The sequence below is a fragment of the Maribellus sp. CM-23 genome (genome assembly GCF_021354595.1).
Classification (GTDB): Bacteria; Bacteroidota; Bacteroidia; order Bacteroidales; family Prolixibacteraceae; genus Draconibacterium.
In genome coordinates, this window is sequence record NZ_JADWYJ010000004.1 from 288,358 (window position 1) to 343,772 (window position 55,415).

Below are 55,415 nucleotides of genomic sequence, written 5' to 3' on the forward strand. Positions count from 1 at the left end.
GATCTACTTTCGGGATGCCCGAAACCTACCCGCGTGCCGGAACGGTCATTGGCTTTTGTTTGGCTGATCAGGTAATAGATGTGGCCGAAAAAGTATTGCTGGTGCAACGCGACAACGGCGACCGTAAAAACCGCAAACAGGCCCGTCTGAAATATACCTTCGACCGGATGGGGGAGGAGTTGTTCAAAGCGGAAGTGGAAAAGCGCCTGGGCTACGCACTGGAGGAAGCCAAGCCTTTTGTGTTGACGCATAACGGCGACGATTACGGTTGGAAAAAGGGAACCGACGACAAATGGCACCTGACGTATTTTGTGGAAGGCGGCCGTGTGCGCGACGACGAAAAGTTTCAGCTAAAAACCGCGATAAAGGAAATTGCCAAAATCAGTGACGGGGATTTTATCATTACCGGTAATCAAAACCTGATCATTTCCGGCGTTTCGGCACCTGTGAAGAAAAAGGTCGATGCCCTGCTAAAAAAGTACGGGGTGGCACCTACCGAACTTTCCGGATTGCGGAAAAACTCCATCGCTTGTGTGGCTTTGCCCACCTGTCCGCTGGCCTTTGCCGAAGCCGAACGGTACTTGCCGACACTTGTATCAAAAATTGAAACCATCCTTAACGAATTCAAACTGGGAGAGGAAGAAATTGTGATCCGGATGACAGGCTGTCCCAATGGTTGCGGAAGGCCTTACCTGGCAGAAATCGGGCTGATCGGGAAATCGCCGGGTTACTACAACCTGTACCTGGGCGGCAGTTTTAACGGCGATCGTTTAAATGCCCTGTACAAGGAAACCATCAACGAAGAAGAGATTCTGCAGGAACTAAGGATCATTATCGAAGACTTTGCGGCGAATCGCACGGAGAAAGAACATTTCGGCGATTTTGTGATCCGCAAGGGATATGTTCAGGAGATCCTTGAAGGAAAAGATTTCAGGCATTGATCCTGTCACGTGGGGGTAAAAGAGAATTACAGGATTAAACACTTTACAAGATGGCGGTAATTTGACATTAAACCCCCTAAATCCCCCGATGGGGGACGATTCTTTCCGTCAGCTGACGGAGAGGTGAGGAGGGGGCATTGCCCGACAACGTGAAAATGAAAATTTATTTCAGATTGGGACAACTTCATCTCTTACATTTTTTAGGACACTAACTACAAAGGTTATGAGCAAAACAATATCAATATTAGGCAGCGGCTGGCTGGGAACGGCTTTGGGTAAATCGCTTTTGCGCAAAGGTTGGGACGTAAAAGGTTCCACCACATCGACACAAACCTACAACGACCTCGAGATGACCGGCATCAGTACCTTTTATGTAAAGGTGCAGCCGCAGGGCATCCGGATCGATTACAACAGTTTCTTTAACACCGATGTTTTGCTGGTCAGTTTTCCGCCTACGCGTACTTCCTGCGTCGAAGAATCGTTTCCGCAGAAAATTGAGCAGGTGGTGCAAAAGATCAAGGAGATCGGCATCAAAAAGGTGCTGTTTATTTCTTCTACGTCGGTGTATGAATCCCGAAACGGAGAAGTGAAGGAAGGAAACGAAGGAACGCCGGAAAAAGCCAGTGGCCGGGCTTTGCTTTTGGCCGAAAAGCTTTTTTTGCAGGAGGACGCTTTTCAAACCACGGTACTTCGTTTTGGCGGTCTGATTGGTTACGATCGCAATCCGGCGCGTTTTGTTCAGCACCGTACCGAGGTGGCAGGCGCCGTGCCGGTGAACCTGATCCACCGCGACGATTGTGTCAACATCATCACCGAAATACTCGAAAAGGAGGTTTGGGGAGAGGTGTTTAACGCCGCTTCGCCCGAACATCCGACCAAAGCCGAATTTTACGCCAAGGCAGCAAAAATAAGCGAGTTGCCGGTTCCGGCGTTTACCGGTACACCGGAACCCTTTAAAATTGTGAACAGCGATAAACTCCGGGAAAAGCTCGGCTATCAATTTATTTACAACAGCCCGATGGACTATCTGCGTGAAGTGGAAGAGTGGGCCTACCGTATCTGACAATACGGTAAAATTTGGAGGAAATCATGCAGAAAGGAAAGGTATATATTGTGGGGGCGGGTCCCGGGCCGGCCGACCTGCTGACCATTCGTGCGCATCGTGCGATTGGAGAGGCCGATGTGGTGTTGTACGATGCCCTGGTGTCGCGCGAGGTGCGGCAGCTTTTCCCCGAAAAAGCCGAACTGGTGTTTGTGGGGAAAAGGGCCGGGGATGGCCGCGATGTAACAGTGCGCCAAAATGCTATACACGCCAAAATGCTCCAGCACTCGCAGGAAGGGAAAACCGTGGTGCGCGTAAAATCGGGCGACCCGATGGTGTTTAGCCGCGGCGCCGAAGAGACTTCTTTTTTAAAGGAAAATGAAATTCCGTATGAAGTGATTCCGGGAATCTCGGCCTTTAATGCGGCAGCTGCCGAGTTTGGCGTGGCGCTAACCGACCGCCGCGGAAGCAACTCGCTGCACCTGCTTTCGGGCACCGATGTGTCGGGGAAGCCGTTGAATGCACAACACCTGGCCGATATACTGGAAAAACGCGGAACGGCGGTGCTCTACATGGGAACCAAAGTGCTGGACCAGATTGTGACAGCTTTTGATCCCGCAGAGCGTGGACAAATCTCAGCCACCATCGTTTCCCGCACAGGCCTGCCCGATTCGGCGATCATGGAAGGAAAACTTACCGAAGTGGCGGAACAGCATTCTATTGCTCCCTTAAAAACTCCCGCATTGATTTTTTTGAAAAAGTATTAATGGCTTATCAGCCGGTCTCTGCCCCTCGTTTGCAACGAGGGGTAAGTTGTTTCGCATTTGTAATGCCATTTTCTTCGGCATCATTTTTATCATTGAACGGCTATTTTAAGAACTGAAAAATGAGTTGCAAACTCAAACCCGCTTGCCCCTCGTTGCAAACGAGGGGCAGGTGCGAGCTATTACGCTTTCACCCTTTCAGGGTTTGGACCGACGCTGAAGGTGTCGGATTTTAATAGCCCGGTGCGGAGTGCCGGGTTAGGAATGAAAATACAACCTCGTCCGGCGGGGTGGGTGGATAAAAGCGCATTTCGCAGTTCCGGACGCCTCTAGCCTTCGTTTGCAACGAGGGGTAAGTTGCTCTGCATTTGTAATGCCATTTTAATCAGCATTTTTGCGATTTAATCTCCTGCCGGAGGCCTTCATCTTTGCCTTGACGCAAAGACGAAGCAGAAAAGTCAAGGCTGCGCCCGCTTCGCTCGAAAAACTCACGTATTGACGGCTAAGAGTTCGGAACTCCCCCGAGTTCTCGGGGTCAAACAGCCGAACTCTTTTAACGCCGTCTTCACTTGTTTTTCGGCTCACCGGACGAGGCCGGGAGACGCGATCTGTAAATAATTTTCTGGTTTTACGGTGCTGAAGGTGTCGGAGCTTAATAGCCCGGTACGGAGTGCCGGGTTAGGAATGAGAATACAACCTCGTCCGGCGGGATGGGTGGATAAAAGCGCGTTTCGCGGTTCCGGACGCCTATAGCCTTCATTTGCAACGAGAGGTAAGTTGTTCCGCATTTGCAATGCCATTTTCATCATCAGCATTTTCATCATCGAACGGCTATTTTAAGGACTGAAAAATGAGTTGCAAACTCAAAACTGCTTGCCCCTCGTTGCAAACGAGGGGCAGGTGCGAGAACGGGTCCAGAAGATGGCGCCCTGTAGGGTGTGGAGCCGCCCTGTAGGTCCGGGAGGCGTCCTGTAGGTTCTTGACCCTCCCTGTTACATTTTTACCCCTCCCTGTTAAACAGGACGTGAAAAAAAGCTACAGGATTGAGAAAAACTTCAACAGGGCGATAAAAAACCTTACAGGACGGCCAAAAATGGTACAGGGAATCAAAAAAATGCTACAGGGAGGCAAAAAAGTTAACAGGGCGGCTCGCCGGGTTACAGGGTTTCCGAAATTTTAGCCGGAAATACGTGAGTTTTTCGAGCGAAGTGGACGCAGCCCAGAGCTCGGGAATAACTTCCTCGTATTTACTATTTGTGTCATGACAAATAGTAAAATCCGGCGGATAGGCCAAAGATTGTAAGTGCAGGAACTCCTTACATTTTAAGAATAGATTATTTCCATAAGTGGATTAAATCTTTGAAGCATTCGAAAGCAGGGGCGAGGAAAAATCCCCTGTTTTTTTGCTTTGCGCCCCCGGGGATGGTTTTGAGCTTCAGGTTATCGGCATTTAGAAGGTGAATAGAATCGTCTTAAATAAGTTTACAGGTTATACGTAAATCGAGATCAGCGAAAAGGCGATCAGGAAAATGGAAAGCAGGTAGTAGATGAGCACTTTGCGGTAGCGGCCTTTGCTGTCCTGGGTTTTGAGCGAGGAGATCAGTCCGAGGTTGGCAATAAATAGTGCAAAAAGCATCAGTACAATGTGCTCCACCGGCCACAGCCGTTTCGATACTTTTTCCGCTCCTTCTTCAATGCCCATGTAATTGAGGCCGGCGTCGGTGCCCAGGCCGGTAAACAGGATGATCCCAAAAATAAGTTGCAGGTAGAGGTTGATGATAAACGCGTACGACAGGAATTTGTCGAAGGTCGAAAATTTGCGTTTTTGCCGGATCCCGCTTACCGAGCGGTAGACCAGCAAAACGGCAAACACCAGGAAACTCACGCTCACCACGTAGTGAACGATTTTCACCGTGGGGATGATCAGGAGCGTGGAAAGCTGAACTGTTTCGTTTATCATTGTTGTTACTTCTCTGTTCTGTTTTTTAAAAATTAGATTTCACGCAAAGTGCGCCAAGCTTTACTCCAAAGCACGCAAAAAAGGGAAGCTGATAATTCCTGCTCTGTGATCTTTGCGCTTCTTTTACCTCTTTGCGTGAACCTTTTATTTTCTATTGTGACACCTGTTTTTGACCCCTAAATCCCCTGAAGGGGACTTAAGCCACCTGCCAACCGGCAGAGTTAAACTGTGTCACTTTCATTTTTATATTCATCAACTGTCGTTTTACTTCGACCTGTTTTTTCAGTCTGAACACTGCAAACTGCGACTGCGAACTATCCCTACCGTCCCCAGTTGGCCTGTTTGATCCAGTCGACCACAAACTTGGCATTTTCAACCGGAATACCCGGGATAAAACCGTGGCCTACGTTAAAGATCCATTTGTCGTTGGAAGCACCAAACTCGAGGTAGGTTTCGAGTTTTTGCCCGATTGTTATTTGGTCGGCCAGCAAAATACGCGGGTCGAGGTTTCCCTGGATGCCCAGTCCGGGGTGCAGCATACTGCGGGCTTCATCGAGCGGAACCTGCCAGTCGATGCTGATAAAATCGGCATCTTCGGGGCCGAGGTATTTCAGGCCCACACCCAATCCCTTGGGTAAAAAGATAACGGGCGTACCGGTTTCCATCACCGCCGCCGAAATACGGCGTACATGCGGCATGATGAGTTCCATATATAAATCGACCGGAATTAACCCGGCATGTGTTTCAAATATCTGAAATGCGGCTATTCCGTGTTTTACCTGGTTTAGCGCGTATTCAATCGACAGGTTGGTGATGACTTCGAGCAGCTCGTTGGCGAGGCTTTTGTTTTGGTACAGCAACGCCACTGCGTCGGGGAAGGTGTGGTTGGTACCCAGTCCCTGCACCATGTAACAGAGCGTGGTAAACGGAGCTCCGCAGAAACCGATCAATGGAACATCGACCGGCCTGCGTTCTCCAATCCTATCAATTACGTTATATATATACTCCAGTTTTTGAGCGTCGGCCTTTAAAAACGACAGCGGATCGGCGACATCTTTCAGCGCCTTTTCAAAACGCGGTCCCGAATCGGTAAAGGCGAGGTTCATTCCCAGCGCTTCCGGAATCACAAGGATGTCGGAAAACAAAATGGCGGCATCCACACCCAGGTCATGGACCGGGAGCAAAGTAACTTCAGCTGCCAGATCGGGCGAACGCATCAGTTCGTGAAAACTGTGTTCTTTCCGCATTTCGAGGTACGAGGGAAGCACTCTTCCCGCCTGCCGCATAAACCACACCGGTGGCCGCTCTGTTTTTTCTCCCCGTAACGTTTTTTCGAAAATATTGCTCATGTCTATTTCTTCAGGTTTTGCAACGCTTTTTTGTTGGCTTCAATTATACAATCAATGTCTTGGTCGGTGTGTGCGTACGAAACAAACAAACACTCGAACTGCGAAGGTGCCAGGTAAATACCGCTTTCAAGCGAAAGACGGAAGTATTCGGCATATTTTTCGGTATCGCAGGTCATGGCTTCGTCAAACGAAGTCACCTGCTTTTCTTGGGTGAAGAATAGGGTCATCATCGATCCCACGCGGTTGAGCACTGCTGGGGTGCCTGTTTCTTCGAGGTTCTGCCGGATGCCTTTTTCGAGTTTGGCTGCCTTGCGTTCCAGTTCGCTGTAAAAGTCGGCTGTTTCGTTGATCATTGTCAGCATGGTGATCCCTGCCGCCATTGCCAGCGGGTTTCCGGATAAAGTTCCGGCCTGGTACACCGGGCCAACCGGGGCCAGCATGTCCATGATTTCTTTTTTACCGCCGTAAGCGCCCACCGGAAGTCCGCCTCCGATGATTTTTCCCAGCGTGGTGAGGTCGGGTGAAATACCGTAATACTCCTGTGCACCGCCTTTGGCCAAACGGAAACCGGTGATCACTTCGTCAAAGATCAGCAGTGCGCCGTTGGCGGTACAAATATCGCGAAGGCCTTCAAGGAAGCCGGGATTGGGAGGCACAACACCCATATTTCCCGAAACCGGTTCAACGATCACCGCAGCAATCTGTCCTTTTTCCTCGTCAAACAGCTTTTGTACTGAATCAAGGTTGTTGTATTCGGCCAGCAAGGTATCCTGCGCGTTTCCTTTGGTCACACCCGGACTGTCGGGGATACCCAACGTGATGGCACCCGATCCGGCTTTGATCAGAAAGCTGTCGCCATGGCCGTGGTAGTTGCCAATAAATTTGACGATCTTCTCGCGTTTGGTATAACCGCGTGCCAGCCGAATGGCGCTCATGGTGGCCTCGGTACCCGAGTTCACCATCCGCACTTTTTCCACTGTCGGGAACATTTCCACGATCAGTTCGGCCATTTGTGTTTCGTACTGCGTGGGAGCGCCGTAGCTGGTTCCCTTTTGTGCAGCTTCGTTAATGGCAGCCAGAATGCGGTCGTGCGCGTGGCCAAAAATCAGCGGTCCCCAAGATGCTACAAAATCGATGTAGCGGTTTCCGTCGATGTCAAAAATTTCAGCGCCTTTGGCTTTTTCAATAAACACAGGATTCAGCTTCACACTTTTAAAAGCGCGAACCGGTGAGTTTACTCCGCCCGGAATGACCTGCTGTGCTTTTTCAAAGGCTTCTATACTTTTTGTAAAGGACATGTTCTTTGTTTTTCAATGTTTGTTTTTGCTCCCCCTCCAGTTTTCCTTTTGACCCCCTAAATCCGACAGGAGGGGGACTTTGTCTCCATCAGGGAGTAGATCTGGTTATGTATATTTTGTGGAGCAACTCACCCTGCCCCCGAGTACTCGGGATCGTCCCTCTCTTTGCAAAGAGAGGGAATGAGGGAGAGTTCGTATCCCTGAAATGACAATATCTTTATAAATTCTCAATTAACTTTCTTTGTTCGATTTACTTCATCGCGTTAATAATGTTGGCCGCATCCACCGCGTGGTAGGTGATGATGATGTCGGCTCCGGCGCGTTTGATCGAAGTCAGAACTTCCATCATCACACGGGCTTCATCGATCCAGCCGTTTGCACCGGCGGCTTTTACCATCGAAAACTCCCCGCTCACATTGTAAGCCGCTACCGGCATGTTGAATTCAGTTTTCACACGGTAGATAACATCGAGGTACGAAAGGGCTGGTTTTACCATAACCAGGTCGGCGCCCTCTTCGATATCTGCCGCCACTTCGCGCATGGCTTCGTTTGAGTTGGCCGGATTCATCTGGTAGGTGGCACGGTTTCCGAATTTCGGAGCGCTTTCAGCGGCTTCGCGGAACGGTCCGTAAAAACCGGAAGCGTATTTTGCCGCATACGACATGATGGGTATTTTTTCGAAGTGCGCTTCATCCAATGCTTTGCGGATGCTCCCCACGCGGCCGTCCATCATATCGCTCGGTGCGATCATATCGGCTCCGGCTTCGGCCAGCGAAACCGATTGTTTGGCCAGTGTTACCAGTGTGCTGTCGTTGTCCACGTCGCCGTCGATAATTGTTCCGCAATGACCATGCGTGGTGTATTCGCAGTTGCAAACATCGGCAACAATATACAGGTTGGGCAATTCCTTTTTGATGGCGCGGATAGCGGTTTGCACGATGCTGTTGTGCTGACAGGCTACCAGTCCGTGTTCATCTTTTTCAGCAGGAATACCAAAAAGCAACACCGCACGAACACCGGCGGCCACTACTTTTTTACACTCCTCCACCAGAAGTTCAACCGATAGCTGGTAGTTGCCCGGCATCGACGAAATCGGGTTCTTCACGTTGGTACCAGCGCATACAAAAAGCGGCATAATTAAGTCGTCCACCGAAAGTTTGGTTTCGGTAACCATGTCTCTCAATACTGAATTGTATCTAAGTCTTCTTAATCTTGTTTGTGGAAATGCCATAACGTATCTGTTTTGATGTTTGATTACTTGCTAAAATACTGAATAATGGATGAAACAAGGCCTTCTGAATTGTAAGGAGCTGCTTCGAATGCGATTTCCCAGCCCAGTTCCTGCACTGCTTTGGTAGTTACCGGCCCGATGCTCCCGATAGTAGGCGGCGTGGCCAGGTCTTTTCCCATCAAAGCATAAAAATTCTGAACCGTTGACAGACTGGTAAAAAGAATGCAGTTGTATTGATTGTTCTGAATGAGACGCTGCACATTTTCACCCGGTGTAACAGGCGGCAAGGTGTTGTACACATTCAGTCGGGTAATATCATTTTTTTCTGAAAGCTGCTCTTCGAGCTTTGTGCCGGCGATGTTTCCCAACGCCAGCAATAATTGCTGAGCTTCCGGGTTGTGTTCTTTTTTGAAGGCGGCTACAAATTCTTCAGCCGTGGCTTCGGGTGAAATAAATTGCGGACCGTAACCGTAATAATCGAGTTCGGCCGCCGTTTTTTCGCCAATCACCGCGATCTTCAAAGTTTCGGGCAAAGTGGTGTTTCCGTTGATTTCAATCAGCTGTTTGAAAAAGTGGATAACGCCGTTTTTGCTGGTGAAAAATACCCAGTTGAATTTTTGCAGGTCTTTTAAAACTGCTTTTTCTGAATCGGAAAGTACGGCTGTTTCAATCCGGATCATCGGAGCTTCGATCACATTGGCGCCTTTGGCTTTGAGCAACTGCGAAAGATCGTCGCCCACTTCAACGGGTCGGGTCGAAATAATCGTTTTTCCTTTGAGTGGAAGTTCGCCGGTTTGTGGAGCAATGTTCGCTTTGATGGTGTCGAGTACTGTTTTGCCTCCTTCATTCAGCAATTTTTCCGCCAGCTTGTTGGCAATTGTATGGGCGTCTTCAACAGGGCCGGAAGCCGAATCCTGGATAAACACACTTCCGTCGAGGTTGGAAATAAACCCGGTGATGGTAAAAGTGTTGCCTTTAATTTCGGAATGGCTTCCCACCGGAATCTGGCAACCGCCTTCCAAGGTGCGTAAAAAAGTACGTTCGGCACCCGAAGTGATCATCGTTTCAGGATGATTAATACCATCCAACAGATTTTCAATCTCGTGATCCTTTTCCAATATTTCGATGGCGATGGCTCCCTGTGCACAGGCCGGAATCATTTTATCGGGCGAAAGCACTTCTGAAATGTGCTCGTCCATGCCAAGGCGTTGTAACCCGGCAGCCGCCATGATCATGGCACTGCAATAACCTTCTTCCATTTTCCGGATGCGTGTGTTTACGTTTCCGCGGATTTCAACAATGGTAAGGTTCGGGTTGAGTTTAAGCAACTGCGCCTTTCTTCTCAGGCTCGATGTTGCAATAATATCTTCGGATGTAAGTTCTTCGAAAGTTCGCTGGTCTTTGGTAACCAGGGCATCGAAAGCGCTGGCTCGCTCGAGCACCGCGCCGAGTTTGGTGCCTTCCGGGAAAACGGTGGGGAGGTCTTTTAAACTGTGAACCGCCATGTCGATCTCGTCGTCGAACATCGCAATTTCCAGTTCCTTGGTAAAAAGTCCCTTGTCGCCGATTTTGGAGAGCGGCACGTCCAGTATTTTATCGCCTTTGGTTTTAATCACCACGATCTCAAAAGTGAGCTCCGGGTATTTTGCCTCCAAAGCATCTTTTACACGGTAAGCCTGGTACAAGGCCAACTGACTTCCGCGGGTTCCGATTCGAATGTGTTTTCTCATTGAGCGATTTTGAACAGGTCGTTCACCAAATCAATGTACTCTTTTTTGCGGCCATTGTCGGTTACCGACTTAACGTTGCGGATCATCAGGCGGATGAATTTGTTGGTGATGTGCTCGGCGTACATTTCAGCATCTTCGCCGTTGTTTTTCACCTGCTTTTTCATAAAGCCTTCCAATTCCTGCTGGTTGATTTTCTGGAAATTTTCGCTGATGCTCTGGAAAGTAGCCGTCAGTTCGCGTGTGTGTTGCCAGTCGGCAAATTCAGCTACAAAACTTTCGATAATCTCTTCGGCTTTGTCAATCTCGCCTTTGCGTTTTTCGAAGGTTTCGTCCACCACAGCGGTTAAATCATCCACGTTGTAAACAAAGGTATTGTCGATTTCGCCAACCGTCGCTTCCACATTTGCCGGAACAGAAAGATCGATAAAGAACATCGGCTTGTAGTGGCGGAGCGGCATGATCTGCATCATTTTTTCTTTTGTTATCAAAGCCTTTTTTGAGGCTGTGCTGGCGATTACAATATCGTGGTTGAGCAATAAATCGTCGAGTTCGTCCAAATTTCGGGCTTCTCCATTATAGCGTTCAGCCAGTTCCGCTGCTTTTTCAAAGGTGCGGTTAACGACCGTGAATTTGGTGCAGCCTTTTTTTACCATGTTCTGCATGGTAAGTTCGCCTGTTTGTCCGGCACCGATCAAAAGGGCCGGGTGCGAAGTAAGGTTGCGTAATTTTTGTGCGGCCAGTTCCACAGCGGCATAACTTATTGAAACGGCTCCCTTGCTCAGTTCAGTGTTGGTACGCACCGATTTTCCGGCTTCAAACGCTTTGTTGAACAAACGGATCAGCACCGAGCTGTTGATGTTTTGACGTTCGCTGATGGCAAACGCTTCTTTCAGCTGGCCAACAATCTGGTATTCTCCCAAAGCCATGGAATCAAGCCCGGCAGCTACCCTGAACAGATGACGGGATACGTTTTCACCGTAATAGGTGTAAAAATGCTGTTTTACCTGGGTGTCGGCTTTCCGCCAGTTAATAAGCGTGGAGAGCATATAATCGCTGAACGATTCAATGTTTGACCCCGAATAATCAAAGTAAATTTCCGTCCGGTTACAGGTGGATAAAACGATGGCACCGGTCAATCCCATTTCACTCAGGCCCGGAATAAAGCGCCTGACATCCTCTTCGCAAAAAACAAATCTACCCCGGATTTCAATGGGTGCTGTCTTGTGGTTTAATCCTAATAATCCGATCATTCGCTGTGAATCTTTCTGATTTGCAGTTCAAGTATATTAAAACAATCTGTAGAAAATCTGTGCAAAAAATCCGGATTTGACAGAATGCTGTTTTGCTAACATCGAGTCGTGATAAAAAGTTGTTTTGATGTTGATATATGTCATTTTTAGTTGAAAGTGGTGTTTTGTGCTAATGTGCAGTTTATTAGTTGTTTGTGTGTCTTGTGTCGCGTTTTTTCATGTAGGTTATGCCGGTTTGTGAGACATGTTGTTTAATCTAAATTTAAATTGTGAATTCGGATTATTTTTAATTTGTCTTGAGTAGAATATTGGATTTGGGAAGAAATCAATGTTGTCTGGTTAAAAATAATTATTGAAGAACAGATTGCTTCTCCCGAGGGATTCGGGATCGCAATGACGGAGTTGTAGTGCCATTAATTTTGGTAGGAGTGTTTGGTTCTCGGCATTGCCGAAAACCAAACTCTCCCAAACGTAGAAACCCCATTGGACGTCATTGCGAGCATCGCGAAGCAAGCTTAAAGGTTGCCCGGAAACTATTTGAAAAAAATACTGAATTGATGCAGGTTTTCGCGGTAAGCATATTGGGCCTGAAAACCGGATACTTCACAGATTTTCTGTACGATGGCCAGTCCTAGCCCTGTTGATTTGTCGGAGGAAGAGGCTTTGTAAAAGCGGTTGAAGAGTTGGCCTTCGTCGCCCTGAATTTTTTCGCCGCTGTTCGAAACAATCAGTCTTTCTTCGTTGATATCAAACTCCAGGTTTCCGCCTTTTACGTTGTGGCGCAGCCCGTTTTTGATGAGGTTGGCTATCAGGATATCCGCCAGGAAGGGATTCATTTTTACTGAGAAGGAAGATTCCGGCATTTTCACCTGAATCTGCTTGGTTTCGATCAGTTCTTCAAAATTTTCGAGCTGGTATTCAATTAATTCACTTAAATCCACTTCTTTGGTTTCGGGGAACTGGCGGTTTTCAATTTTTGCCAGCAGCAACAATGTTTTGTTGAGCCGCGATAGTTTGGAACTGGCTTCCAACGCGTCGGTGATGGTTTTTAGTTCCTTCTCCGGAAGCTTGTCGGATTGCAGCAATACCTCCAGTTTTGACGTGATCACTGCCAGCGGCGTTTGTATTTCGTGCGAGGCATTCTCGGTGTATTCCTTCAGGTTGTAATAGTCGTTTTTTATCCTGTCGGTCATCGCTGTTAATACCCGGTTGAGGTCGTTGAATTCCTTGATGTCAGACGACTGTAGCGAGAATTCCTGCTGCGAATTGAGGTCGTAATGACTCACTTTTTCCAGCGTGTCGTAAAACGAATGCCAGGCCTTTTGCGATGTGTGCAGGTTTAGTATCAGCAGCGCCACGATCAACATCACAACAACTACCGTTAGCAGCAACAGAATCCGCACGATCAGCGAGTCGGTTTCGGCCAGCGACTTGTAGATTTTTACCAGGAACTTTTGCCCGTTGATTTCGGTGGTGAATTCGAGTTGGCGATGAGGAACATAATATTTGGCACGTTCGTCAAAAAGAATGGTGTCGGTGAAAGCGCGAACGGTTTCGTCAGCGGGTGCCGGAACAATTACGATTTTGTCGGCCGGGCTTTGGGGCGCTTTTTCCATGCCGTGCGCCATGTTTAGTTCCGACCGGATGTTGCTTTCTTTTTTGGCCAGCTCAGCATTGATGTTGGCATCCACCTGTTTGCGCAGCAAAAAGTAAAACACAATGAGCCCTACCAGGAAAATGAAAAGGGAGATCGATAGAAAATTCAGATTGGTTCTGGTAAGCAGCTTCATAATGTGTTAATCGCTTATTGTTTTTGAATGGTGTCGCTTTTAGTTTCCGATGCTGGTGTCGAATTTATAGCCAACGCCGTAAATGGTTTGTATGTAATCCTGACATCCGTTGGCCAGGAGTTTTTTTCGCAGGTTTTTAATGTGCCCGTATATAAAATCGTAGGAATCGGCCACTTCCATGTAGTCGCCCCAAAGGTGCTCGGCCAACCCGGTTTTAGTGATCACCTTGTTTTTGTTGGCGGCAAAAAACTGCATCAGCTCGTATTCTTTCTTGGTCAGCTTTAGCAGGTTGTCGTGTACAAAAACCTGGTGTGCATCGGGCATGATTTTAATTTCGTTGATGATGATCTGGTTGTTTCCGTCGAAGTTAATCCGGCGGTGAATCGATTTTAGTTGCGCATTCAATTCAGCCAAATGAAAGGGTTTGGTGAGGTAATGGTCGGCGCCAATGTCGAGTCCTTCGATTTTATCGTCGAGCGAATTGCGGGCCGAGATGATAATAATGCCCATGCTTTTTTTACGCTTTTTTACCAGGCGGATAATGTCGAGGCCGCTTCCTCCCGGAAGGTTGATATCGACCAACACACAGTCGTAATCGTAAAGCTCGGTTTTTTCCACTGCCGTTTCGTAATCATAAGCCGCTTCACACAGGTAATCTTCGGCTGTCAGGTAGTTTACCACCGCATCCGAAAGCGCTTTTTCATCTTCAATAATCAGGATCTTCATTTTGCTGACTCTTGCACGATTCTCAATGAATCATTTTCACCTGCAAGATAACAACTTTTGGAGTTGATTTGGAATTCGGCGAATGTCAAATGTTTTGGCCAATTGGGAGAGCGTGTTTTTTGTAAAATACTGCAATCGTAATCGGCATGTTCAACCTTGCTAAGACAAACGGTAAATTTTATCTTTGAGAAATAAACGCTTTCGGAATAAATTTCGATTCTTAGCGTTTTAGATTTGGTTCTGAATAAAATTACTGAAATATGGCACAAACAAAATGGTGTTGCCGGATTTTTCCGGTGGTGGTGATCCTTCTCTCCGCCGTACTTGCAACCGTAATCTGGTATGTTGAAGAAGGCACATACAGTTTTGCATTTTTGTTCGACAAGAACGAGGTTTTTAATTTTCTCGGAACCGTATTGTTTATTGCCATTCTTCCCATTGGTATTTTCTACTGGCTGAACGACAAGGAGAAATACCAGTCACGCGCCCGTCCGTTGGCAATGCTGGGATTTTTGCCGACACTGGCTTTTGTGATTTTTCAGTTGGTGATGTAAAAATTTAGTCGGCTGGTTGTAATTCTGGCTTTATGTTTTTAGCGTTCGTAATTAGCTACTTCTGCTTGAACTTTCATGTTGAGCAAATGCCGTCTTTGGTGTTTTCCTCATTGCATGGTTAATAAGTCAGCTTTGAAAACTGATTTCCGGGCAAAAAAAATTCTATCTTTCCGCAACAAAACTTAGCTATGTCGAAGTTCCCGTTTTATCAACAGTTTGATGCGATGGATTGCGGCCCTACCTGTTTGCGTATGGTGGCGAAATATTACGGGAAACATTTTTCTACCGAATCACTCCGCGAAAAATCATACATCTCCCGCGAAGGGGTTTCGCTTTTGGGAATCAGCGATGCCGCCGAATCCATTGGGATGCGCTCGATGGGCGTAAAGATCACTTTCGAACAGCTGAAAAAAGAGGCGCCGCTGCCCTGTATTGTTCATTGGGGGCAAGGGCATTTTGTGGTGGTGTATAAAATCGCCAAGGGGAAAGTGTTTGTGGCGAACCCGGCGTTTGGGCGTTTGGAGTATTCCGAAAAAGAATTTTGCGAAAAATGGCTTTCGACGGTTACCGGGGGTGAAGAGAAAGGTGTTTGTTTGCTTTTGCAACCAACGCCCGAATTTTACCAGGAGCCGGAGGAGAAAGTCAGCCGCACCGGGTTTCGCTTTGTGCTGAACTACCTGAAACCCTATCGCAAACTGGTTATTCAGCTGATTCTCGGTTTTTTCCTGGGTAGTTTGATTCAACTGGTGTTGCCATTTCTTACCCAAAGTGTGGTCGATATTGGTATAAATAACCAGGACATTGGCTTTATCTACCTTGTTTTGCTGGCACAATTGGTGTTGTTTATCAGCCGGATGTCGGTAGAGTTTATTCGTTCCTGGATTTTGCTGCACATCAGCACCCGGATCAATATTTCCATTATATCCGACTTTTTGATAAAACTGATGAAGTTGCCGCTTGGTTTCTTCGATTCGAAAATGATCGGCGATATATTGCAGCGTATTGAAGACCACGACCGTATCGAACGCTTTTTAACCGCGCAGTCGATTGGTGTGTTGTTCTCGGTTTTTAGCCTCGTGGTTTTTGCCATTGTACTGGCGATTTACAGCTGGAAAATCTTTTTCATTTTCCTGATCGGCTCGATACTCTATTTCGTGTGGATTTACATTTTTATGAAACGCCGGCGTGAGCTGGATTACAAACGTTTTAACAAACTCTCCGAAAACCAGAGCAAGCTGATCCAGATCATCAACGGCATGCAGGAGATCAAGCTGAATAACTACGAAAAGGAAAAACGCTGGGAGTGGGAGCGGGTACAGGCCGGTTTGTTTAAAGTAAGCGTAAAAAGTCTGGCGCTTCAGCAATACCAGGACGCAGGTTCGGTGTTTATCAACGAAACAAAAAATATCCTGATCATTATTATTTCAGCAACGGCGGTGGTGAACGGCGAGTTGACCCTCGGTATGATGCTGGCTATACAATATATAATAGGACAACTAAACACTCCGTTGCGTCAATTGATTCAATTTATGCACAATGCACAGGATGCAAAGATCAGTTTGGAGCGTTTGGCCGAAATCCACGATAAAAAGGATGAAAGCGAAGCGGGAGCCAGTTATGTTAAGACCTTGCCTGAAAATAAGGGCATCAGCATTTCTGATCTTGTGTTTCAGTACGAAGGGCCGCGTTCTCCCAAAGTATTGAACAATGTTAATCTGGACATTCCCGAGAAAAAGACAACAGCGATCGTGGGTACCAGTGGAAGCGGAAAGACTACACTGATAAAATTATTGCTGGGCTTTTACCCTCCGGTGGAAGGCGATATTAAAATCGGTGGAACGCGATTGGCTAATTTCTCTCCCAAGATGTGGAGGGACAGCTGTGGCGTGGTGATGCAGGACGGTTTTATTTTTTCTGACAGCATCGCTAAAAATATCGTGGTAAACGACGAAACGGTGGATCACGAACGATTGCTGGATGCCGTAAAAATGGCTAACATTCAGGATTATATCGAATCGCTGCCATTGAGCTACAATACCAAAATAGGACAGGAAGGAGTAGGTTTGAGCCAGGGGCAAAAGCAACGGATACTGATTGCCCGCGCTATCTACAAATCGCCGGAATACCTGTTTTTTGATGAGGCCACCAATGCGTTGGATGCCAACAACGAAAAACTGATCATGGAAAACATGGAAAAAGTTTCGGCAGGAAAAACGGTTGTTGTGGTGGCGCATCGTTTAAGTACGGTAAAAAATGCCGACCAGATTATCGTTCTCGAAAAAGGCGAAATTGTGGAGCGCGGAACGCACGAAGAGTTAATTGGGAAAAAGGGAAAATATTTTGAGTTGGTAAGAAATCAATTGGAACTTGGTAATTAATAGAAGATGCCAGATGATAGACAAAATATAGAAATCCGTTCCGGCGAAGTGCAGGAAATACTTGGAGGAGTTCCATCTCGTTTGGTGAGATATGGAATTCTTGTGTTTATTGCGATCTTTTCGCTGATCATCGTTTTCAGTTTTGTATTTCATTATCCCGATATATTGCGGTCGAAGATTGTGGTTACCACAGAAAATCCACCTGCAACTTTGGTGGCCCGGGCAACCGGAAAAATCGACCAGCTTTTTGTGAGTGATAAGGAAAAAGTGGAAGCCGGGGATATCATTGCATTGATCGAGAATCCTGCGAACTACATTGATGTGCTTCAGTTGCAGCAACTGATTAACGATCTGCAGCCGGCCTTTGATACTTTGAATTTTATTCCGGCCATTCATTTGAGTAAAACATTGCAACTTGGACCGATTCAGGAATATTATTCACAGTTTATTACCCGTTTTCAGGAGTTAAAGGAATTCAGCGAACGCAATTACTACATGCTGAAGGAGGAATCGTATCTCGAACAGGCCAAAAATGCGCGCATTTTGTACGACCGTATGTGGGAGCGAAAACAGGCGGTAGATAAAGAATATCAGCTCAAATTGCGCAACTACGAGCGGCAAAAGAAACTGGTTGCCGGTGAGGTAATTGCTACAACTGATTTTGAAAAAGCCGAGTCAGAAATGTTGTCGAAAAAATCAGAGTTGGATGAGATCCGTTCCGATTTGGCTCAGCAGCAGATCGATATTGGTGTACTCGATCAGAAAGTCATCGAGAATGAAAAGGAATTCAGGGATTTTAAAATTCAGTATGAGTCGGCTTTGCTGGAAGCTTTTAATAATACCAAAAGTGCCGTTAGCGATTGGTTTTTAACTTATCTGATACGAACACCGATTGAAGGGACTGTTTCGTTCAATAAATTTTATGCGCAGAACCAGAATATCAATGCGGGCGATCGCGCTTTTACCATTGTTCCCGATGACCTCGGGAAGGTGATCGGTAAACTGGAGTTGCCGGTGCGTGGTTCAGGTAAGGTAAAAGAAGGCCTCAATGTAAATGTTAAATTCGATAACTATCCGTACATGGAGTTTGGACTGGTGCGCGGAACCGTAAAAAGCGTTTCGCTGGTGCCGGAAGATAATTTTTACATGGTAGAGGTGGAGTTTCCCCGGGGGCTGGTTACAAACTACGACCGGGACCTTCAGATGCAAAATCAACTTACCGGAGAAGCCGAAGTAATTACCGAAGACCTGCGTTTAATTCAGCGCTTTTTCAATCCTTTGAAAGCCCTTTGGAACGAGCGGGTGAAGTAGTTTCGAGTTCAAAGTTTAAAGTTCAGTGTTTAAGGGAATTTTGTTTTTTCTTTATGCGAATAAGTGCATCTCCATTCAACAATTAATCATTTATCTCATTCGCAAACCATCCGAACGTATTCTGAAAACTATCGAGGAGCTTTTGTATAATAATGTACTTCAGTTAGTTTCGGTAATTAACTATTTACTGTAGAAAGTCATAGGTATAAACTGTTGATTATCTATATTTTTAGCCCTGTTAAATTAGTCTTGAATATTTATCCTGATTTGTATGAAATCGATATTGATTATTTTCGTGACCCTGATAGTTCTATCAGGCTGTAGCACAAATAAAACAGAACAAATGCCTGAACAAAAAATGGTTATTGCCGAAAGTGCGATTACCGGCGCCGTAGCGAAAATTGCTGAAAAGTTTCCGGAGGCTGACCGGCAAAACATGGAAAAAGGAATCCGGCATGCGGCGTCGTTGTGGCGTGCGACCGATGGCACTGCGGATGAGTTTGTTGCGTTCTGTACCGAAAGCTATCTGGGCGACGCCAGTGAAAAGCAAGCCGTTTTTGTTAAAATGTCCGACTATTTCGAATCGCTTTTCGGTCATTTCAATAAAATAACCCTGGACCTACGCAAAAATGTCGATTTGCAAACCGGCGAACTGTTTCCGGTCGATCATATGTTTGCAGCGTACAGTCCCAGTGCCCATTTGAACAACGATTTTTACGAGAATAAAATAGCCTTCCTTGTTGCGCTGAACTTCCCGTTTTATTCAACGGAAGAAAAAAATGAACGAAGCAAAGAGTGGTCTGACCTGGAATGGGGCTACGCCCGTATGGGGGATATTTTTAGTTCGAGAGCTCCATCCGAACTCGTCCAAAACAGCTCGAAAGTTTCGGCCGAATCGGAAGCTTACATTGCTGAGTACAATATTTACATGGGGCACCTGCTGGGGAAGAATGGAGAAACGCTTTTCCCCGAAGATATGGTGCTGCTGAGCCACTGGAATCTGCGCGACGAAATCAAGGCCAACTATGGCAATGCGGCCAACGGACTTGAAAAGCAGGCTCTGATTTACCAGGTTATGCAACGAATTGTTGACCAGTCGATACCGGAGAAAGTGATCAACTCGGGAGAATTCAACTGGGACCCGTCTGGAAATAAAATTTACAAAAATGATGAGGCTATAGACGCAACACCCGAACCCGACGAGCGCTACCAGCAAATCATTAATAATTTCAAGGCGATGAAAGCCTTCGATGCATACAATCCAATGTTAAATACTGCGATTAAGCGTGCTTTTTCGGGAGGGATGCAAATTCCGCAGGAAGAAGTGGAAGCGCTTTTTCGCGAGTTTCTTGGTTCACCACAGTTGAAAGATGTTGGTACAATTATAAAAAACAGACTGGGCCGCGACTTGCAGCCGTGGGATATTTGGTACGACGGTTTTAAATCGCGCAGTTCCATTTCTGAAGAGAAGCTGAATGCCATTACGCGCTCAAAATACCCGGATGCCCGGGCGTTGGAAAACGATTTTGGTAGCATGCTGCAAAAGCTGGGTTTCGAAAAAGACAAAGCCGAATTCATCGCTTCAAAAATTACGGCCGATCCGGCCCGTGGTTCGGGCCATGCATGGGGCGCTTCCATGAAGGAAGAAAAAGCCCACCTGCGTACCCGCATCCCCGGAAATGGCATGGATTATAAAGGGTACAATATTGCCGTTCACGAATTTGGTCACAATGTGGAGCAAACCATTTCTTTGCACGAAGTTCCTTATTACATGATGAACGGTGTCCCCAATACTGCTTTTACTGAAGCCCTGGCATTTGTTTTTCAGCAAAGAGATCTCCAGTTGCTGGATATCGAAGACAAGAATCCGGACAAAGAGTACCTGGAAACGCTCGATATTTTTTGGTCGGTATACGAGATTATGGGCGTTTCGCTGGTTGATATGCAAGTTTGGAAGTGGATGTACAAGCATCCTGAATGTACGGCAACGGAGCTGAAAAATGCCACGCTGGAAATCAGTAAAACAGTATGGAACGAATATTTTGCACCGGTGTTTGGAATGAAGGACCAAACCATTCTGGCTATTTACTCACACATGATCAATTCGCCGATGTACCTGCCAAACTATGCATTTGGTCATTTGATTCACTTCCAGCTCGAAGAGCATTTTAAGTCGCACCCGTTTGCAGCCGAAGTGGAACGGATTTTTGCACTGGGGCAGCTGACCCCCGCCGAGTGGATGAGAAAGGCAGTAGGCACACCTCTTTCCAACGAGCCTATTCTTACCGCAGCCACCGAAGCAATTGAGCACCTGCAGTAATTCATTATCTGTCTTAACATAGATTCAACGCCCTTTAGGAATGACAAACGTTTTACCTGAAGGGCGTTGATGTATGAAGAGGACGATTATTTATTGGCTTGAATCCTGGAAAATCTGACATCATCATTCGCTTATCCCCAGTCGTCATTGATTCTTGCAACTTCCATCTTCCAACTCCCCGCTTCTGGCTTCCCGCTTCGCGCTTCAATCTTCTCTTTCTCAATCGCTTTCAATCTTAATTTTTTCAAAAAAAAGCTGAAAATGTATTGCAGATAAATTAAAATGCGTACTTTTGCGAGCCGTTTTTGGGGAATACTATGCATTTCCCACTAGAAGCAATTGATAATTAAGGATTTTTGCATACTTTTGCAGTCCGTTTTGCGAATTGATTATTAACTATATAAAAAACAGGTATTTATGCCAACTATTCAACAGTTAGTTAGAAAAGGAAGACAAAGCAAGGTTGAGACAAGCAAGTCTCCGGCCTTGGATTCATGCCCACAACGTCGTGGTGTATGTGTGCGTGTTTATACCACCACTCCTAAAAAACCTAACTCGGCGATGCGTAAAGTTGCCAGGGTAAGGTTAACTAATGGTAAAGAGGTGAATGCTTACATTCCTGGAGAAGGACACAACCTGCAGGAGCACTCAATTGTGCTGGTTCGTGGAGGTAGGGTGAAAGACCTTCCTGGGGTACGTTACCACTTAATCCGTGGTGCACTCGATACCGCTGGTGTTGAAGGACGTACACAACGTCGTTCGAAATACGGTGCCAAGAGACCGAAAGACAAGAAGTAAGAAAAAAGTAATTAACACTGTTATTTATTAGTGGTTTGGTTGAGTAAGGAAATCTCTCTAATGTCTTCCGGAGATGAACTGAAGACCGCCTACGGGCAACCAATTTAGATAACACTAAAAGAAGTTTTAAAATGAGAAAAGCAAAACCAAAGAAGAGACATTTATTGCCGGATCCAAAATTTAATGATGTTTTGGTAACCCGGTTTGTCAACGACCTGATGGTGGACGGAAAGAAGTCGACTGCATACACTATTTTCTATGATACAATGAGTATGATCGAAAAACGTATGAAAGATTCTGAAGTTGCCCCACTTGATGTTTGGAAAAAAGCATTGGAGAATATTACTCCTGCTGTTGAGGTTAAAAGCCGCCGTGTTGGTGGTGCTACTTTCCAGGTTCCGATGGAAATTCGTGCGGAAAGAAAAACTTCAATCAGTATCAAGAATATGATATTATTTGCCCGGAAACGTTCAGGCAAATCAATGGCCGATAAGTTGTCTGCAGAAATTATTGCTGCTTTCAACGAAGAGGGTGGAGCTTACAAGAAGAAAGAAGATACCCACAGAATGGCTGAAGCAAACCGTGCATTCGCGCATTTCAGATTCTAGTTTAGAGATATAGTATTTTGGTAAAATTTGATTAGAAAATTGGTTTAAAAAATGGCTAAACAAGATCTGAAATATACAAGGAATATCGGTATCATGGCGCACATCGACGCCGGAAAAACAACCGTTTCAGAAAGGATTCTTTTCTATACTGGTTTGACTCACCGTTTGGGGGAAACTCACGATGGTTCAGCAACCATGGACTGGATGGAGCAAGAGCAGGAGAGAGGTATTACTATTACTTCGGCTGCCACAACAACTTTCTGGAACCACAAAGATATCGAGCACAAAATCAACATTATTGATACTCCCGGACACGTTGACTTTACTGTTGAGGTAGAGCGTTCGTTGAGGATTCTTGATGGTACTGTAGCTCTTTTCTGTGCCGTTGGTGGTGTAGAAGCACAGTCGGAAACCGTTTGGCGTCAGGCTGAAAAATACGGCGTTCCGAGAATTGCTTTTGTAAACAAAATGGACCGTCAGGGTGCTGATTTCTTTAACGTATACAACGATATCAAAGAAAAACTAGGTGCCAATCCGGTTCCAGTTCAGATTCCAATTGGAGCAGAAGAGAAATTTGAAGGTGTTATCGACCTGGTAGAAATGAAAGCTGTACGTTGGTACGACGATGAAAACACAGGTACAAGATACGCTCTTGAAGACATCCCTGCTGACCTGTTGGAACAAGCTGAAGAATGGAAAGAAAAACTGGTTGAATCGGTAGCAGAAGTTGACGATGAGTTGATGGAACGTTATTTCGAAGATCCGGATTCTATCACAAAAGACGAAATGCTGGCAGTGATCCGTAAAGCAACCCTGAAAGGAATTATTATTCCGATGTTGTGTGGATCGGCCTTCAAAAATAAAGGTGTTCAGCGTTTGCTGGATGCTGTTTGTGAATTCTTGCCAAGCCCGCTGGATAAAGGCGAAATCAAAGGTATTAACCCGGACACTGACAAAGAAGTTATTCGTACGGCTAATGCTGATGAGCCACTGGCAGCGCTTGCATTTAAAATCGCTACCGACCCGTTTGTAGGTCGTTTGGCTTACATTCGTGTTTATTCAGGTACTTTGCATGGTGGTGATTCTGTTTACAATTCTCGTACAGGGAAGAAGGAACGTATCTCACGTTTGTACCAGATGCACTCTAACAAACAGAATCCGAAAGACGAGATCGAAGCAGGTGATATCTGTGCTGCTGTAGGTTTTAAAGACATCCGTACAGGTGATACATTGGGTGATATTAAGAACCCTATTGTTCTGGAGAGTATGGATTTCCCGGAACCGGTAATTGGTATCGCAGTAGAGCCTAAATCGCAGAAAGATGTAGATAAACTGTCAAACGGTTTGGCAAAACTGGCTGAAGAAGATCCAACTTTCGTGGTAAACACTGACCCGGATTCAGGACAGACTGTTATCCGTGGTATGGGTGAGCTTCACCTGGAAATTCTGGTTGACCGTTTGAAACGTGAGTTCAAAGTGGAATGTAACCAGGGGGCACCACAGGTTGCTTACAAAGAAGCGATCACTAATTCAGTTGAGTTGCGTGAGGTGTTCAAGAAACAAACCGGTGGTCGTGGTAAATTTGCCGATATCATTGTGCGTGTTGAACCTGCTGCGGAAGGTCATGTCGGTCTTCAATTCGTAGACGAAGTAAAAGGTGGACGTATTCCGCGCGAATTCATTCCATCTGTTGAAAAAGGATTCAAAGATGCACTGTCAAACGGTCCGTTGGCTGGTTTCCCGGTCGACAGCTTAAAAGTTACTTTGCTGGACGGTTCGTTCCACGCAGTTGACTCTGACCAGTTATCGTTCGAGATTTGTGCCCGCCAGGCGTTCAAAAGTGCAACTTCAAAAGCGAAACCTGTACTGTTGGAACCGATCATGAAACTGGAGATCGTTACTCCTGAAGAATATATGGGTGATATCATTGGCGACCTTAACCGTCGTCGTGGTGAAGTTGCCGGTATGGAAGCAAAAGGTAATGCTAAAGTTATCAATGCAAAAGTACCGCTGTCAGAACAGTTTGGTTATGTAACTGTATTGCGTACTCTTTCTTCAGGACGTGCTACGTCTTCGATGGAGTTTAGCCACTACCACGAGGTGCCACGTAGTTTGGCAGAAAAAGTATTGGCAGAATGTAACGGAAAAGTTGATTTATTATAATAATTATAACAATTTTCTCTTATGAGTCAGAAGATCAGGATTAAGCTGAAATCGTACGATCACAACTTGGTAGACAAGTCGGCTGAGAAAATCGTTAAAACCGTAAAAACTACGGGTGCTGTAGTAAGTGGTCCTATTCCACTTCCTACTCACCGCAGGGTTTTTACTGTTTTGCGTTCAACCTTCGTAAATAAAAAATCGAGGGAACAATTTCAGTTGTCTTCATACAAACGTTTGATCGACATCTACAGCTCAACCGCAAAAACAATTGACGCATTAATGAAGCTGGAACTTCCCAGTGGCGTCGAAGTAGAAATTAAAGTTTGATAATCTAAAGTAGTCGAAAAAATGGCTGGTATTATTGGAAAAAAAATCGGAATGACATCCGTATTCAGTGTTGAGGGGAAAAACATCCCATGCACTGTGATTGAGGCCGGACCTTGTGTTGTTACACAAGTGAAGACCCAAGAGACCGACGGCTACGAAGCGCTGCAGTTAGCTTATGGCGACAAAAAAGACAAGCACGCCACTAAAGCAGAAGTAGGGCACTTTAAAAAGGCCGGAACTTCGCCAAAGCGCAAAGTAGTAGAGTTTCATAACACCTATCAGGAAGAATTTGAACTCGGACAAGAAATTGACGTAACTATTTTCCAGGAAAAAGATTACGTTGATATCGTTGGAGTATCAAAAGGAAAAGGCTTCCAGGGCGTAGTTAAAAGACACAATTTCCGTGGGGTAAACGATGCCACACACGGTCAGCACAACAGGCTGAGAGCACCCGGTTCTATCGGAGCTTCTTCATGGCCTTCACGTGTTTTCAAAGGAATGCGCATGGCAGGTAGAGACGGTAACAAAACCGTTACTATCGAGAACCTGGAAGTATTGAAAGTAATTCCTGAGAAGAATGTAATTGTGGTAAAAGGTTCAGTACCTGGAGCCAAAGGTTCATACATAATTATTAGAAAGCAATGGAACTAAGCGTACTGAATATAGAAGGAAAAGAAACCGGAAGAAAAGTCACTTTAAGCGACCAGATTTTCGGTATTGAGCCCAGCGACCACGCCATTTATTTGGATGTAAAACAATACATGGCAAATCAGCGCCAGGGAACAAGCAAGAGCAAGGAACGTGGTGAGATTGCCGGAAGTACCCGTAAAATCAAACGTCAGAAAGGAACCGGTACTGCACGTGCAGGTAGCATTAAGTCGCCTGTATTCCGTGGTGGTGGTACAATTTTTGGCCCGCGTCCGCGTACTTATGGCTTTAAGCTGAACAAAAAAGTGAAGCAATTGGCCCGTAAATCGGCTTTGACTTACAAAGCAAGCGAAAAAAGTATTTTGGTTTTGGAAGATTTCAATTTCGAAGCTCCAAAAACAAAAGAAATGGTAGCCTTGAAAAGCAATCTGCAAATAGCTGAAAAAAAGGCACTTTTCGTTTTACCGGCTGAAAATAATAACATATATTTGTCCTCCAGAAATTTACAGGACGTATCGGTTGTAACTGCTTCTGAGTTAAATACTTATCAGATTCTTAACGCAAAAACAATTATTCTTTGCGAAGGATCTGTTGCGAAAATTGAAGAAGCATTTAAACTTTAACGGAAAAAGAAGATGGATATTTTAGTAAAACCATTAGTTACAGAAAAAATGACCGACCAGTCGGAGCGTTTTAACCGTTACGGTTTTGTGGTAGATCGCAGAGCAAGTAAACCGCAGATTAAAAAGGCCGTTGAAAGCCTTTATAATGTGACGGTTGAAACCGTGAATACCATGGTTTATGGCGGCAAAGTGAAATCGAGATATACCAAAGGCGGTATCATCACCGGAAAAACATCTGCTTACAAAAAAGCAATTGTTACTTTGGTAGAAGGAGATAGTATTGACTTTTATAGTAATATCTAATATAAAATGGCAGTAAGAAAATTAAAACCAGTAACTCCGGGTCAAAGGCACAAAATTATTGGTGCTTTTGATACCATTACTGCATCTACGCCTGAGAAATCATTGTTGGAGCCCATCAAAAAGTCCGGTGGTCGTAATAACCAGGGACGAATGACAATGAGATATATAGGCGGGGGACATAAACGCAAATACCGTATTATCGACTTCAAACGCGATAAAGACGGTGTTGCAGCTGTTGTCGATTCCATTCAGTACGATCCAAACCGTACTGCACGCATAGCACTTCTTCAGTACGAAGACGGTGAGAAGCGTTACATCGTTGCGCCTAACGGGTTGCAAGTTGGCCAAACGGTGAAAAGTGGAACCGGTGTAGAGCCTGAAGTAGGCAATACACTTCCCCTGGCCGAAATACCTCTGGGTACTTTGGTACACAACATTGAGCTTTACCCTGGCCAGGGTGGCATCATGGCTCGTAGTGCAGGCACTTATGCACAATTGACCTCACGTGACGGTAAATATGCAATTTTGAAATTGCCGTCAGGCGAAACTCGTATGGTACTTACAACCTGCAGGGCTACAGTAGGTACAGTTGGAAATACTGAGCACAACATTGAGAAATCGGGTAAAGCCGGTCGCTCTCGTTGGTTGGGAAGAAGACCACGCGTACGTGGTGTTGTTATGAACCCGGTTGATCACCCAATGGGTGGTGGTGAAGGCCGGTCTTCAGGAGGACATCCAAGATCGCGTAAAGGTATGCTTGCTAAAGGGTACAAAACCCGCTATAAGAAGAAAGCTTCCAACAAGTACATTGTAGAACGTAGGAAAAAATAGTAAAGAGGAATAATTATGAGTCGTTCATTAAAAAAAGGTCCTTTTATCGATTTCAAGCTTGAAAGCAAGGTGTTGGCGATGAATGATACCAACAAAAAATCGGTGGTGAAGACATGGGCCAGGGCATCAGTAATTTCTCCTGACTTTGTAGGACATACTATTGCAGTACATAACGGAAACAAGTTTATCCCGGTTTACGTCACCGAAAACATGGTGGGACACCGTTTGGGTGAATTTGCTCCGACCCGCACTTTCAGGGGGCATGCTGGTAATAAGAAAAGATAAGGCATTTAAAATTTAAAAAGTAAGTACAATGGGTGCCAGAAAAAGACTAGCAGCTGAACAAAGAAAAGAAGAAAAAAAGCAACAATATTTTGCTGTTTTAAGAAACTGCCCAACTTCTCCTCGTAAGATGAGACTGGTGGCTGATATGATTCGCGGCATGGAGGTAAACAAAGCGCTCGACGTTTTGAAATTCTCCTCAAAAGAAGCATCAGGCCGGGTAGAGAAACTTCTTCTTTCAGCCATTGCCAATTGGCAGGCTAAAAACGAAGGAGTTCGTTTAGAAGAAAGTGAACTTTATGTATCTCGAATCATGGTTGATTCAGGTCGTATTCTGAAGAGATTACGTCCGGCTCCCCAGGGCCGTGCTCACCGTATCAGAAAACGTTCCAACCATGTAACGATTTACGTAGATAGTAAAGAAAGTGTTGTTGAAGAAAATCTTAATTAATACACATGGGACAAAAAGTAAATCCGATAGCAAATCGTTTGGGATTCATCAAAGGATGGGACTCAAATTGGTTCGGTGGTGACAATTATGGCGACAAGCTGGTGGAAGACCAGAAGATCAGGAAATACCTGAACGCTCGTTTAGCCAAAGCCAGCATCTCAAGAATCGTTATCGAACGTACCTTGAAGCTGATTACCATCACCGTTCATACTTCACGTCCGGGTATTATTATTGGTAAAGGCGGTCAGGAAGTTGACAAACTGAAAGAAGAGCTGAAAAAACTTACCAATAAAGAGGTACAGATCAACATTTTCGAGATCAAACGTCCTGAACTCGATGCTAAGATCGTAGCAAGTAATATTGCACGTCAGATCGAAGGTAAAATTGCTTACCGCAGGGCAGTGAAAATGGCCATTGCATCCACCATGAGAATGGGAGCCGAAGGAATCAAAGTATTGGTTTCAGGTAGGTTGAACGGAGCAGAAATGGCTCGCTCTGAGATGTATAAAGACGGCCGTACACCGCTTCACACTTTGCGTGCCGATATCGACTACGCATTAGCAGAAGCCCTGACTAAAACCGGTTTAATCGGTGTAAAAGTCTGGATTTGTAAAGGCATGGTTTATGGAAATCGCGACCTTTCTCCAAATGTTGGACAAAAATCACAACAAGGTGGACGTCATCAAGGCGGAAACAAAGGTGGCGGCGGCAACCGTAGAGGTAGAAGAAAATAGTGGTATAACACTCACAATCTGAAAAAGAATGTTACAGCCGAAAAAAGTAAAATTTAGAAGAGTACAGAAGGGCCGAATGAAAGGTAACGCTCAGCGCGGTACTGAATTGGCATTCGGTTCATTTGGAATAAAGACGTTGGAAGAGACTTGGATTACCGGTCGCCAAATTGAAGCGGCGAGGGTTGCGGTAACACGTCATATGCAACGTCGTGGTCAAATATGGATCAGAATTTTCCCCGATAAACCTATTACCAAAAAACCTGCGGAAGTACGTATGGGTAAAGGTAAAGGTGCTCCTGAGGCATTTGTTGCTCCGGTATCTCCGGGTCGCATAATCATCGAAGCAGAAGGTGTGCCATTCGCAATGGCAAAAGAAGCTTTGAGATTGGCAGCTCAGAAACTTCCGGTAAAGACAAAATTTGTGGTTAGACGTGATTATGTTGAAGAATAAAAATTGGTGAATCATGAAAATTACTGAAATCAAAGAATTGACGAGCAAAGAGATCGTCGAAAGGTTACAGTCCGAAAAGGAAACCTTGGTTCGCCTAAGACTTAGCCACGCAGTTTCTCCGCTTGAGAACACTAATAAACTTAGAGAAAGCAAGCAGACAATTGCACGGTTGAAAACTGTTCTTCGCGATAGAGAATTAAACGAAAATCAGAATTAATCAACGATGGAAGAAAATAAATCAAGAAATCTCAGGAAAGAGAGAGTCGGGATCGTTGTCAGTGATAAGATGGACAAATCAATTGTGGTGGCTGAAAAACGTAAAGTGAAGCACCCGATCTATGGTAAGTTCGTTAACAAAACGACCAAATTCCATGTCCATGATGAGAAAAATGATTGCCACGTAGGTGATGTTGTAAGGATTATGGAAACACGTCCTTTAAGCAAAACCAAATGCTGGCGAGTAGTTGAAGTAATTGAAAGAGCGAAGTAATCATGATACAACAAGAATCAAGATGTTCGGTAGCCGATAACAGTGGCGCAAAAGAAGTTCTTTGTATTCGTGTATTAGGCGGAACAAGGAAACGCTATGCTTCTGTAGGCGACACGGTAGTGGTTACTGTGAAAAGTGCATTGCCAAACGGCGGTATCAAAAAAGGTACTGTGTCGAAAGCAATTGTTGTACGTACTAAAAAAGAAATTCGTCGCCAGGATGGATCTTACATCCGTTTCGACGATAACGCTGTAGTACTGTTAAACAACGCCGGCGAGATGCGTGGAACACGTATTTTCGGGCCAATTGCACGTGAATTGCGGGAGAAGAATATGAAAATTGTTTCACTCGCACCTGAAGTACTGTAATTAGAAAAAAGCTCAAAATGCAGAAAAAGTTACACATAAAAAAAGGTGACACTGTGGTTGTGATTACTGGCAACGACAAAGGCCGTAAAGGTCGCGTGTTGGAAGTAATCCGTAAAACCGACAGAGCAATTGTAGAAGGTGTAAACATGATCAAGAAACATACCAAGCCTAACGCGAAATCGCCGCAGGGAGGTATTATTGAACAGGAAGCACCAGTGCACATTTCCAACCTTATGTTGGTTGATCCAAAATCAGGACAAGCAACGCGTGTGGGTAGGAAATTGAATGACGATGGTAAATTAGTTCGTATTTCGAAAAAATCAGGAGAGGAGATTAAGTAATGGCTTACGTACCAACTCTTAAAAAGAAATATCAGGAAGAAATTGTACCTGCCCTAAAGAAAGAGTTCGATTACTCTTCTGTAATGCAGGTTCCGAAGTTGGAAAAAATAGTTCTTAACCAAGGTGTTGGAGCAGCAATCGCCGATAAAAAGCTGATTGACGTAGCTCAAACCGAAATGACAAAAATTGCCGGTCAAAAAGCCGTACTAACCTTGTCAAAAAAGGACATCTCCAATTTCAAATTGAGAAAGAAAATGCCTATTGGTGTTCGCGTAACTTTGCGTCGTAACCAAATGTATGAGTTCCTGGATCGCTTGATCGCTGTGGCACTGCCACGTATCCGCGACTTCAAAGGAATTGAAAGCAAAATGGACGGGCAAGGTAACTACACATTAGGTGTTCCGGAACAGATTATTTTCCCTGAGATCGTGCTTGACAAAGTAAGCAAGATCAATGGAATGAATATTACCTTTGTCACTTCTGCAAATACCGACGAAGAAGGATTTGCTTTGTTGAAAGAATTAGGTTTACCATTTAAAAACGTAAAAAAGAACTAAGCAATGGCTAAGGAATCAATGAAAGCACGCGAAGTTAAACGTGCAAAATTAGTTGAGAAATATGCCGAAAAACGTGCCAGGCTGAAAGAAGAAGGCGACTATGTTGGTTTGCAGAAACTTCCTAAAAATTCGTCTAAAATTCGTTTGCACAACCGTTGCAAACTAACCGGACGTCCGAAAGGATACATGCGCCAATTCGGTATCAGCAGGATTGATTTTAGGGAAATGGCCTCTAATGGTTTGATCCCCGGAGTTAAAAAGGCAAGTTGGTAATCGTTAAAAAACTTGAGAAATGAGTAAAGTAACAGATCCAATAGCAGATTATCTGACAAGGGTAAGAAATGCAATCATGGCTAAACACCGTGTGGTTGATATTCCTGCTTCAAATATGAAAAAGGAAATAACAAAATTGTTGAAAGACAAAGGTTATATCCTGAATTATAAATTCGAAGAAGAAGTAGGTTACCAGGGAAACATTAAGATTGCATTGAAATACAATCCGGAGACAAAAGTATCTGCAATTAAAGCGTTAGAACGCGTAAGTAAACCAGGTTTGCGTCAGTATTGTGATAGCACAAGTATTCCACGCGTACTAAATGGTTTAGGCATAGCAATTATCTCTACCTCAAAAGGTGTTATCACCGATAAAGAGGCTCGCGAGCTGAATGTAGGTGGAGAAGTTTTATGTTACGTATATTAAAAAGGAGGAACGGTCATGTCAAGAATAGGTAAATTACCCATTACAATTCCTGCCGGAGTAGAAGTTAAAGTAAGCGACGAGAACGTTGTGAGCGTTAAAGGACCTCTGGGAGAATTGTTTCAAAAAGTTGACCCGGCTATTGAAGTTGCCGTTGAAGACGGAACAATCAATGTTAGCAGGGGCAGCGATGCAAAACGTGAAAAGTCGATGCATGGACTATACCGCGCCTTGGTGAATAATATGGTAGAAGGTGTATCAAAAGGCTACGAATTAAAACTCGAACTTGTTGGGGTTGGATATCGTGTCGAATTGATGCCCGATAACGTACTCGACCTTGTGTTGGGTTTCGCTCACCATACTTACATCCAGCTTCCTTCTGAAATAAAAGTTGAAGCATTATCTGATAAACGTAGCAACCCGACTATTACCCTGAGGTGTCACGATAAACAATTGATTGGTCAGGCTGCCGCAAAAATCAGATCGTTCCGTAAACCTGAACCATATAAAGGTAAAGGTATTAAGTTTGTTGGCGAAGTATTGAGACGTAAAGCTGGTAAAGCAGCCGGGAAAAAATAATATCTAAAAAGATTCATTATTATGGCATTAACAAAAGTTCAAAGGCGAGCAAGAATAAAAAGCCGCGTACGTACAGTTGTTTCCGGCACAGCAGAACGTCCAAGATTGAGTGTTTTCAGAAGTAACAAACAGATCTACGCTCAACTGATTGATGATGTACAAGGAACAACTTTATGTGCTGCCTCTTCATCCGACAAAGCAATTATTGCAGCTGCCGGAACAAAGACAGAAAAAGCAGCACTGGTAGGAAAAGCTGTAGCTGAAAAAGCAATCGCAGCTGGTATCACTGAAGTTGTGTTCGATAGAAATGGTTATTTATACCACGGAAGAGTTAAACAATTAGCTGACGCTGCCCGCGAAGGTGGCCTTAAATTCTAAGATATCATGGCGAAAGTAAGTAACAAAGTAAAAACGAGCGACCTGGAATTAAAAGACAGGTTGGTAGCCATTAATCGTGTAACCAAAGTAACAAAAGGTGGACGTACATTCAGTTTCTCTGCCATTGTTGTAGTGGGCGACGAAAAAGGAATCGTAGGATGGGGCCTTGGAAAAGCAAGTGAAGTAACAACTGCGATTTCGAAAGGTGTAGATGCAGCTAAAAAGAACCTCGTGAAAATTCCGGTAATTAACGGGACAATTCCTCACGAACAAACTGCCAAATTTGGTGGCGCCGATGTATTACTGAAGCCTGCCACATCGGGTACCGGAGTAAAAGCCGGTGGTGCGATGCGCGCAGTACTTGAGAGTGTTGGTATTCACGACATTTTGGCTAAGTCAAAAGGCTCTTCCAACCCACATAACCTGGTAAAAGCAACTATGGCTGCTTTGCTTGAAATGAGGGATGCATATACAGTAGCCCAACACAGAGGTGTTTCATTAGAAAAAGTTTTTAAAGGATAACACGTTATGGCTAAGCTAAAAATTACACAAGTAAAAAGCAGTATCGGTTCAACAAAACGCCAAAAGGCAACACTTGAGGCATTGGGATTAACCAAACTCAATAATCCGGTTGAACACGAAGCTACTCCTCAAATTGTTGGCATGGTTAACAAATTGAGACATTTAATTAGTGTTGAAGAAGTTAAGTAATATTTCAAACATTGGAACAGGCCTTTGGGCCTTGTTCCAATTGTTGAAAGAAACATTTTAATCATAATATATTATGAATTTAAATAACTTACAACCTGCTGAAGGTGCGACTAAACAGTCGAAACGCATAGGTCGTGGACAAGGATCAGGACGTGGTGGAACATCTACTCGTGGTCATAAAGGTGCCAAGTCGCGTTCAGGTTATTCAAGGAAAATTGGTTTTGAAGGTGGTCAGATGCCTTTGCAACGTGTTGTTCCTAAATCGGGTTTTAAAAACATCAACCGTGTTGAATACAAAGCGATCAACCTGGATGTGGTAGAAAGCCTGGCAGTAAAAAATAACCTAACCGAAATCGACAAACAGGCGTTAATCGAAGCAGGTATCGCGTCGAAAAACGACAAGATCAAAATTCTTGGTGGCGGAACTTTAACTAAAAAACTAACCGTTAAAGCTAACGCATTTTCGAAAAGCGCGAAAGAGGCAATAGAAAAATTAGAAGGAACCACTGAAATACTTTAAACCGTAATGAAACGATTCATCGAGACCCTAAAGAATATTTATAAAATTGAAGACTTAAGGTTCAGAATTGGAACAACGTTGTTCTTCCTGTTAATTTACAGGTTAGGCTCCTTTGTTTCGTTACCGGGGATCGATCCGGCACAGTTAGAAAACCTCGAAAATCAAACTGCCGATGGTTTGCTGGGCTTGATCAACATGTTCTCGGGAGGTGCCTTTGCACAGGCTTCAGTTTTTGCTTTGGGTATTATGCCATATATTTCTGCCTCAATTGTTATCCAGTTAATGGGTATCGCCGTTCCCTATTTCCAGAGGTTGCAGAAAGAGGGAGAGTCAGGAAGGAGGAAAATCAATCAGATTACGCGCTATTTAACAGTGTTGATTCTGATTCCTCAGGCATCAGCGTATCTTACTAATCTACACATGCAGTTGCCCGACACAGCTTTCGCAATGAAAGGCATTTGGTTTAATGCTCCATCGATTGTGATTCTTACTGCGGGCTCGATGTTTGTACTTTGGTTAGGCGAACGCATTACCGATAAAGGAATTGGTAATGGTATTTCGCTGATCATTATGATTGGTATTATCGCTCGTTTGCCGATGGCCGTGGTCCAGGAATTTGGAGCACGTTTTGCCGCGGGCGGTTTAGTAATGTTCCTGGTAGAGTTTGTTATCCTGTTTATCGTGTTTATGGCGTCCATTGCGCTGGTTCAGGGAACCCGACGGATACCCGTACAATACGCCAAACGAATTGTTGGTAACAAACAATACGGCGGTGTACGTCAGTACATCCCATTAAAAGTAAACGCTGCAGGTGTTATGCCTATCATTTTTGCGCAAGCGATTATGATGGTGCCGATCACCATTGTTGGTGTTGCTAATTCCGAAAGTTTGACAGGGGTTGCAAACGCATTGTCAAACTTTACAGGATTCTGGTACAATTTTATTCAATTTTTATTAGTGGTAGCTTTTACGTATTTTTACACCGCTATTACTATTAACCCTACCCAAATGGCTGAGGATATGAAGAAAAACGGCGGGTTTATTCCGGGTGTTAAACCAGGAAAGAAAACCGTTGAATTTCTGGATACTGTGATGAGTAGGATAACGCTGCCCGGATCAATTTTCCTGGGGCTGATCACTATTCTTCCTGCTTTTGCCATGCTTATGGGAATTAGTCAGCAGTTCGCCTATTTTTACGGCGGTACATCGTTGCTGATTCTGGTAGGTGTTGTATTAGATACTTTACAACAGATTGAAAGCCACCTGTTGATGCGCCATTACGACGGACTGATGAAATCAGGACGTATTAAAGGCCGCCCGGGAATGGGAATGTAAAAAGTAATGAGATTTAGAAAAGTAACTTTAACAAAAGAATTGTAATTCACGTTTTTTATGGCAAAACATCCTTCGATAGAACAAGATGGAATTATTGTAGAAGCATTGTCTAACGCGATGTTTCGCGTTGAACTTGAAAATGGCCACGTAATAACCGGCCATATTTCAGGAAAAATGAGGATGCATTATATTAAAATTTTGCCAGGTGATAAAGTGAAAGTCGAAATGTCTCCTTACGACCTGACAAAAGGAAGAATTACATTCAGATATAAAAATTAGAGTGTATATAGTTGAAACGAGTCGCTTCCGTCTCTGACGGAGCGGTGAGTTTTCCCGCCAGTAAAAGCGGGACATCGAATACAAAATTTTTTAATAACTAGTAAGATGAAAACTCGTGTTTCAGTAAAAAAACGTAGCGACGACTGCAAAATTATCCGCAGGAAAGGACGTTTGTATGTGATTAATAAAAAGAACCCTAAGTTTAAACAACGTCAAGGGTAACATTAATCTGTAAAAATTAAATTTATGGCACGTATTGTAGGTGTTGATATTCCAAATAATAAAAGAGGTGAGGTTGCTCTTACCTATATTTATGGTATTGGCCGTAGTAGGTCCAATCATATCCTGGCAGAAGCCGGTGTAGATAAAGACCTGAAAGTGCAGGACTGGGATGACGACCAGCTTGCCGCTATTCGTACAGTAATCGGCAATAGCTTTAAAGTAGAGGGCGAATTGCGTTCTGAGATCCAGATGAACATCAAACGTTTGATGGACATCGGTTGTTACCGTGGTATTCGTCACCGTATTGGTTTGCCGGTACGCGGACAGAGCACAAAAAACAACGCTCGTACCCGTAAAGGAAAGCGTAAGACTGTTGCGAACAAAAAAATGGCCACTAAATAAGGAATTTGAGTTATGGCAAAAAAAACAGGAACAAGTAGAAAGAGAACTGTGGTGGTTGAAGCCAATGGTATGGCTCACATCCACTCGTCTTTCAACAATATCATTGTTACGCTGACCAATATGAACGGGGAAGTAATTTCCTGGTCGTCAGCTGGTAAAAAAGGATTCCGTGGTTCTAAAAAGAACACTCCCTATGCAGCTCAGGTTGCTTCTGAAGAGTGTGCTAAAACTGCTTATGACCTTGGACTTCGTAAAGTTAAGGTATTCGTTAAAGGGCCTGGTAACGGGCGTGAATCTGCTATCCGCGCGTTGGCTACTACAGGTATCCAGGTAACCGAGATTGTAGACGTTACACCGCTTCCACACAATGGTTGCAGGCCTCCTAAAAGACGTAGAGTTTAATTTTAAAACGAAAAGGAAATGGCAAGATATACAGGACCAAAATCTAAAATCGCCCGTAAATTCGGCGAGCCGATCTTCGGACCGGATAAAGTTTTCGAGCACAAAAACTATCCTCCGGGAATGCACGGTTTAGCTTCGAAAAGAAGAAAAACTTCGGAATACGGGTTGCAGTTGAAAGAAAAGCAAAAAGCAAAATATACCTATGGTGTATTGGAAAGACAATTCCGCTCTTTGTTCAAAAAAGCACAGGCTTCTAAAGGGGTAACCGGTGAAGTATTGCTGCAGTTACTTGAATCAAGATTGGATAACGTTGTTTTCCGTATGGGTATTGCTAAAACAAGAGCTGCTGCTCGTCAGTTTGTGTCGCACAAACACATTACTGTAAACGGAAACGTAGTAAATATTCCATCGTATCAGGTTAAACCGGGCGACGTTATTGGCGTTCGTGAAAAATCAAAATCGCTGGAAGCAATTACTGACTCATTGCATTCGCGTAGAAGTTCACAATACGAATGGTTGGAGTGGGATGGAGAAAAACTGGCCGGTAAATTTCTGAACCGTCCGGAACGCGAAGAAATTCCAGAAAACATCAAAGAACAGCTGATCGTAGAGTTGTATTCAAAATAATAAATTTACTAAAGTTATTATGGCAATATTAGCATTCCAGAAGCCTGACAAGGTGATAATGTTAGAGTCCGACGACAAAGTCGGTAAATTCGAGTTTCGTCCCTTAGAACCTGGGTACGGTATTACGGTCGGTAATGCACTGCGTCGAATCCTTTTATCGTCGTTGGAAGGCTATGCAATTACAACTGTTAAAATTGAAGGTGTTGACCATGAGTTTTCTACGATTAAAGGAGTTATTGAAGATGTAACTGAAATTATCCTTAATCTGAAACAAGTTCGCTTTAAGAACGAAGTGGAAGACTTTGACAGTGAAAAAGTTTCTATATCGGTTACCGGACAGGAACAATTAACTGCAGGCGACATCAACAAATTTATGACAGGTTTCCGTGTTCTGAACCCGGAGCTTGTAATTTGCAGAATGGAACCTGATGTAAAAATCCAGATGGAGATAACCATTAACAAAGGTCGTGGTTATGTTCCGGCGGTAGAAAACAAACCGGTAGAGGAAGAGTTTGGATTGATCCCGATCGATTCAATCTTCACCCCAATTAAAAACGTGAAATACGCTGTTGAAAACTACCGTGTTGAACAAAAAACTGACTACGAAAAGCTGGTTTTAGACATCACTACCGACGGTTCTGTCCACCCGAAAGACGCATTAAAAGAAGCAGCTAAAATTCTGATTTATCACTTCATGCTGTTCTCAGATGAAAAGATCACTCTTGACACTGATGAGAAATTTGCCAACGAAGAGTTTGATGAAGAAGTGTTGCACATGCGTCAGTTACTGAAAACTAAACTGGTTGACATGGATCTTTCAGTTCGTGCATTGAACTGTCTGAAAGCGGCCGATGTTGATACATTGGGCGACCTGGTTACTTACAACCGCAACGACCTGTTGAAATTCAGAAACTTCGGAAAGAAATCGTTAACGGAATTGGATGACCTCCTGGATAACATGGGTCTGAACTTTGGAATGGATATTTCCAAGTATAAACTTGATAAGGAGTAACAAGCAATGAGACATAATAAGAAATTTAATCATTTAGGCCGTAAATCAGCGCATCGTAAAGCGATGTTGGCAAACATGGCTAGTTCTCTTATCGAGCATAAGAGAATCACAACTACAGTGCAAAAAGCGAAAGCTTTGCGTATGTATGTTGAGCCATTGATTACCAAAGCAAAAGACGATACTACACATTCTCGCAGGGTTGTTTTCAGCTATCTGCAGAATAAAGAAGCTGTATCTGAATTATTCAGAGAAGTAGCTGCAAAAGTAGCCGATCGTCCGGGCGGGTATACTCGTATCCTGAAAACAGGAAACCGCTTAGGTGACAACGCTGAAATGTGTATCATGGAGTTGGTTGATTTCAACGAACTGATGATGGCAGGCAAAGAAGAAGCAGGAAAAGGCAAAAAACGCCGCTCACGTCGTGGTGCAGGCAAAAAAGCTGAAACTACTGCTCCTGTAGCAGAAGTGAAAGAAACTCCTGTTGCTGAAGCAGCTGCCGAGGAACCGAAAGCCGAAGAAAGCACTGATTCTGCAGAAGAAAAGAAAGAAGAATAGAGATTTTCTTTTAAACGATAAGAAAGCCGGTTTGTCTATTTGACTGACCGGCTTTTCGTTGTTTAAAAATGAACAAAATGCCCCTCTTTATTATTATTTAACTCGAAGAAGCAAATCAATAAAACGGGTTTAGCTTATCTTCACAAATTATATTACATACCTCAAAATTTGAATGCATATGAAAACAATGAATTATTTGGCGATTTTTATGTTATGTGGTGTTTTGATTTTCTCCGGGTGTTCGGGATCAAAATGGGCTGAAAAAAGTAACACTACCAAAGGCGGTGTAATTGGCGGAACCGGTGGTGCTGCCTTGGGTGCTGCCATTGGTGCCATTGCCGGTAAAGGAAAAGGAGCTGCTATTGGCGCAGCCGTAGGTGGAGCCGTTGGAACGGGTGCCGGTGTACTTATCGGGAAGAAAATGGACAAGCAGCAGGCAGAACTTGAAGCGATTGAAGGCGCGCAGGTAGAAACTGTTACCGACGTAAATAACCTGCAGGCGATTAAGGTTACGTTTGATAGCGGAATCTTGTTTGCCACCGGTAAAAGCTTGTTGAATGAAGCCTCAAAACAGTCATTGACCAAGTTTGCTGCTTCTCTGCAGTCGAACCCCGCTACCGATGTTACCATTTACGGGCATACCGACAATACCGGTTCACGTGCGATCAATGAAAAACTATCGAACGAACGTGCCGAGTCAGTGGCCAAATACCTTATCGATAAAGGTGTGAGCGGAGGTCGTTTGACAACAGAAGGAAAAGCATACGACGAACCGGTTGCTGACAATTCAACTGCCGCAGGAAGGGCTCTAAACCGCCGTGTGGAAGTTTACATTACGGCCAACGAACAAATGATTCAGGAAGCTGAACAAGGTACTTTGAAGTAATAGATACAAAACGGATAAAGGAAATCCCGGGTATTTGCCCGGGATTTTTTTGCTTTCCACAAGCGGTTTACCCACTTCGTTTTCCTTTATGGAGCATTCAGTTACAGTAACCCAAAAGTTCCGGCTGGAAAGGATCTCACTTTGACGGAGTTGTGCATTATCCAAAATGATCATGCAATCTGCAAGGGCCAAAGAGGATAATCTAATTTATTCTGTTAAATTTAAATTTGCTTATATCAAATAAACCGAATAGTATGACTCAAAGAAATCATTCTCTTACACGAAGAAATTTTATTCGCACAACTGCTGCGGGAACCGCTGCTCTGGCGTTTGCTCCTTTTGCCGCCTGTAGTCCAGCCGATTCAGGTTCGACTTTTGGAGGTGTGCACATAGGTGTTATCACCTACAGTTGGCGAAGCATGGCAAGCACTGCGCAGGACATTATCAACTATTGCAAACAAGGCAATATCACCTCGCTGGAGCTAATGGGGCCGGTGGCAGAGGAATTTGCCGGTATGCCGCCAAGTGCACCACGTCCGCCAAGAGGTGCTGAACTAACAGAAGAAGAAAAGAACGCCTACCAAGAAGCCAGTCAGGCTGCTGCTCAAAAGCAAAAAGAGTGGCGTGTATCCTGCGATTTTGGGAAATACAAAGAGTTAAAGAAAATGTTCGACGAGGCGGGTATTCATATTCATACGGTAAAATTCGCGCCGGCCAACTGGAGCGATGAAGAAACGGATTATGCATTTAAAGCTGCGAAGGTTTTAGGGGCGGGTGCTGTAACCAATGAAATTGGCGACAAAGCTTGCAGAAGGCTGGGAAAATTTGCGGAAAAACACGGTATGGTAGCTGCATACCACAACCATTCTCAGCCGGGAGAACCTGGTTTTAACTTTGAAGATTTCCTGGCACATTCTCCGGCCAATAAGCTGAACCTGGATGTGGGCCATTATTTCGGATCAACCGGACTGCATCCCAACGAGCTTATCGAAAAATTGCACGACCGTATTTACAGCATTCACATAAAAGATAAAACAGGTAAAAATGCTGATCCTGCGAATACCAATCGTTCGTGGGGAGAAGGCGATACTCCGTTGGCTGATATTCTGGGATTGATTAAAAAGAATAAATGGCCGATTTATGCCGATGTTGAATTGGAATACGATATTCCGGAGGGCTCCGATGCGCAGACTGAAATTGTGAAGTGTGTGGAGTATTGTAAGAATATACTTTCGTAGCTACGAGTCGCGAGCTACAAGCTGCGAGTAAAAAATCAGGGATGCAATTTTGCATCCCTGATTTTTTATCTGCCAACTACAACTGAACACTGATTACTAAAACCGCTTCCCCCACCATCTTTTCAAACGCTCCAGAATTTTAAGCTCTGAAGCATTTTGTTGCGGATGGTAGAAGCGCTCCTTTTTTACTTCTTTGGGCAGAAAATCCTGCTCCACAAAATTACCATCGTAGGCATGCGCATATTTATAGTCTTTTCCGTAACCGATTTCTTTCATCAGCTTGGTTGGTGCGTTCCGAATGTGCAGCGGCACCGGTAGATTGCCAGTTCTTCTGACTGTTGAAATGGCTGCATCAATGGCTTCGTAGGCTGAGTTACTTTTGGGTGAAGTGGCCAGGTAAATCACACATTCCGAAAGAATGATCCGTGCCTCGGGATTGCCGATTTTATGTACCGCATCAAAAGTGCTTTGTGCCAGCAGCAAGGCATTGGGATTTGCCAGGCCTACATCTTCGGCTGAAAGGATCAGCAAACGACGGGCAATAAATTTTATATCTTCGCCACCTTCCAGCATTCGGGCCAGCCAGTACACCGCGGCATCGGGATCGCTTCCCCTGATGCTTTTTATAAAGGCCGAAATAATATCGTAATGCATTTCGCCCTGCTTGTCGTAAATCGCCAGGTTCTTTTGCAAACGGTCGGTTACTTTCTTATCCGTGATCGTAATCTCGTTGCCTTCTTCTCCCATGACTACCAGCTCCAGAACATTCAGCAGTTTTCGGGCATCACCACCCGAGAAGCGCAGCATCGCCTGGTCTTCTTCCAGTGTGATTTTTTTATCTTTCAGAACACTGTCTTTTTTTATCGCCTGCGCGATAATGTTCAGAAGCGCTTCCTTATCGAGATGGTTCAAAACATACACTTGGCAACGCGAGAGCAGGGGAGAGATCACCTCGAACGATGGGTTTTCAGTGGTGGCTCCCACCAGGGTAATCGTGCCATCTTCTACGGCACCCAACAGCGAATCTTGTTGTGACTTACTAAAACGGTGGATCTCGTCGATAAAAAGAATGGGATTGGGACGGCTGAAGAATTGTTGTTTCTTGGCTTTTTCAATCACATCCCGAATGTCTTTCACGCCCGAGTTGATGGCACTTAGTGTAAAAAACGGACGGTCGAGTGTATTGGCAATAATGCGCGCCAGTGTTGTTTTTCCAACCCCGGGAGGTCCCCACAAAATTAAGGAGGTAATGTTCCCGGATTCAATCATTTTTCGCAAAACCGCACCTTGCCCCACTAAATGCTCCTGCCCGATGTAATCGTCGAGCGTACGTGGCCGAAGGCGTTCTGCAAGTGGTTGATTGCTCATTGTTCCGGAATTTTATACAGTCGGAAGACTTTGTTGAGGCACAAAAATAAGCAATTTATTCGACGATGATGTCGTACTTCTGTAAAAGCCCGATCACGTTTTGATGCGAGAAACGGGCATTGTAGATTTCATTTTTCTCCGGATCGATGGAAAACTGATAAGCGGTCGATAAATCGGCACGTTCCAGGTTGGTATTATCAAAAATAGTACCGATCAGGTCGCAATCAGCAAAGATGGCTTCCGTGAGATCTGTTTCCGAGAAATCGACTTCTTCGAGTTTGCAGCCCGTAAACGTTGTCTTTTTTAGTTTTTGCTTATAAAAGGTAGAAAAGCTGAGGTTACAGTTTTCGAATTTCATGGCGAGCAGGAAAGGATTACACTCGTCGAATGCCAGTCCGATCAGCTTGCAGTTATTGAATGCTACGTTCTGAAAAGCAGTGTTCCGGATCACAGCCATTCCGAGATCGCAGTTTTCAAAAGTGCAATCCATGAACATACTGCTCATGAGGTTGACTTCGGCTAAGTTACAATTGATAAAATGACAACCCTCAAATTCAGCTCCTTGGACTTCCAAATCACTGAAAATCTCATTTTTAAAGGTCTTTCCTTCGGTAAACTTTCCCATTGTTTCGCAATTATTCATGCAAAATTAACCGAAAACACGAGAAAGCTATTGAACAAGTACTTTTATGGTTTGCTCACTTTGCGCTGATTTTACCTGTACAAAATAAATTCCTGATTTGGCCGGTGCAACAATTCGGTTTTCTGATGTAAGAACTTGCCCGGAATACATTTTTCTCCCTGTAATGTCATAAATCGAAATCTCAGGAACTCCCCTGTAGCCGTCTAACTTGATTGTCAGCTGTTCGCCTCTCAGAACCGGATTGGGGAAAACAGAAACTTCTGATTTGTTTTCAACCGGACCCGGAATTCCTGTAACGAGGCTTTTGTCTGTTGTATAGATCCTTTCGTCATATTTTTGGATCATAAAAATTCTTCCTTCGGATGTTTCTACAAAAAACTGCTCGGTTCTTACGTTTAGTGTATCAGTACCTAGTCCATAATCCAGAATTTCCCAATTACTGCCATCTTTCGAAAAGCAGGTACCACCCACATTAATGTACCCATTTATTGAGCTGTACCAATCACCATTTTTCGAGATATACCTGTTGTTGATCGGATCATCTTCCCACCAATGAGCGTGTTCTCCCATTATCATTACTTTCCAGAAACTGGCGTTGGAAACATCGTTGATACTTTTACTTAAATTCAGACCGACCCAAAAGTTGCTTGCTGTTCCATTAAAGCTCATGTAAATACTGTCGTTGGAAAGGATGGATAATCCGGTTGCCTTAACTATTTTGATTGGGCTGGCCAGATCATCAACATTGATGGTTACTTTTTGCCACAACAAACCACTGGTTTCCGAAATAAAAAGACCGCCGGCACCGGTGCTGTTTATGTCAGAAGTGATAAGATAAACCCGGTCGTTTTTATCGACAGCGACCTTGGTACAGCCGGGGTTAGAGTTTAGCCCGTTGTTGCGTTTGCTCCAGGACGCGCCATTGTTGCCCGAGAAAAAGATTCCGTCTCCCTTTTCTTCTATCCCGGTAATGGCAAATAGTTCACCGTAACTGTTCTCGGTTAATTGAGTTACCGGGTAGATTGAGTTGATCGCAACAGAATCCCAGGTTATTCCCGTGTCATCAGAGAAAAATATTTTTCCCTTTCCGCCGGCAAATATTCTCCCTTTGTTTGAGGCGTAAACCGTGAATAGTTCTGAACAGTCCAATCCTTTTTCGAGGCTGTAGCATTCATCGGTGCTTCGCAATACCGAATTCCGGGTACTAACCAGAATTACTGAATCGTTTGAAAGGGTGATTCCCGTTTTAGGCCCCCCCCAGAATTCGTTGGTGGTTAACCAAAACTGTTGTCCGCTACCTTGGTAAAACTGAAACAACAGCAGCGTTAATAAAAAAAGTTTAATTGTTTTCATGTTTGTGCTTTGTATTAATCTGTTAACGAAGGGGTAGATGTTATTTTCAGTTCGATGGTTGCGTTGGTAACCAATTTTTTTGCTTGAGTGAAAAGAAACGGGAAAAACTCAAACGTCGTAATTTTTGGAAATCCACGATTCTGCCTGGGAAATGGTTTCACAGAGTATAGTTGTGACCTTATTGTTACTTCGCTTTTTTAGTTCTACCGATGAAAATTTGGAAAACATATCGGGCGAAATAATGCTGATGTTGTAGCGCAAGCCATGTTCAAAATTAAGCGGGAAAAAGTAGTTGGTAATCCAATCCACCAATCCGGCCCAGGCACCTTCCAGTTCCTTGGTGTCGTGCACATGAAACTTACAGTTCTTTTTCGAGCCTTCCCGCTTTTGCCACTCATACATCCGCATCGAAGCCGTTTTAACTTCTTCTTCGGAACACGGGCCCATCCATTTCATGAGCAGGTAGTTCTTTTGTGGCTCGTAGCTTATTTTTCCGTAGAGCTCACCCGAAGCATTTCTGATAAGGTCAACAACTATCATTTAAAACGGTGAAATTTGTGAAAGAAAAAATACTCAATTTTCCATTAATTCCGGCAATACAAAATGCACATTGTGAGCGGCAGCATGTTCAAATGCTTTCGATACATCCATTTTACTGAAATCGGGTACTTTCTGAAGGTCAGGAAGGGGAGTGTTCTCTTCCACGGTAGTTCCGATAACTCTGAAATAATCCAGCAGATTTCCGGGGCTGAGTAAAACCACCATCTTCCCAGGTGTTTGTCCAACGTTTTTAAAGGTGTGAATGGCGTTCGACGGAACATGAATAACACTGCCCTGGCAAGCTTTGAAAGGATTCTGAATATCATTCAAAATAAATTCAAATGTACCTTCCACAATGTAAAATATTTCTTCGTCGGGGTGGGTGTGTGGGGGCGGTCCTCCCAGTGGCGGAACATTTTCTTCAAAAATGGCATACTCATTTCCTGTTTCTCGATTGCTCACCAATACTTTGATAAGATCGGTTAGTACGATCAATTCTTCGTTCTTCTTTTCTGTTTTCATTTTCTTCATTTTGTTTTCTGAATATTGAGTTCAATTACTCAAAGACTTATGAATCTTCTGAAAACAAAGGAACGAAGGCTAAAACAGAATCTACTTGATTCAAATCAAGAACGCTAAACCAGGAAACGGGCGCGGTAGCGGCTAAGCGTTTCGGGCGTGATGTTTAAATAGCTGGCCACGTAATGAAGCGGAATACGTTTGAAGATTTTCGGGTGCTCTTCCAGCAGGTTCTTGAAACGTAACTCGGGCGAGAACTTCAGGAGTGCCTCTTCGCGTTTCTCGGTTCGGATAAAGTGTTCCTGAACGATAAAATCGGAAAGCTGCTTCAACGTGGGATGCTGTTCAGTGAGCTGTTCAATATGCTGTTTGCTGAATTGAATGACCTCGCAATTTTCGATGGCAACAATGTTTACGATCGAAGGAGTTTCCGAAAGAAAGCTGGCAAACGAACCTACCACCGAATTCTCGAAGAAAAAATCGTTGCAAGCTTCGCGGTCGGGCGAATTGTAGAAAAGCCGCATGCTGCCGCTCTCAATAAAGCCAATCGAAGTGCAGACTTCGCCTTCCGTCAAAAAGAACTCATTTTTTTGAAAATGGGTGATGCGGGCACTATTCATAAGTGCATCAAAAGCATCTTCCGTCAGGGGAAATATTTTTTGAATATTGTAGAAGATTCTCTTCATTCAAAGGCCTTCTTTGTTCGCGTTCCAGGTACCGGTGGTACCTTTAATTACAGTAACGCTTGATAATATTGTAAGCTCCTTCGATTCCCAGTTCTCCGGCGCGGCTTAAATCGATTGCTCCGCCTTCCACATCATCGAGGTATATTTTGGTTAAGCCCCGGTTGAAATAAGCTTCTGCAAATTTAGGCTCCAGCCGAATGGCCTGGTTCAGGTCTTCCACGGCGCTTTTGTATTCGCCCAGCCGAAGTTTTATGTAGGCCCGGTTGTAGTAGCCAAAAAAGAATTTGGGATTCAGGAACAGCGTGATTTCGTAATCATCCAGTATCTGCCGGTAATCAAGCGAAACATCGTCGCCCGAAGCTTTGTTGCCGGTTTTGTTCAGCGCAATGGAAACGTTTTCCTGTCCGTTGGCTACCAGTTCCATTTGCTCGTGCATTTTGTAACGGCTGTTGGCCCGGCAGAAATACGAAACAGCCAGCTTCTCATCCTCCTGAATGGCTTTGTCGAGGTCTTCGATGGCCGCAGAATACTTCCCGGTTAAACTGTAGAAAATTCCCCGGCTAAGGTGGTTGTGTGCATTGTCTTGTACCGCAATCTTCTCGTTAAAATAGAGAATGAAATTTTCGAAAATAGCTTTGTAGGCATCCACCGGTTTGTTGGTGATCGACAGAATCGGGTTGTAGTTATTTTTTACGTTCAGGTCGTCGATCGCCACGTTGTAATACTGAAAACGGTTGTAATCCACTGCATTTTTCTCGAAGGCCGAGATAATAAAAAGTGGTTGCAGGTCGATCACAATGTTTTTATCCTGAAGTTGGATGTCTTCTTCTTCCGGCGTCTGCGTGCTTTCTTCGGGTATTTCGCGGGTTTCTTCCACAATCAGGTCCATGCGCGAATGGCGACGACGGCGCTCGGCATCTCTTTCTTCTTCTTCGCGGGCATCTTTTTGTTTTTGGGCAGCCGCATAATCCACCGCCTGGTTGTTTTGATTACTAGCTTGTGCAGTTTGATCAGCAGCAGTCTGTTGCTGTTTCTGATCGTCTTTCTGATTGTTTTTTTGCGTATTCCCCTGCTGATTGCCTTTTTGCTGTTGTTGCTGAGCCAGTTGCTCTGCATTGATCTTCCGGTTGCTGAAATCATACTGCGGATTCAGCTGGGCGGCAATCTGGTAATCGGTTTCGTATCCGGGGCGGCCCAGAATTTCTTTGGCCATTGCCCGGTTAAAGTAGGCACTTGCGATTTCTGGGTTTAGTTGAACCGCCATATCGTAGTCCATAATAGCGCTGGTGTAATCCTCCAGCTTGTGCTTTACAATACCGCGGTTGTTAAAAGCCAGGGCATTGGTTGCATCAAACTTGATGCTTTGGTCGTAATCGCGAAGTGCCGAAGCGTAATCATTCAGTTCAAAACGTGCCAGCCCCCGGTTTAAATACGCTGCTGCATAGTGGGGACGGATGATGATGACCTGGTTCAGGTCTTTTATGGCACCCATCACATCGCCGCTTACAATTTTGGCGTTGCTTCGGGCCATCAGGGCATGTGTCGATTTGGGGTTGATCTCCAGCGAGCGGTCATAGTCGGCAATAGCACCTTTTATATCGCGTAAGGCCAGTTTGGCAATCCCGCGGTTGTTGTAAATGGCTTCGTCATCCGGATCAAACTCCAGCGCCCGGTTATAGTCTTCTATAGCTTTATCGTAACGATGCAGGTTGTGGTAAGCCATTCCCCGGTTGTTGTAAGCCATCGGGTAGTATGGTTTAATTTCAATGGCTTTGTTGTAATCTTCAATGGCGCCCCGGTAATCTTCCAGCGAATGTTTGGCAATTCCGCGGTACAAATACGCCTCAGCCAGGTAGGGTTTAAATTCAATCACAATGTTGAAATATTCGATAGCCCCGGTATAATTTCCAATTGAAATACGGGTTCTTCCCACCCTGATGAAATGGTCGATATTGAGTTGTGCTTCAGCCATAAAAACAAAGGCCGTCAGCATAAAAAATAGGATCGTAAGTTTTTTCATCTAATTAAAAATCTCCACCGTTTATGGTTTTGAATGTAACTCATCTTCTTTTGGAAAGACTTGTTTCATCTTCTGTTTTAACTGAACAAACAAAAATAACATTTTAGGAGCATGCCCTTCGTTTCGCTTAATTTTATTTAACTTATCGCACTAAAATTGTGAAGAATGTGTAAACGCTGTGATTGGAGTACCTCGAATGAATTAATGATTCGCTACCACGACGAGGAGTGGGGAGTGCCTTTGCACGATGACCGGAAACTGTTTGAATTTTTTGTGCTGGAAGGGTTTCAGGCGGGGTTGAGCTGGCAGATTGTGCTTAACAAACGGGAGAATTTCAGAAAGGCGTTTGATCATTTCGATCCTAAACTGGTAGCCAGGTACGACGAGAAGAAGCTGGAAGAACTGGGCAACGATGCTTCCATTATTCGTAACAGGCAAAAAATAGCTGCCTGCGTGAACAATGCACAGCGTTTCCTTGAAATTCAAAAAGAATTTGGAAGCTTCGATCATTACATCTGGGGCTTTGTAGATCATAAACCGGTGGTGAATGCTTTCGCATCGCAAAAGGAGCTTCCGGCCAAGACCGAACTTTCGGATAAAATATCGGCCGATCTGAAAAAGAGAGGCTTTAAATTTGTGGGCTCCACAGTAATTTATGCACACATGCAGGCTACCGGAATGGTGAACGATCATCTAACCAATTGTTTTCGTTACAAAGAGGTTCAAAAGCAATAATTTAGACGGATTGTAATTTAGCGCTAAGCGGTTTTTAGTCACTTTCTTAAATCAAATATTTTATTATTTTTGGTGCCATTCAGTACATGAAGGGATAGTTTAATTTTATATGCAGCGCCTGAAGAACACTGGTTTATACAGCTTTGTTGTGTTTACAGTCGTTTCATATTTCACCTAAAAGAATAAAATAGTTTAGTTTCATGAAATTGCGCTTTGTATTAACCACTCTACTGGCGGTATTTGTTTTAAGTGTATTTGCCGAGAACGATAAGGGGAAGAAGGAAGAGAATGTTGGGTATGTTTTTGACGATGAGATTGCACTGCCGGTAACACCGGTAAAAGATCAGTACCGTACGGGTACTTGTTGGTCTTTCTCAGCCATTTCATTACTGGAGTCAGAAATGCTTCGACTGGGGAAACCAGTGGTTGATTTGTCCGAGATGTTTGTGGTTTGGCATACCTATTCCGAAAAAGCACAGAAATATGTTCGTTTGCACGGCGAAAACACCTTCTCGGCAGGAGGAGCTTTTCACGATGTTACCAACATGATCCGGGAATACGGAATTGTTCCGGAGTCGGTTTTCAACGGTTTGCAATACGGCGAGAAAAAGCACGTACACGGCGAGATGGACGAAGTGCTGAAACAAAATGTGGATGCAGTAGTGGCCAACAAAAACCGTACGCTGAGTACCGTGTGGCGCGAAGCTGTTGAGGGCACCCTGAATACTTACCTGGGGAAAACGCCTGATAAATTTGAATACGAAGGAAAACAATATACTCCGCAAAGTTTTGCCAGCGAATATGTTGGCCTGAACATGGACGATTATGTTGAGATTTCTTCCTATACACACCATCCGTTTTATTCAAAATTTATTCTGGAAGTACCGGATAACTGGTCGTGGGACGAAGTGTACAACGTGCCGGTGAATGAACTGGAAGAGATTATTGATTATTCGCTGAAGAATGGAATCACCGTTGCGTGGGCCGCTGATGTAAGCGAGAAAGGATTTCTGACAAGCAACAAAGGTGTGGCGGTATTGCCTGCTGCTCCCGACGAGGATATGAGCGATGCCGAAATTGCCCGCTGGGAATCACTTCCTGAACGCGAAAAGGAAAAGGAATTATACCAGCTCGATAGCCCGGTGCCTGAATTAAAAGTATCGCAGGAAATGCGTCAGGCAGCTTTTGATAACTACCAGACAACCGATGATCATGGAATGCACATTGTTGGAATTGCCAAAGATCAGGAGGGTGAGACCTTTTACAAAGTGAAAAATTCGTGGGGTGATTACAACAAATACAACGGATATTTTTATGCCTCTAAACCTTATGTTACGTATAAAACTATGTGTATTATGGTACACAAGGATGGCATACCCCAAAGTATTAGAGAAAAACTTGAGCTTTAGTTCAACTGGGAGCAGCCCTTCAGAGTTTTCTGAAGGGTTTTTTTATCTTTGGAACTCAAATCGATACGATGAGAAAACTTTTCCTCTTTATTTTATTTTCGGTACTAAGCTTTTCCTCTTTTGCTGAAGAGGACTGGGGCTGGTGGAACGAACTTCATGGCTGGAAAACGGGTATGCCCGGCTGGCGGAACTGGATAATTATATCACCCGCTTACTTGGGGCCCAATGCCTTGCCAGTGCCGGAAGTAAAAAAGGGTTTTTTTCTCAACGAAAGTGAATTTGCCTTAACCGCTTCCACGCATTTTCATTCGGGCGATCCAACCCAGGATATTTCGGGCCGGCTTTTTATCCCTTTTGCAAAGGGAAAGATCGCGGTTGAAATGTATGGCGTAATGATGGAACATTATGCATACACCGAAGAAATAAGAAACGAACGTTTTTCGCGCGATAAAGACGGTAAAGGAACCGCCATTGGCGATTTTTATTTTTCCACGTTGATTCAGTTGACACGCGACCGGAAGTTTCCGAACACTTTGTTCCGGATGGCATTGAGGACAGCTTCGGGAGGGAAACTGGAGGCTGCCCGCTATTCCGATGCGCCGGGCTATTTTTTTGATGTGAGCTCATCCAAAGATTTCGGCACCCGCGAAAGCCTGCTTTTTCGTCCGTACGGAATGATTGGTTTTTACAGCTGGCAAACCAACGACGAACTGATGCTTCAAAACGATGCCCTGCTTTACGGATTGGGAACCGAATGGGAACACAACAGTTGGCGTTTGGGCGCTTCGTGGTCGGGGTATCACGGGTATAAAAATACGGGAGACCGGCCTATGCAACTGAATTTCGACCTTCGGAAAGACTTTTCAAAAAGTGCTATCAGCCTGCAATACCAGCATGGCTTGCACGACTGGCTTTATAAAACCCTTCGATTTTCGTTTATCTGGAAATTTAATGCGGTAAAATAAGTTCTGTTTTTCACGGAATATGTAAGTTTGTATCACTTTTTTTTATCACTAACTGAAACATCTGCAACAATGAAGAAGCTGTCCTTGGTTATTTGTGTCTATAACGAAGAGCCAAATATAAAACCACTTTCCGAAGAAATTAAAGCCGCGCTGAAAGACATCGATTTCGAAGCGATTTTTGTGGACGACGGGTCGAGCGACGGAACCAGGGAAGAAATCCGCAAGATAAATGACGAACGTTTTTTGCTGGTGGAGTTAAAACGTAACTACGGGCAAAGTTCTGCTTTGCAGGCTGGTATCGACCAGGCAGAAGGGGAGTACGTTGCACTGATTGACGGCGATTTGCAAAATGACCCGGCCGATGTTCCAATGATGCTTAACGAAATAGAGAAAGAAGGCTGGGACATGGTGGCAGGTGTGCGTGCCAACCGGAAAGACGGTATGTTTTTGCGCAAAGTACCTTCAAAAATTGCCAACTACATGATTCGCCGGGCTACCGGAATTCATATGAAAGACCTGGGGTGTACCCTGAAAATATTTACCAGCGAAACCATCAAAAGCATTCATATTTACGGCGAACTTCACCGTTATATTCCGGCGTTGATTACACTCGAAGGCGCCACGCGTATAACCCAGGTGGATGTCAATCACCGGCCGCGTACCTTTGGAACATCCAAATACAACCTCAGCCGGACTACCCGTGTAATGAGCGACCTGGTACTGATGGTTTTCTTCAAGAAATACATGCAGCGCCCGATGCACTTTTTTGGCGGTATCGGAATCGTAACACTCGGAATTGGCGTGTTGATCAATTTTTACCTGTTGATCCTGAAGCTTTTAGGGAACGACATTTGGGGAAAACCTCTGTTGATGCTGGGGATTTTAATGGTGCTGGGCGGAATTCAGTTTATCACCACCGGGATCATTGCGGAAGTTCAGATGCGTACTTATTTTGAGTCGCAAAAGAAAAAACCCTACCGGGTTAAAAGCGTGTCTCCGGCCGTAGAGAAATAATTCCAGGCTGCTATCCGGTTTTACAAAAAGTTGATTAGATTTATAAGGTTTTCCATTGATCAGCAGTGAGTAATACCCGGATGAAAAAAACACAAGTGTAACTGGCAGAATCCCGTTGGAATTTTATTCGGAAGATTTGTTTCATTTTTATGTAAGGGTAATTACCATCTTGCTTGTCATAAAATAAACAAGATTGATTAACCTAAATAATTATGTCATGAATACAATGAAGGCCCGAATATCACTTTTTTTGACCGTATTTTTTGTCCTCGCTTTTTTGGTCGGAAATGCACAGGAGCGTTTGGTTAAAGGTATTGTAACTACTTTCGACAGCATTCCGCTGATTGGTGCCGATGTGCAGGTGGCGGGTTCGAAAGAGTTGGTGAAAACCGATACGCTTGGAAGGTTTTCAGTAAATGTAAATCCGGGTGATAAACTAAAGGTTTCAGCCAAAGGTTTTAACACGCAAAAAGTTAAACTCGACGACAAAATCAAAATGGTTTTGGTTAACCTAAAGCTAAAACCTACCGAAAGTGCCCGCGAATATGCCATCGGATACGGTTACGTTAAAGATGCTGATAAGCTCAACGCGGTGGCTCAGCTAAACAGTAAAGACCTGGATTTCTCGCAGTATACAAATATGTACGATTTGATACGTGGCCGGTTTGGCGGTGTTCAGGTAAGTCCGGGTGGCGAGATCATTATTCGTGGGGTGAGTTCCATAAACCTGAGCAGCGCCGCCTTGATAGTGGTGGACGGAGTAGCGGTAGATAACAGCATGTTGAATAATTTAAGCCCCACGAATGTGCAAAGCATTAACATTATCAAAGATGGAAGTGCTGCCATTTATGGTGCACGGGGCGCCAACGGAGTGGTCATTATCGAAACCAAACGGGGGAAGGATGATTAATTTTTCCCCTTATTGATTTCTAACTCTAAATTACCGGCGTGAAAGAAGTTGTTGTTGAGCAAAAGTTTCGCGCACCCATTTGTAAAATATGGGAAGCGCTTACCAACTTGGAGGAAATGAAGCAGTGGTATTTTGACAATATCGATTCATTTCGCGCTGAAGTGGGAGCAAAATCACGTTTCGAAGTGCAATCGGGCGAGCGAACTTTCACGCATTTGTGGGTGGTAACAAAGGTTGTTCCTTTTGAATGTATTCAATACAACTGGAAATATGCAGAATATCCGGGCGATTCGTTGGTGACCTTTGATTTAAAGAAGGATGGCAATGAAACCTTGCTGGTATTGACTGCTACTTTTATCGAGGATTTTCCGGGCGAAATACCCGAGTTTAAACGCGAAAGTTGTGTGGCCGGATGGCAGTACTTTATTCAGGGACGCTTAAAAACCTATCTCGAATTAAATTGCTAAATTGGAGTGACTTAAAAACTACAATCATGAACAAACCAGTAACCGTCGCCATATTTACGAGCAATTTCGATATGAAATACATTCTTTTTAAGGAAATGCTCGACGAAGCAGGAATCGAATACATGCTGGTAAATGAAATCACCAGCACCATTGATGGAATTTACAAAGGCAGCCCGTCAAACATTGGAATTGAGCTTCGGGTAATGGAAGAAAACTTTGAAGAGGCGCTTGAAATACTGAACTCGATCCAATAAAAAAGGCTGTTCCAAAAGTGATTTTCGAGCAGAATACGATCTATTCTTCTTTGCGTAAAACCGATTTTACCAACTTTTGAAACAGCCCTTTGAGCGAAGGAGTTAGTCGTATTTATTTGGTCAGTTCATAACCCATTTCAATTCCTTTTTTAGTTGCAGGGACTCCTTCTTTCATCCAAACAGGCATGGGAGCATCTTTCAGGTAATGATCAAAAAACTGTGCCAGCCGAATCTGAAAATCATGTTTATCCCGAAGTTTTAACGGCCAGTGGTCGGCGTCGTTGTAGTTTAAAAGCCAACTCGGTTTTCCAAGTCTTCGCAGGCCGATAAAAAACTCAATTCCCTGGTACCACGGAACGGCCCCGTCGTCATCGTTGTGCATGATCAAAATAGGGGTTTCTATCTTGTCGAGCGTAAATAGCGGTGAATTTTCGAGGTAACGCAGCGGCGCTTCCCAGATCGATTTTCCGATGCGGCTTTGCGTATGTTCGTACTGAAAAGCACGGTTCAGTCCCGATCCCCAACGGATGCCACCGTAAGCGCTAAACATGTTTACAACGGGCGCACCCGACTCAATGGCTGCAAAAAGGTTGGTGCGGGTGGCAAGGTAAGCCACCTGGTAACCGCCCCAGCTGTGCCCTTGCGCCCCGATTCGTTTCGGATCCACAAAGCCCATTTCCAGAATATGGGTAATTCCGGGCATCACACAGTTAAAGGCTGATTCGCCCGGATAACCTTCCCTGTAATGCACATCGGGGTTAAAAACAACGTACCCGTTGCTGGTGTAATAATGATAGTCGATGGTGGAACGATGGGTTTCCGGCATGCGGTATTCAAGCAATTCATCCGAACTTTTCTCGTAGAAATTTACGATCATCGGGTATTTTTTTGAGGGATCGAAATTTTCCGGTTTGTGCAAGGTTCCTTCCAGTACGAGTCCGTCGAGCGAGCGCCACGAAACCAACTCGGCCGTTCCCCAGATAAAATTTTTTTGCTGCGGGGCTGCATCCGAAACCTGCACTTGTTTTTTGAAGTTTAAGTCGGTAGCCAGAAGATTGGGATAGGTCCGGAAATTCTCTTTGGTGAAAACCACCACATCAGCATCTTTGGCTTTTGATGGTGTACTGAGTTTAAAGTTTCCGTCCAATAAGATCCTTTTCTTCTCCGGTTTTTCCCAATCAAATGAAAAATAGCTGTTTGCTTTACTCGCGTCATCAAAGGCTTTCAAAAGCATTGGTTCCGATGGATCAAGTGACTCGCCCCGTTTGGCATTAAATCTCACCAGGCGGTAGCTGGTTTTATTTGTCCGGCCATTTTGGGTGACGTTTAAGGGAGCAGAATTATTTTCAGGATCTACCTGCCATAAATCGTAACGGTCGTAAACTAGCAGTGCTTTGTCGTCTTGCAGCCAGCCCGCTGTGCCGTACGATGACGGCGGATTGGGGATGTCGTTCAGTTCATCAGCCACCTGAATTTGTTGAGGAACGGAGACAACGAATTCTTTCCCCGTAGCTATGTTATAAGTATTCCATGTGGTGTCGATGGCATTGTACCAGTACAGGTAATTGCCGTTGGGTGAAGACATGGGGCGCGCGCGACAGTCTTTTTTGACCATTTTGTGCTCGCCGGTGTGGATGTCAACCAGGTAAAAATCGAGGTGGTTCGGTTGTCCTTCCCACATTACCTGCACCGCGTAAGGGCGGTTGGAATAGGCCAGCAGATAGTCTGCATTACCTTTGTTGATCAGGTCGACACCGGAAAATAATTCGGTTTCGAGTTGAACCGTTTTGTTGTCAGAAAGATGGACCACTGACAGGTATGATTTTTTCTCATCGCGCGATTTGTTGTTCAGCTGAACGGTTTGCAGCTCTTCTTCGTTCCAGTGCCAGATATCCAGCATCGGAATTTCTTCCTCCAGCTTTGTTGTATCCTTTTCTGCGGGAACTGGCGCAGTACCAAAAAACAGGCGTTCGTTGTTATCCGAAAACGAAAGCCGGCCGTTGGAACTGATTTCCCAACCTTCGGGAATGGCCTTGCTGTCATTGGCTGCGATGATCTCTGCACTTTCAT

At 44.4% G+C, this 55,415-nt stretch carries 64 protein-coding genes (2 of these 64 only partly in view); 48 read left to right on the forward strand and 16 right to left on the reverse strand.

Going from position 1 to position 55,415, the window contains the following annotated elements; genetic code table 11:
- The 3 genes from cysI to cobA all read left to right on the forward strand — a co-directional run.
- On the forward strand, positions 1 to 941 hold the 3' portion of the coding sequence (gene cysI, locus INQ51_RS15005) for an assimilatory sulfite reductase (NADPH) hemoprotein subunit (protein ID WP_233378787.1). 760 nt of this gene lie to the left of the window's left edge; 941 of the gene's 1,701 nt are visible here — the last part of the coding sequence; its start codon lies off the left edge, out of view; its stop codon occupies positions 939 to 941.
- 223 nt (positions 942 to 1,164) lie between these two features.
- On the forward strand, positions 1,165 to 2,004 hold the full coding sequence (locus INQ51_RS15010) for an SDR family oxidoreductase (protein WP_233378788.1): 840 nt from the start codon (positions 1,165 to 1,167) through the stop codon (positions 2,002 to 2,004).
- A 26-nt stretch (positions 2,005 to 2,030) separates the two neighbouring features.
- Positions 2,031 to 2,750 carry a uroporphyrinogen-III C-methyltransferase gene (gene cobA, locus INQ51_RS15015; protein ID WP_233378789.1) on the forward strand — a complete coding sequence of 240 codons (720 nt, stop codon included), beginning with the start codon at positions 2,031 to 2,033 and terminating at the stop codon, positions 2,748 to 2,750.
- A gap of 1,486 nt (positions 2,751 to 4,236) precedes the next feature.
- Here cobA and INQ51_RS15020 read toward each other — a convergent pair.
- The 8 genes from INQ51_RS15020 to INQ51_RS15055 form a co-directional block, all read right to left on the reverse strand.
- Positions 4,237 to 4,707, reverse strand: coding sequence for a hypothetical protein (locus INQ51_RS15020; protein WP_233378790.1), 471 nt, complete (start codon positions 4,705 to 4,707; stop codon positions 4,237 to 4,239).
- Between the two features lie 320 nt (positions 4,708 to 5,027).
- Positions 5,028 to 6,056, reverse strand: coding sequence for a uroporphyrinogen decarboxylase (gene hemE / locus INQ51_RS15025; RefSeq protein WP_233378791.1), 1,029 nt, complete (start codon positions 6,054 to 6,056; stop codon positions 5,028 to 5,030).
- Between the two features lie 2 nt (positions 6,057 to 6,058).
- Complete coding sequence (gene hemL, locus INQ51_RS15030) at positions 6,059 to 7,354, reverse strand: glutamate-1-semialdehyde 2,1-aminomutase (protein WP_233378792.1); 1,296 nt, start codon at positions 7,352 to 7,354, stop codon at positions 6,059 to 6,061.
- A gap of 250 nt (positions 7,355 to 7,604) precedes the next feature.
- Positions 7,605 to 8,585, reverse strand: a complete 981-nt coding sequence (gene hemB, locus INQ51_RS15035; protein WP_233378793.1) for a porphobilinogen synthase — start codon at positions 8,583 to 8,585, stop codon at positions 7,605 to 7,607.
- A 23-nt stretch (positions 8,586 to 8,608) separates the two neighbouring features.
- Positions 8,609 to 10,315: a hydroxymethylbilane synthase gene (gene hemC, locus INQ51_RS15040; RefSeq protein ID WP_233378794.1), complete on the reverse strand. Its 1,707-nt coding sequence runs from the start codon at positions 10,313 to 10,315 to the stop codon at positions 8,609 to 8,611.
- Complete coding sequence (gene hemA / locus INQ51_RS15045) at positions 10,312 to 11,565, reverse strand: glutamyl-tRNA reductase (protein WP_233378795.1); 1,254 nt, start codon at positions 11,563 to 11,565, stop codon at positions 10,312 to 10,314. Before hemA ends, hemC begins: the two co-directional genes overlap by 4 nt.
- Positions 11,566 to 12,098: 533 nt before the next feature.
- The gene (locus INQ51_RS15050) at positions 12,099 to 13,355 is read right to left on the reverse strand and encodes a sensor histidine kinase (protein WP_233378796.1); all 1,257 of its coding nucleotides are present in this window, start codon (positions 13,353 to 13,355) and stop codon (positions 12,099 to 12,101) included.
- 39 nt (positions 13,356 to 13,394) lie between these two features.
- Positions 13,395 to 14,081: a response regulator transcription factor gene (locus INQ51_RS15055; RefSeq protein WP_233378797.1), complete on the reverse strand. Its 687-nt coding sequence runs from the start codon at positions 14,079 to 14,081 to the stop codon at positions 13,395 to 13,397.
- A 260-nt stretch (positions 14,082 to 14,341) separates the two neighbouring features.
- Between INQ51_RS15055 and INQ51_RS15060 the strand changes: the two genes are divergently transcribed.
- The 38 genes from INQ51_RS15060 (at position 14,342) to INQ51_RS15245 (ending at position 40,462) form a co-directional block, all read left to right on the forward strand.
- On the forward strand, positions 14,342 to 14,635 hold the full coding sequence (locus INQ51_RS15060) for a hypothetical protein (RefSeq protein WP_233378798.1): 294 nt from the start codon (positions 14,342 to 14,344) through the stop codon (positions 14,633 to 14,635).
- A 188-nt stretch (positions 14,636 to 14,823) separates the two neighbouring features.
- The gene (locus INQ51_RS15065) at positions 14,824 to 17,013 is read left to right on the forward strand and encodes a peptidase domain-containing ABC transporter (protein ID WP_233378799.1); all 2,190 of its coding nucleotides are present in this window, start codon (positions 14,824 to 14,826) and stop codon (positions 17,011 to 17,013) included.
- 6 nt (positions 17,014 to 17,019) lie between these two features.
- Positions 17,020 to 18,324, forward strand: coding sequence for an HlyD family secretion protein (locus tag INQ51_RS15070; RefSeq protein WP_233378800.1), 1,305 nt, complete (start codon positions 17,020 to 17,022; stop codon positions 18,322 to 18,324).
- Positions 18,325 to 18,667: 343 nt separating this feature from the next.
- Positions 18,668 to 20,644: a hypothetical protein gene (locus tag INQ51_RS15075; RefSeq protein ID WP_233378801.1), complete on the forward strand. Its 1,977-nt coding sequence runs from the start codon at positions 18,668 to 18,670 to the stop codon at positions 20,642 to 20,644.
- A 417-nt stretch (positions 20,645 to 21,061) separates the two neighbouring features.
- On the forward strand, positions 21,062 to 21,442 hold the full coding sequence (rpsL, locus tag INQ51_RS15080) for a 30S ribosomal protein S12 (RefSeq protein ID WP_119439687.1): 381 nt from the start codon (positions 21,062 to 21,064) through the stop codon (positions 21,440 to 21,442).
- A 131-nt stretch (positions 21,443 to 21,573) separates the two neighbouring features.
- The gene (gene rpsG, locus INQ51_RS15085; RefSeq protein WP_119439688.1) at positions 21,574 to 22,050 is read left to right on the forward strand and encodes a 30S ribosomal protein S7; all 477 of its coding nucleotides are present in this window, start codon (positions 21,574 to 21,576) and stop codon (positions 22,048 to 22,050) included.
- A 51-nt stretch (positions 22,051 to 22,101) separates the two neighbouring features.
- Positions 22,102 to 24,213 carry an elongation factor G gene (gene fusA / locus INQ51_RS15090; protein ID WP_233378802.1) on the forward strand — a complete coding sequence of 704 codons (2,112 nt, stop codon included), beginning with the start codon at positions 22,102 to 22,104 and terminating at the stop codon, positions 24,211 to 24,213.
- Positions 24,214 to 24,234: 21 nt separating this feature from the next.
- On the forward strand, positions 24,235 to 24,540 hold the full coding sequence (rpsJ, locus tag INQ51_RS15095; protein ID WP_038558987.1) for a 30S ribosomal protein S10: 306 nt from the start codon (positions 24,235 to 24,237) through the stop codon (positions 24,538 to 24,540).
- A gap of 21 nt (positions 24,541 to 24,561) precedes the next feature.
- The gene (rplC, locus tag INQ51_RS15100) at positions 24,562 to 25,191 is read left to right on the forward strand and encodes a 50S ribosomal protein L3 (protein ID WP_119439690.1); all 630 of its coding nucleotides are present in this window, start codon (positions 24,562 to 24,564) and stop codon (positions 25,189 to 25,191) included.
- Positions 25,182 to 25,811 (forward strand): 50S ribosomal protein L4, encoded by a 630-nt coding sequence (rplD, locus tag INQ51_RS15105; protein WP_233378803.1) that lies wholly within the window; start codon positions 25,182 to 25,184, stop codon positions 25,809 to 25,811. The genes rplC and rplD overlap by 10 nt, the downstream gene beginning before the upstream one ends.
- Positions 25,812 to 25,823: 12 nt before the next feature.
- Positions 25,824 to 26,114, forward strand: a complete 291-nt coding sequence (gene rplW / locus INQ51_RS15110) for a 50S ribosomal protein L23 (RefSeq protein WP_233378804.1) — start codon at positions 25,824 to 25,826, stop codon at positions 26,112 to 26,114.
- A gap of 6 nt (positions 26,115 to 26,120) precedes the next feature.
- A complete protein-coding gene (rplB, locus tag INQ51_RS15115) occupies positions 26,121 to 26,945 on the forward strand; it encodes a 50S ribosomal protein L2 (RefSeq protein WP_119439693.1) in 825 nt (274 codons plus the stop codon).
- A gap of 15 nt (positions 26,946 to 26,960) precedes the next feature.
- A complete protein-coding gene (gene rpsS, locus INQ51_RS15120) occupies positions 26,961 to 27,230 on the forward strand; it encodes a 30S ribosomal protein S19 (RefSeq protein WP_233378805.1) in 270 nt (89 codons plus the stop codon).
- Positions 27,231 to 27,258: 28 nt separating this feature from the next.
- The gene (gene rplV / locus INQ51_RS15125; protein ID WP_233378806.1) at positions 27,259 to 27,678 is read left to right on the forward strand and encodes a 50S ribosomal protein L22; all 420 of its coding nucleotides are present in this window, start codon (positions 27,259 to 27,261) and stop codon (positions 27,676 to 27,678) included.
- A 5-nt stretch (positions 27,679 to 27,683) separates the two neighbouring features.
- Positions 27,684 to 28,412, forward strand: a complete 729-nt coding sequence (rpsC, locus tag INQ51_RS15130; RefSeq protein ID WP_233378807.1) for a 30S ribosomal protein S3 — start codon at positions 27,684 to 27,686, stop codon at positions 28,410 to 28,412.
- A 28-nt stretch (positions 28,413 to 28,440) separates the two neighbouring features.
- Complete coding sequence (rplP, locus tag INQ51_RS15135; protein ID WP_119439697.1) at positions 28,441 to 28,863, forward strand: 50S ribosomal protein L16; 423 nt, start codon at positions 28,441 to 28,443, stop codon at positions 28,861 to 28,863.
- Between the two features lie 13 nt (positions 28,864 to 28,876).
- Entirely contained in the window at positions 28,877 to 29,080 is a 204-nt protein-coding gene (rpmC, locus tag INQ51_RS15140; RefSeq protein WP_233378808.1) for a 50S ribosomal protein L29, read from the forward strand.
- 6 nt (positions 29,081 to 29,086) lie between these two features.
- Entirely contained in the window at positions 29,087 to 29,353 is a 267-nt protein-coding gene (gene rpsQ / locus INQ51_RS15145) for a 30S ribosomal protein S17 (RefSeq protein ID WP_233378809.1), read from the forward strand.
- Between the two features lie 2 nt (positions 29,354 to 29,355).
- Complete coding sequence (rplN, locus tag INQ51_RS15150; RefSeq protein WP_119439700.1) at positions 29,356 to 29,721, forward strand: 50S ribosomal protein L14; 366 nt, start codon at positions 29,356 to 29,358, stop codon at positions 29,719 to 29,721.
- A 17-nt stretch (positions 29,722 to 29,738) separates the two neighbouring features.
- Positions 29,739 to 30,062, forward strand: coding sequence for a 50S ribosomal protein L24 (rplX, locus tag INQ51_RS15155; RefSeq protein WP_119439701.1), 324 nt, complete (start codon positions 29,739 to 29,741; stop codon positions 30,060 to 30,062).
- Positions 30,062 to 30,619: a 50S ribosomal protein L5 gene (gene rplE, locus INQ51_RS15160; RefSeq protein ID WP_119439702.1), complete on the forward strand. Its 558-nt coding sequence runs from the start codon at positions 30,062 to 30,064 to the stop codon at positions 30,617 to 30,619. The genes rplX and rplE overlap by 1 nt, the downstream gene beginning before the upstream one ends.
- A gap of 3 nt (positions 30,620 to 30,622) precedes the next feature.
- Positions 30,623 to 30,892 carry a 30S ribosomal protein S14 gene (gene rpsN / locus INQ51_RS15165; protein WP_119439703.1) on the forward strand — a complete coding sequence of 90 codons (270 nt, stop codon included), beginning with the start codon at positions 30,623 to 30,625 and terminating at the stop codon, positions 30,890 to 30,892.
- Between the two features lie 19 nt (positions 30,893 to 30,911).
- On the forward strand, positions 30,912 to 31,319 hold the full coding sequence (rpsH, locus tag INQ51_RS15170; RefSeq protein ID WP_119439704.1) for a 30S ribosomal protein S8: 408 nt from the start codon (positions 30,912 to 30,914) through the stop codon (positions 31,317 to 31,319).
- 15 nt (positions 31,320 to 31,334) lie between these two features.
- Positions 31,335 to 31,895: a 50S ribosomal protein L6 gene (gene rplF, locus INQ51_RS15175; RefSeq protein ID WP_233378810.1), complete on the forward strand. Its 561-nt coding sequence runs from the start codon at positions 31,335 to 31,337 to the stop codon at positions 31,893 to 31,895.
- Positions 31,896 to 31,910: 15 nt separating this feature from the next.
- Complete coding sequence (rplR, locus tag INQ51_RS15180; protein WP_410796431.1) at positions 31,911 to 32,273, forward strand: 50S ribosomal protein L18; 363 nt, start codon at positions 31,911 to 31,913, stop codon at positions 32,271 to 32,273.
- Positions 32,274 to 32,279: 6 nt separating this feature from the next.
- The gene (gene rpsE / locus INQ51_RS15185) at positions 32,280 to 32,795 is read left to right on the forward strand and encodes a 30S ribosomal protein S5 (RefSeq protein WP_119439707.1); all 516 of its coding nucleotides are present in this window, start codon (positions 32,280 to 32,282) and stop codon (positions 32,793 to 32,795) included.
- A 6-nt stretch (positions 32,796 to 32,801) separates the two neighbouring features.
- On the forward strand, positions 32,802 to 32,984 hold the full coding sequence (rpmD, locus tag INQ51_RS15190; protein ID WP_119439708.1) for a 50S ribosomal protein L30: 183 nt from the start codon (positions 32,802 to 32,804) through the stop codon (positions 32,982 to 32,984).
- 73 nt (positions 32,985 to 33,057) lie between these two features.
- Positions 33,058 to 33,504 (forward strand): 50S ribosomal protein L15, encoded by a 447-nt coding sequence (gene rplO / locus INQ51_RS15195; RefSeq protein WP_233378811.1) that lies wholly within the window; start codon positions 33,058 to 33,060, stop codon positions 33,502 to 33,504.
- A gap of 6 nt (positions 33,505 to 33,510) precedes the next feature.
- Entirely contained in the window at positions 33,511 to 34,839 is a 1,329-nt protein-coding gene (gene secY / locus INQ51_RS15200; RefSeq protein WP_119439710.1) for a preprotein translocase subunit SecY, read from the forward strand.
- Between the two features lie 57 nt (positions 34,840 to 34,896).
- On the forward strand, positions 34,897 to 35,118 hold the full coding sequence (infA, locus tag INQ51_RS15205; protein WP_119439711.1) for a translation initiation factor IF-1: 222 nt from the start codon (positions 34,897 to 34,899) through the stop codon (positions 35,116 to 35,118).
- 105 nt (positions 35,119 to 35,223) lie between these two features.
- The gene (rpmJ, locus tag INQ51_RS15210; RefSeq protein ID WP_119439712.1) at positions 35,224 to 35,340 is read left to right on the forward strand and encodes a 50S ribosomal protein L36; all 117 of its coding nucleotides are present in this window, start codon (positions 35,224 to 35,226) and stop codon (positions 35,338 to 35,340) included.
- 24 nt (positions 35,341 to 35,364) lie between these two features.
- Positions 35,365 to 35,742, forward strand: coding sequence for a 30S ribosomal protein S13 (rpsM, locus tag INQ51_RS15215; RefSeq protein WP_119439713.1), 378 nt, complete (start codon positions 35,365 to 35,367; stop codon positions 35,740 to 35,742).
- A gap of 12 nt (positions 35,743 to 35,754) precedes the next feature.
- A complete protein-coding gene (gene rpsK / locus INQ51_RS15220; protein ID WP_119439714.1) occupies positions 35,755 to 36,144 on the forward strand; it encodes a 30S ribosomal protein S11 in 390 nt (129 codons plus the stop codon).
- Positions 36,145 to 36,162: 18 nt separating this feature from the next.
- Positions 36,163 to 36,771: a 30S ribosomal protein S4 gene (rpsD, locus tag INQ51_RS15225; protein ID WP_233378812.1), complete on the forward strand. Its 609-nt coding sequence runs from the start codon at positions 36,163 to 36,165 to the stop codon at positions 36,769 to 36,771.
- A gap of 19 nt (positions 36,772 to 36,790) precedes the next feature.
- A complete protein-coding gene (locus tag INQ51_RS15230; protein WP_233378813.1) occupies positions 36,791 to 37,783 on the forward strand; it encodes a DNA-directed RNA polymerase subunit alpha in 993 nt (330 codons plus the stop codon).
- Between the two features lie 6 nt (positions 37,784 to 37,789).
- Positions 37,790 to 38,338 (forward strand): 50S ribosomal protein L17, encoded by a 549-nt coding sequence (rplQ, locus tag INQ51_RS15235; RefSeq protein WP_410796392.1) that lies wholly within the window; start codon positions 37,790 to 37,792, stop codon positions 38,336 to 38,338.
- A 178-nt stretch (positions 38,339 to 38,516) separates the two neighbouring features.
- Positions 38,517 to 39,224, forward strand: coding sequence for an OmpA family protein (locus INQ51_RS15240; protein ID WP_233378814.1), 708 nt, complete (start codon positions 38,517 to 38,519; stop codon positions 39,222 to 39,224).
- Between the two features lie 254 nt (positions 39,225 to 39,478).
- A complete protein-coding gene (locus tag INQ51_RS15245) occupies positions 39,479 to 40,462 on the forward strand; it encodes a sugar phosphate isomerase/epimerase family protein (protein ID WP_233378815.1) in 984 nt (327 codons plus the stop codon).
- Positions 40,463 to 40,558: 96 nt separating this feature from the next.
- Here INQ51_RS15245 and INQ51_RS15250 read toward each other — a convergent pair whose 3' ends face one another.
- From INQ51_RS15250 to INQ51_RS15280, 7 genes are all read right to left on the reverse strand, one after another.
- Complete coding sequence (locus INQ51_RS15250) at positions 40,559 to 41,830, reverse strand: replication-associated recombination protein A (protein ID WP_233378816.1); 1,272 nt, start codon at positions 41,828 to 41,830, stop codon at positions 40,559 to 40,561.
- 55 nt (positions 41,831 to 41,885) lie between these two features.
- A complete protein-coding gene (locus INQ51_RS15255) occupies positions 41,886 to 42,455 on the reverse strand; it encodes a pentapeptide repeat-containing protein (protein ID WP_233378817.1) in 570 nt (189 codons plus the stop codon).
- Positions 42,456 to 42,500: 45 nt separating this feature from the next.
- Positions 42,501 to 43,826: a T9SS type A sorting domain-containing protein gene (locus INQ51_RS15260; RefSeq protein ID WP_233378818.1), complete on the reverse strand. Its 1,326-nt coding sequence runs from the start codon at positions 43,824 to 43,826 to the stop codon at positions 42,501 to 42,503.
- A gap of 108 nt (positions 43,827 to 43,934) precedes the next feature.
- Complete coding sequence (locus tag INQ51_RS15265) at positions 43,935 to 44,366, reverse strand: hypothetical protein (RefSeq protein ID WP_233378819.1); 432 nt, start codon at positions 44,364 to 44,366, stop codon at positions 43,935 to 43,937.
- A 33-nt stretch (positions 44,367 to 44,399) separates the two neighbouring features.
- A complete protein-coding gene (locus tag INQ51_RS15270; RefSeq protein WP_233378820.1) occupies positions 44,400 to 44,888 on the reverse strand; it encodes a cupin domain-containing protein in 489 nt (162 codons plus the stop codon).
- Between the two features lie 113 nt (positions 44,889 to 45,001).
- Entirely contained in the window at positions 45,002 to 45,571 is a 570-nt protein-coding gene (locus INQ51_RS15275) for a Crp/Fnr family transcriptional regulator (protein WP_233378821.1), read from the reverse strand.
- A gap of 43 nt (positions 45,572 to 45,614) precedes the next feature.
- A complete protein-coding gene (locus INQ51_RS15280) occupies positions 45,615 to 47,591 on the reverse strand; it encodes a tetratricopeptide repeat protein (RefSeq protein WP_233378822.1) in 1,977 nt (658 codons plus the stop codon).
- A 165-nt stretch (positions 47,592 to 47,756) separates the two neighbouring features.
- Between INQ51_RS15280 and INQ51_RS15285 the strand changes: the two genes are divergently transcribed.
- The 7 genes from INQ51_RS15285 to INQ51_RS15315 all read left to right on the forward strand — a co-directional run bounded on the left by INQ51_RS15285 (position 47,757) and on the right by INQ51_RS15315 (position 53,345).
- Complete coding sequence (locus INQ51_RS15285) at positions 47,757 to 48,326, forward strand: DNA-3-methyladenine glycosylase I (RefSeq protein ID WP_233378823.1); 570 nt, start codon at positions 47,757 to 47,759, stop codon at positions 48,324 to 48,326.
- 200 nt (positions 48,327 to 48,526) lie between these two features.
- Complete coding sequence (locus INQ51_RS15290) at positions 48,527 to 49,735, forward strand: aminopeptidase C (protein WP_233378824.1); 1,209 nt, start codon at positions 48,527 to 48,529, stop codon at positions 49,733 to 49,735.
- 68 nt (positions 49,736 to 49,803) lie between these two features.
- Entirely contained in the window at positions 49,804 to 50,700 is an 897-nt protein-coding gene (locus tag INQ51_RS15295; RefSeq protein ID WP_233378825.1) for a hypothetical protein, read from the forward strand.
- Positions 50,701 to 50,769: 69 nt separating this feature from the next.
- The gene (locus tag INQ51_RS15300; RefSeq protein ID WP_233378826.1) at positions 50,770 to 51,714 is read left to right on the forward strand and encodes a glycosyltransferase family 2 protein; all 945 of its coding nucleotides are present in this window, start codon (positions 50,770 to 50,772) and stop codon (positions 51,712 to 51,714) included.
- Positions 51,715 to 51,931: 217 nt separating this feature from the next.
- Complete coding sequence (locus INQ51_RS15305; RefSeq protein ID WP_233378827.1) at positions 51,932 to 52,624, forward strand: TonB-dependent receptor plug domain-containing protein; 693 nt, start codon at positions 51,932 to 51,934, stop codon at positions 52,622 to 52,624.
- A gap of 38 nt (positions 52,625 to 52,662) precedes the next feature.
- Positions 52,663 to 53,091: an SRPBCC domain-containing protein gene (locus tag INQ51_RS15310; protein ID WP_233378828.1), complete on the forward strand. Its 429-nt coding sequence runs from the start codon at positions 52,663 to 52,665 to the stop codon at positions 53,089 to 53,091.
- A 26-nt stretch (positions 53,092 to 53,117) separates the two neighbouring features.
- On the forward strand, positions 53,118 to 53,345 hold the full coding sequence (locus tag INQ51_RS15315; protein ID WP_233378829.1) for a putative signal transducing protein: 228 nt from the start codon (positions 53,118 to 53,120) through the stop codon (positions 53,343 to 53,345).
- 112 nt (positions 53,346 to 53,457) lie between these two features.
- On the opposite strand, the gene INQ51_RS15320 is transcribed toward INQ51_RS15315, so the two are convergent.
- On the reverse strand, positions 53,458 to 55,415 hold the 3' portion of the coding sequence (locus tag INQ51_RS15320; protein ID WP_233378830.1) for an alpha/beta hydrolase family protein. The gene runs 808 nt beyond the window's last position; only the last 1,958 of its 2,766 coding nucleotides appear in the window; its start codon lies beyond the right edge, outside the window — the gene reads right to left on this strand; its stop codon occupies positions 53,458 to 53,460.

Excerpts from the sequence above, each read along its gene's own strand:
- INQ51_RS15050 (WP_233378796.1), bottom strand. The coding sequence starts at position 13,355 with ATGAAGCTGCTTACCAGAACCAATCTGAATTTTCTATCGATCTCCCTT.
- rpsJ (WP_038558987.1), top strand. The coding sequence starts at position 24,235 with ATGAGTCAGAAGATCAGGATTAAGCTGAAATCGTACGATCACAACTTG.
- rpmD (WP_119439708.1), top strand. The coding sequence starts at position 32,802 with ATGGCTAAGCTAAAAATTACACAAGTAAAAAGCAGTATCGGTTCAACA.
- rplB (WP_119439693.1), top strand. The coding sequence starts at position 26,121 with ATGGCAGTAAGAAAATTAAAACCAGTAACTCCGGGTCAAAGGCACAAA.
- hemB (WP_233378793.1), bottom strand. The coding sequence starts at position 8,585 with ATGGCATTTCCACAAACAAGATTAAGAAGACTTAGATACAATTCAGTA.
- rplN (WP_119439700.1), top strand. The coding sequence starts at position 29,356 with ATGATACAACAAGAATCAAGATGTTCGGTAGCCGATAACAGTGGCGCA.
- rpsG (WP_119439688.1), top strand. The coding sequence starts at position 21,574 with ATGAGAAAAGCAAAACCAAAGAAGAGACATTTATTGCCGGATCCAAAA.
- hemC (WP_233378794.1), bottom strand. The coding sequence starts at position 10,315 with ATGAGAAAACACATTCGAATCGGAACCCGCGGAAGTCAGTTGGCCTTG.
- rpsD (WP_233378812.1), top strand. The coding sequence starts at position 36,163 with ATGGCAAGATATACAGGACCAAAATCTAAAATCGCCCGTAAATTCGGC.
- rplP (WP_119439697.1), top strand. The coding sequence starts at position 28,441 with ATGTTACAGCCGAAAAAAGTAAAATTTAGAAGAGTACAGAAGGGCCGA.
- INQ51_RS15280 (WP_233378822.1), bottom strand. The coding sequence starts at position 47,591 with ATGAAAAAACTTACGATCCTATTTTTTATGCTGACGGCCTTTGTTTTT.
- rpsK (WP_119439714.1), top strand. The coding sequence starts at position 35,755 with ATGGCAAAAAAAACAGGAACAAGTAGAAAGAGAACTGTGGTGGTTGAA.
- fusA (WP_233378802.1), top strand. The coding sequence starts at position 22,102 with ATGGCTAAACAAGATCTGAAATATACAAGGAATATCGGTATCATGGCG.
- rpsQ (WP_233378809.1), top strand. The coding sequence starts at position 29,087 with ATGGAAGAAAATAAATCAAGAAATCTCAGGAAAGAGAGAGTCGGGATC.
- infA (WP_119439711.1), top strand. The coding sequence starts at position 34,897 with ATGGCAAAACATCCTTCGATAGAACAAGATGGAATTATTGTAGAAGCA.
- rplW (WP_233378804.1), top strand. The coding sequence starts at position 25,824 with ATGGATATTTTAGTAAAACCATTAGTTACAGAAAAAATGACCGACCAG.
- INQ51_RS15055 (WP_233378797.1), bottom strand. The coding sequence starts at position 14,081 with ATGAAGATCCTGATTATTGAAGATGAAAAAGCGCTTTCGGATGCGGTG.
- INQ51_RS15010 (WP_233378788.1), top strand. The coding sequence starts at position 1,165 with ATGAGCAAAACAATATCAATATTAGGCAGCGGCTGGCTGGGAACGGCT.
- rplQ (WP_410796392.1), top strand. The coding sequence starts at position 37,790 with ATGAGACATAATAAGAAATTTAATCATTTAGGCCGTAAATCAGCGCAT.
- rplX (WP_119439701.1), top strand. The coding sequence starts at position 29,739 with ATGCAGAAAAAGTTACACATAAAAAAAGGTGACACTGTGGTTGTGATT.
- INQ51_RS15255 (WP_233378817.1), bottom strand. The coding sequence starts at position 42,455 with ATGGGAAAGTTTACCGAAGGAAAGACCTTTAAAAATGAGATTTTCAGT.
- INQ51_RS15290 (WP_233378824.1), top strand. The coding sequence starts at position 48,527 with ATGAAATTGCGCTTTGTATTAACCACTCTACTGGCGGTATTTGTTTTA.
- INQ51_RS15065 (WP_233378799.1), top strand. The coding sequence starts at position 14,824 with ATGTCGAAGTTCCCGTTTTATCAACAGTTTGATGCGATGGATTGCGGC.
- hemL (WP_233378792.1), bottom strand. The coding sequence starts at position 7,354 with ATGTCCTTTACAAAAAGTATAGAAGCCTTTGAAAAAGCACAGCAGGTC.
- hemE (WP_233378791.1), bottom strand. The coding sequence starts at position 6,056 with ATGAGCAATATTTTCGAAAAAACGTTACGGGGAGAAAAAACAGAGCGG.
- INQ51_RS15245 (WP_233378815.1), top strand. The coding sequence starts at position 39,479 with ATGACTCAAAGAAATCATTCTCTTACACGAAGAAATTTTATTCGCACA.
- INQ51_RS15060 (WP_233378798.1), top strand. The coding sequence starts at position 14,342 with ATGGCACAAACAAAATGGTGTTGCCGGATTTTTCCGGTGGTGGTGATC.
- rplE (WP_119439702.1), top strand. The coding sequence starts at position 30,062 with ATGGCTTACGTACCAACTCTTAAAAAGAAATATCAGGAAGAAATTGTA.
- rpsE (WP_119439707.1), top strand. The coding sequence starts at position 32,280 with ATGGCGAAAGTAAGTAACAAAGTAAAAACGAGCGACCTGGAATTAAAA.
- hemA (WP_233378795.1), bottom strand. The coding sequence starts at position 11,565 with ATGATCGGATTATTAGGATTAAACCACAAGACAGCACCCATTGAAATC.
- INQ51_RS15285 (WP_233378823.1), top strand. The coding sequence starts at position 47,757 with ATGTGTAAACGCTGTGATTGGAGTACCTCGAATGAATTAATGATTCGC.
- rpmJ (WP_119439712.1), top strand. The coding sequence starts at position 35,224 with ATGAAAACTCGTGTTTCAGTAAAAAAACGTAGCGACGACTGCAAAATT.
- INQ51_RS15305 (WP_233378827.1), top strand. The coding sequence starts at position 51,932 with ATGAATACAATGAAGGCCCGAATATCACTTTTTTTGACCGTATTTTTT.
- rpsM (WP_119439713.1), top strand. The coding sequence starts at position 35,365 with ATGGCACGTATTGTAGGTGTTGATATTCCAAATAATAAAAGAGGTGAG.
- INQ51_RS15295 (WP_233378825.1), top strand. The coding sequence starts at position 49,804 with ATGAGAAAACTTTTCCTCTTTATTTTATTTTCGGTACTAAGCTTTTCC.
- rplO (WP_233378811.1), top strand. The coding sequence starts at position 33,058 with ATGAATTTAAATAACTTACAACCTGCTGAAGGTGCGACTAAACAGTCG.
- INQ51_RS15250 (WP_233378816.1), bottom strand. The coding sequence starts at position 41,830 with ATGAGCAATCAACCACTTGCAGAACGCCTTCGGCCACGTACGCTCGAC.
- INQ51_RS15300 (WP_233378826.1), top strand. The coding sequence starts at position 50,770 with ATGAAGAAGCTGTCCTTGGTTATTTGTGTCTATAACGAAGAGCCAAAT.
- rpsN (WP_119439703.1), top strand. The coding sequence starts at position 30,623 with ATGGCTAAGGAATCAATGAAAGCACGCGAAGTTAAACGTGCAAAATTA.
- cobA (WP_233378789.1), top strand. The coding sequence starts at position 2,031 with ATGCAGAAAGGAAAGGTATATATTGTGGGGGCGGGTCCCGGGCCGGCC.
- rplC (WP_119439690.1), top strand. The coding sequence starts at position 24,562 with ATGGCTGGTATTATTGGAAAAAAAATCGGAATGACATCCGTATTCAGT.
- INQ51_RS15075 (WP_233378801.1), top strand. The coding sequence starts at position 18,668 with ATGCCTGAACAAAAAATGGTTATTGCCGAAAGTGCGATTACCGGCGCC.
- INQ51_RS15070 (WP_233378800.1), top strand. The coding sequence starts at position 17,020 with ATGCCAGATGATAGACAAAATATAGAAATCCGTTCCGGCGAAGTGCAG.
- rpsC (WP_233378807.1), top strand. The coding sequence starts at position 27,684 with ATGGGACAAAAAGTAAATCCGATAGCAAATCGTTTGGGATTCATCAAA.
- rpmC (WP_233378808.1), top strand. The coding sequence starts at position 28,877 with ATGAAAATTACTGAAATCAAAGAATTGACGAGCAAAGAGATCGTCGAA.
- rpsH (WP_119439704.1), top strand. The coding sequence starts at position 30,912 with ATGAGTAAAGTAACAGATCCAATAGCAGATTATCTGACAAGGGTAAGA.
- rpsL (WP_119439687.1), top strand. The coding sequence starts at position 21,062 with ATGCCAACTATTCAACAGTTAGTTAGAAAAGGAAGACAAAGCAAGGTT.
- secY (WP_119439710.1), top strand. The coding sequence starts at position 33,511 with ATGAAACGATTCATCGAGACCCTAAAGAATATTTATAAAATTGAAGAC.
- rplD (WP_233378803.1), top strand. The coding sequence starts at position 25,182 with ATGGAACTAAGCGTACTGAATATAGAAGGAAAAGAAACCGGAAGAAAA.
- INQ51_RS15275 (WP_233378821.1), bottom strand. The coding sequence starts at position 45,571 with ATGAAGAGAATCTTCTACAATATTCAAAAAATATTTCCCCTGACGGAA.
- INQ51_RS15020 (WP_233378790.1), bottom strand. The coding sequence starts at position 4,707 with ATGATAAACGAAACAGTTCAGCTTTCCACGCTCCTGATCATCCCCACG.
- rpsS (WP_233378805.1), top strand. The coding sequence starts at position 26,961 with ATGAGTCGTTCATTAAAAAAAGGTCCTTTTATCGATTTCAAGCTTGAA.
- INQ51_RS15270 (WP_233378820.1), bottom strand. The coding sequence starts at position 44,888 with ATGAAAACAGAAAAGAAGAACGAAGAATTGATCGTACTAACCGATCTT.
- INQ51_RS15230 (WP_233378813.1), top strand. The coding sequence starts at position 36,791 with ATGGCAATATTAGCATTCCAGAAGCCTGACAAGGTGATAATGTTAGAG.
- INQ51_RS15265 (WP_233378819.1), bottom strand. The coding sequence starts at position 44,366 with ATGATAGTTGTTGACCTTATCAGAAATGCTTCGGGTGAGCTCTACGGA.
- INQ51_RS15315 (WP_233378829.1), top strand. The coding sequence starts at position 53,118 with ATGAACAAACCAGTAACCGTCGCCATATTTACGAGCAATTTCGATATG.
- rplV (WP_233378806.1), top strand. The coding sequence starts at position 27,259 with ATGGGTGCCAGAAAAAGACTAGCAGCTGAACAAAGAAAAGAAGAAAAA.
- rplF (WP_233378810.1), top strand. The coding sequence starts at position 31,335 with ATGTCAAGAATAGGTAAATTACCCATTACAATTCCTGCCGGAGTAGAA.
- INQ51_RS15260 (WP_233378818.1), bottom strand. The coding sequence starts at position 43,826 with ATGAAAACAATTAAACTTTTTTTATTAACGCTGCTGTTGTTTCAGTTT.
- INQ51_RS15240 (WP_233378814.1), top strand. The coding sequence starts at position 38,517 with ATGAAAACAATGAATTATTTGGCGATTTTTATGTTATGTGGTGTTTTG.